The organism is Natrialba swarupiae (assembly GCF_008245225.1).
Classification (GTDB): domain Archaea; phylum Halobacteriota; class Halobacteria; order Halobacteriales; family Natrialbaceae; genus Natrarchaeobius; species Natrarchaeobius swarupiae.
In genome coordinates this window covers 1-51,227 of sequence record NZ_VTAW01000025.1, presented here as the reverse complement: position 1 = coordinate 51,227, position 51,227 = coordinate 1, and the positions used below count along the sequence as shown (strand labels likewise).

42 protein-coding genes and 5 pseudogenes are annotated in these 51,227 nt (G+C 53.2%); 7 read left to right on the top strand and 40 right to left on the bottom strand.

Annotated elements, in window-relative coordinates; all coding sequences use genetic code 11:
* Window positions 1-9: 9 nt before the first annotated feature.
* Window positions 10-1,197, bottom strand: a complete 1,188-nt coding sequence (locus FYC77_RS16080) for a phage NrS-1 polymerase family protein (RefSeq protein ID WP_202911855.1) — start codon at window positions 1,195-1,197, stop codon at window positions 10-12.
* Window positions 1,198-1,467: 270 nt separating this feature from the next.
* A complete protein-coding gene (locus tag FYC77_RS20780; RefSeq protein WP_238386996.1) occupies window positions 1,468-4,014 on the bottom strand; it encodes a primase-like DNA-binding domain-containing protein in 2,547 nt (848 codons plus the stop codon).
* A gap of 822 nt (window positions 4,015-4,836) precedes the next feature.
* Between FYC77_RS20780 and FYC77_RS20775 the strand changes: the two genes are divergently transcribed.
* Window positions 4,837-4,989 carry a hypothetical protein gene (locus FYC77_RS20775; RefSeq protein WP_238386994.1) on the top strand — a complete coding sequence of 51 codons (153 nt, stop codon included), beginning with the start codon at window positions 4,837-4,839 and terminating at the stop codon, window positions 4,987-4,989.
* Between the two features lie 841 nt (window positions 4,990-5,830).
* Here the strand turns inward: FYC77_RS20775 and FYC77_RS16070 are convergent.
* The 7 genes and pseudogenes from FYC77_RS16070 to FYC77_RS16040 form a co-directional block, all read right to left on the bottom strand.
* Complete coding sequence (locus FYC77_RS16070; RefSeq protein ID WP_149082508.1) at window positions 5,831-8,023, bottom strand: VirB4 family type IV secretion system protein; 2,193 nt, start codon at window positions 8,021-8,023, stop codon at window positions 5,831-5,833.
* On the bottom strand, window positions 8,010-9,128 hold the full coding sequence (locus FYC77_RS16065; RefSeq protein WP_149082507.1) for an adenosylcobinamide-GDP ribazoletransferase: 1,119 nt from the start codon (window positions 9,126-9,128) through the stop codon (window positions 8,010-8,012). Before FYC77_RS16065 ends, FYC77_RS16070 begins: the two co-directional genes overlap by 14 nt.
* A complete protein-coding gene (locus tag FYC77_RS16060; RefSeq protein WP_149082506.1) occupies window positions 9,128-10,276 on the bottom strand; it encodes a hypothetical protein in 1,149 nt (382 codons plus the stop codon). Before FYC77_RS16060 ends, FYC77_RS16065 begins: the two co-directional genes overlap by 1 nt.
* Window positions 10,273-11,112, bottom strand: coding sequence for a hypothetical protein (locus FYC77_RS16055; RefSeq protein ID WP_149082505.1), 840 nt, complete (start codon window positions 11,110-11,112; stop codon window positions 10,273-10,275). The genes FYC77_RS16060 and FYC77_RS16055 overlap by 4 nt, the downstream gene beginning before the upstream one ends.
* Window positions 11,109-12,845, bottom strand: coding sequence for a hypothetical protein (locus tag FYC77_RS16050; protein WP_238386993.1), 1,737 nt, complete (start codon window positions 12,843-12,845; stop codon window positions 11,109-11,111). Before FYC77_RS16050 ends, FYC77_RS16055 begins: the two co-directional genes overlap by 4 nt.
* A 27-nt stretch (window positions 12,846-12,872) precedes the next feature.
* Window positions 12,873-13,337: a hypothetical protein gene (locus FYC77_RS20770; protein ID WP_338016497.1), complete on the bottom strand. Its 465-nt coding sequence runs from the start codon at window positions 13,335-13,337 to the stop codon at window positions 12,873-12,875.
* 250 nt (window positions 13,338-13,587) lie between these two features.
* Window positions 13,588-14,607: pseudogene (locus FYC77_RS16040) on the bottom strand (ATP-binding protein); the annotation flags it as partial.
* Window positions 14,608-14,744: 137 nt separating this feature from the next.
* On the opposite strand from FYC77_RS16040, the gene FYC77_RS16035 reads away from it, so the two are divergent.
* Window positions 14,745-15,965 (top strand): RNA-guided endonuclease InsQ/TnpB family protein, encoded by a 1,221-nt coding sequence (locus tag FYC77_RS16035; RefSeq protein ID WP_149082504.1) that lies wholly within the window; start codon window positions 14,745-14,747, stop codon window positions 15,963-15,965.
* 230 nt (window positions 15,966-16,195) lie between these two features.
* Here FYC77_RS16035 and FYC77_RS16030 read toward each other — a convergent pair.
* From FYC77_RS16030 to FYC77_RS15965, 15 genes and pseudogenes are all read right to left on the bottom strand, one after another.
* Window positions 16,196-16,674 (bottom strand): annotated as a pseudogene (locus FYC77_RS16030) (hypothetical protein); the annotation flags it as partial.
* Window positions 16,675-16,712: 38 nt separating this feature from the next.
* Window positions 16,713-17,162: an HVO_A0114 family putative DNA-binding protein gene (locus tag FYC77_RS16025; protein ID WP_202911853.1), complete on the bottom strand. Its 450-nt coding sequence runs from the start codon at window positions 17,160-17,162 to the stop codon at window positions 16,713-16,715.
* Between the two features lie 20 nt (window positions 17,163-17,182).
* On the bottom strand, window positions 17,183-17,521 hold the full coding sequence (locus tag FYC77_RS16020) for a toxin-antitoxin system TumE family protein (protein ID WP_149082503.1): 339 nt from the start codon (window positions 17,519-17,521) through the stop codon (window positions 17,183-17,185).
* A gap of 336 nt (window positions 17,522-17,857) precedes the next feature.
* A pseudogene (locus FYC77_RS16015) lies at window positions 17,858-18,625 on the bottom strand (hypothetical protein).
* 85 nt (window positions 18,626-18,710) lie between these two features.
* Window positions 18,711-19,169, bottom strand: a complete 459-nt coding sequence (locus tag FYC77_RS16010) for a type II toxin-antitoxin system VapC family toxin (protein ID WP_149082502.1) — start codon at window positions 19,167-19,169, stop codon at window positions 18,711-18,713.
* Window positions 19,166-19,501 (bottom strand): helix-turn-helix domain-containing protein, encoded by a 336-nt coding sequence (locus FYC77_RS16005; protein WP_162354547.1) that lies wholly within the window; start codon window positions 19,499-19,501, stop codon window positions 19,166-19,168. The genes FYC77_RS16010 and FYC77_RS16005 overlap by 4 nt, the downstream gene beginning before the upstream one ends.
* A 95-nt stretch (window positions 19,502-19,596) precedes the next feature.
* A pseudogene (locus FYC77_RS16000) lies at window positions 19,597-19,893 on the bottom strand (zinc ribbon domain-containing protein); the annotation flags it as partial.
* A 12-nt stretch (window positions 19,894-19,905) separates the two neighbouring features.
* Window positions 19,906-20,136: a hypothetical protein gene (locus FYC77_RS15995; protein ID WP_149082500.1), complete on the bottom strand. Its 231-nt coding sequence runs from the start codon at window positions 20,134-20,136 to the stop codon at window positions 19,906-19,908.
* Window positions 20,084-20,572 (bottom strand): hypothetical protein, encoded by a 489-nt coding sequence (locus FYC77_RS21075; protein WP_149082499.1) that lies wholly within the window; start codon window positions 20,570-20,572, stop codon window positions 20,084-20,086. Before FYC77_RS21075 ends, FYC77_RS15995 begins: the two co-directional genes overlap by 53 nt.
* Window positions 20,572-21,111, bottom strand: coding sequence for a DUF7342 family protein (locus FYC77_RS20765; RefSeq protein ID WP_238386988.1), 540 nt, complete (start codon window positions 21,109-21,111; stop codon window positions 20,572-20,574). The genes FYC77_RS21075 and FYC77_RS20765 overlap by 1 nt, the downstream gene beginning before the upstream one ends.
* 279 nt (window positions 21,112-21,390) lie before the next feature.
* Window positions 21,391-21,991 (bottom strand): annotated as a pseudogene (locus FYC77_RS15980) (hypothetical protein); the annotation flags it as partial.
* Window positions 21,992-22,048: 57 nt separating this feature from the next.
* On the bottom strand, window positions 22,049-22,408 hold the full coding sequence (locus tag FYC77_RS21070; protein ID WP_394349027.1) for a DUF5615 family PIN-like protein: 360 nt from the start codon (window positions 22,406-22,408) through the stop codon (window positions 22,049-22,051).
* Window positions 22,405-22,683 (bottom strand): DUF433 domain-containing protein, encoded by a 279-nt coding sequence (locus FYC77_RS15975; protein ID WP_149082498.1) that lies wholly within the window; start codon window positions 22,681-22,683, stop codon window positions 22,405-22,407. Before FYC77_RS15975 ends, FYC77_RS21070 begins: the two co-directional genes overlap by 4 nt.
* Before the next feature lie 282 nt (window positions 22,684-22,965).
* Window positions 22,966-23,967 carry a hypothetical protein gene (locus FYC77_RS15970; protein ID WP_149082497.1) on the bottom strand — a complete coding sequence of 334 codons (1,002 nt, stop codon included), beginning with the start codon at window positions 23,965-23,967 and terminating at the stop codon, window positions 22,966-22,968.
* Window positions 23,960-24,379 (bottom strand): hypothetical protein, encoded by a 420-nt coding sequence (locus tag FYC77_RS15965; protein WP_202911852.1) that lies wholly within the window; start codon window positions 24,377-24,379, stop codon window positions 23,960-23,962. Before FYC77_RS15965 ends, FYC77_RS15970 begins: the two co-directional genes overlap by 8 nt.
* Window positions 24,380-24,612: 233 nt before the next feature.
* Between FYC77_RS15965 and FYC77_RS15960 the strand changes: the two genes are divergently transcribed.
* On the top strand, window positions 24,613-24,876 hold the full coding sequence (locus FYC77_RS15960) for a MarR family transcriptional regulator (protein WP_202911851.1): 264 nt from the start codon (window positions 24,613-24,615) through the stop codon (window positions 24,874-24,876).
* A gap of 525 nt (window positions 24,877-25,401) precedes the next feature.
* Here the strand turns inward: FYC77_RS15960 and FYC77_RS15955 are convergent.
* The gene (locus FYC77_RS15955; RefSeq protein WP_149082496.1) at window positions 25,402-26,376 is read right to left on the bottom strand and encodes a sugar phosphate nucleotidyltransferase; all 975 of its coding nucleotides are present in this window, start codon (window positions 26,374-26,376) and stop codon (window positions 25,402-25,404) included.
* Between the two features lie 206 nt (window positions 26,377-26,582).
* On the opposite strand from FYC77_RS15955, the gene FYC77_RS15950 reads away from it, so the two are divergent.
* A complete protein-coding gene (locus FYC77_RS15950; RefSeq protein WP_149082495.1) occupies window positions 26,583-28,046 on the top strand; it encodes a flippase in 1,464 nt (487 codons plus the stop codon).
* A gap of 311 nt (window positions 28,047-28,357) precedes the next feature.
* Window positions 28,358-30,013 (top strand): asparagine synthase-related protein, encoded by a 1,656-nt coding sequence (locus FYC77_RS15945; RefSeq protein WP_162354545.1) that lies wholly within the window; start codon window positions 28,358-28,360, stop codon window positions 30,011-30,013.
* A 42-nt stretch (window positions 30,014-30,055) separates the two neighbouring features.
* Here FYC77_RS15945 and FYC77_RS15940 read toward each other — a convergent pair whose 3' ends face one another.
* The 10 genes from FYC77_RS15940 to FYC77_RS15895 form a co-directional block, all read right to left on the bottom strand.
* The gene (locus FYC77_RS15940) at window positions 30,056-30,805 is read right to left on the bottom strand and encodes a ParB N-terminal domain-containing protein (protein WP_149082493.1); all 750 of its coding nucleotides are present in this window, start codon (window positions 30,803-30,805) and stop codon (window positions 30,056-30,058) included.
* Between the two features lie 5 nt (window positions 30,806-30,810).
* A complete protein-coding gene (locus FYC77_RS15935; RefSeq protein WP_149082492.1) occupies window positions 30,811-32,028 on the bottom strand; it encodes a glycosyltransferase in 1,218 nt (405 codons plus the stop codon).
* Window positions 32,029-32,045: 17 nt separating this feature from the next.
* Window positions 32,046-33,977, bottom strand: a complete 1,932-nt coding sequence (locus tag FYC77_RS15930) for a hypothetical protein (RefSeq protein ID WP_149082491.1) — start codon at window positions 33,975-33,977, stop codon at window positions 32,046-32,048.
* Window positions 33,974-35,017: a DUF354 domain-containing protein gene (locus tag FYC77_RS15925; RefSeq protein ID WP_149082490.1), complete on the bottom strand. Its 1,044-nt coding sequence runs from the start codon at window positions 35,015-35,017 to the stop codon at window positions 33,974-33,976. Before FYC77_RS15925 ends, FYC77_RS15930 begins: the two co-directional genes overlap by 4 nt.
* A 4-nt stretch (window positions 35,018-35,021) precedes the next feature.
* A complete protein-coding gene (locus tag FYC77_RS15920) occupies window positions 35,022-36,188 on the bottom strand; it encodes a carboxylate--amine ligase (protein WP_149082489.1) in 1,167 nt (388 codons plus the stop codon).
* Window positions 36,185-36,913, bottom strand: a complete 729-nt coding sequence (locus FYC77_RS15915) for a formyltransferase family protein (protein ID WP_162354544.1) — start codon at window positions 36,911-36,913, stop codon at window positions 36,185-36,187. Before FYC77_RS15915 ends, FYC77_RS15920 begins: the two co-directional genes overlap by 4 nt.
* A 5-nt stretch (window positions 36,914-36,918) precedes the next feature.
* Window positions 36,919-37,896 carry a polysaccharide deacetylase family protein gene (locus FYC77_RS15910; protein ID WP_238386987.1) on the bottom strand — a complete coding sequence of 326 codons (978 nt, stop codon included), beginning with the start codon at window positions 37,894-37,896 and terminating at the stop codon, window positions 36,919-36,921.
* A complete protein-coding gene (locus tag FYC77_RS15905) occupies window positions 37,889-39,058 on the bottom strand; it encodes a glycosyltransferase (protein WP_149082487.1) in 1,170 nt (389 codons plus the stop codon). Before FYC77_RS15905 ends, FYC77_RS15910 begins: the two co-directional genes overlap by 8 nt.
* Entirely contained in the window at window positions 39,058-40,392 is a 1,335-nt protein-coding gene (locus FYC77_RS15900; protein WP_149082486.1) for a nucleotide sugar dehydrogenase, read from the bottom strand. The genes FYC77_RS15905 and FYC77_RS15900 overlap by 1 nt, the downstream gene beginning before the upstream one ends.
* A 156-nt stretch (window positions 40,393-40,548) precedes the next feature.
* Window positions 40,549-40,809 carry a hypothetical protein gene (locus FYC77_RS15895; RefSeq protein WP_149082485.1) on the bottom strand — a complete coding sequence of 87 codons (261 nt, stop codon included), beginning with the start codon at window positions 40,807-40,809 and terminating at the stop codon, window positions 40,549-40,551.
* A gap of 147 nt (window positions 40,810-40,956) precedes the next feature.
* On the opposite strand from FYC77_RS15895, the gene FYC77_RS15890 reads away from it, so the two are divergent.
* A complete protein-coding gene (locus FYC77_RS15890) occupies window positions 40,957-41,889 on the top strand; it encodes an NAD-dependent epimerase/dehydratase family protein (RefSeq protein ID WP_149082484.1) in 933 nt (310 codons plus the stop codon).
* Between the two features lie 84 nt (window positions 41,890-41,973).
* Here FYC77_RS15890 and FYC77_RS15885 read toward each other — a convergent pair whose 3' ends face one another.
* Window positions 41,974-43,353 (bottom strand): ATP-binding protein, encoded by a 1,380-nt coding sequence (locus tag FYC77_RS15885; protein ID WP_149082483.1) that lies wholly within the window; start codon window positions 43,351-43,353, stop codon window positions 41,974-41,976.
* 220 nt (window positions 43,354-43,573) lie between these two features.
* Here FYC77_RS15885 and FYC77_RS15880 point away from each other — a divergent pair, with 220 nt between their 5' ends.
* Window positions 43,574-44,995 (top strand): SWIM zinc finger family protein, encoded by a 1,422-nt coding sequence (locus FYC77_RS15880; RefSeq protein ID WP_149082482.1) that lies wholly within the window; start codon window positions 43,574-43,576, stop codon window positions 44,993-44,995.
* 695 nt (window positions 44,996-45,690) lie between these two features.
* Here the strand turns inward: FYC77_RS15880 and FYC77_RS15875 are convergent.
* The 4 genes from FYC77_RS15875 to FYC77_RS15860 form a co-directional block, all read right to left on the bottom strand.
* Window positions 45,691-47,736, bottom strand: coding sequence for a CFI-box-CTERM domain-containing protein (locus tag FYC77_RS15875; protein WP_149082481.1), 2,046 nt, complete (start codon window positions 47,734-47,736; stop codon window positions 45,691-45,693).
* Between the two features lie 141 nt (window positions 47,737-47,877).
* On the bottom strand, window positions 47,878-48,234 hold the full coding sequence (locus FYC77_RS15870) for a calcium-binding protein (protein WP_149082480.1): 357 nt from the start codon (window positions 48,232-48,234) through the stop codon (window positions 47,878-47,880).
* On the bottom strand, window positions 48,231-49,223 hold the full coding sequence (locus tag FYC77_RS15865) for a PD-(D/E)XK nuclease family protein (protein ID WP_149082479.1): 993 nt from the start codon (window positions 49,221-49,223) through the stop codon (window positions 48,231-48,233). Before FYC77_RS15865 ends, FYC77_RS15870 begins: the two co-directional genes overlap by 4 nt.
* 1,531 nt (window positions 49,224-50,754) lie before the next feature.
* Window positions 50,755-50,958, bottom strand: a complete 204-nt coding sequence (locus FYC77_RS15860; protein ID WP_149082478.1) for a hypothetical protein — start codon at window positions 50,956-50,958, stop codon at window positions 50,755-50,757.
* Between the last annotated feature and the right edge of the window lie 269 nt (window positions 50,959-51,227).

The window sequence follows — 51,227 nt, the reverse complement described above, 5'->3', positions numbered from 1 at the left end:
AGTCACCAACTACGAAAGAGGACACAATCCCGGACGTACGAAGCTCAAAACCCTGTGATCGATTCTATGACACGCTCCGATACGGGTGTCTTTCTGCTCAAGCGTCGCCTCGAGGTCCGACACCCGCTCACCCAAAAGCTGATTCTTCTCGGCCAGATAGGCGGCCTGTGCGCTGTTAGTTTCCTCCGTAGTTCGATCAGTCGTCGATGTGGGATCCTCCCGACTATGACTCTGTGTAGTTGTCGTCTGCGCACCCACATCACATGTTCCGCTCTCATTCGACGGATCATATACATCGTTCGTATTCGAAATCGCCCGCTCGACCGTCTTCTCACCGTATGTTGAGCCATCGCTATAATGGACGTCGTCCCACTTGTCTCGCATCAACCCTGACTGCCGAAAGAGATGATCGACTCGAGCGGCGTTGCCACCAGTCCAGAACACCAGCAAACAGCACAATGCCATGTCTGCTTCTGACTGACTCTCGTACCCAGCAGTCGAACCACACCACAACCGGGCGAACTTTTCACCGTTGCTTGCCGACCGTGCGTTCTCGAGGAGTTCCTCGTCCTCGAGTTTCAGTGACTGATCACAAGCCTCAGTGTCCGATAGATTGCTGTCGACACCGTCAGCGCCATCACTTACCTGGGACGCGACGAACTCCTCGTGAACCGCCTCGAGTGCCTCCTGTCGCTCGTTGATCGACGTCGGCGTTCCGTCGACGTGGTCTGCAGTCACAGTAAAGAAACGAGCCCGGTCGTACATCTCGATCGAGCCATGTCGGTTCCGGCCATCAGGAAGATCCCCCTCGAGGATCACGTGATACCCAGTTCCCGATGGCGAAACCTCGGTGAACGAATCCAACCGCTCGATGATCGACGGCGCCGGCTCGAGTGGCTCGCCTGTCTCGGGATCGCGGCAGTCATCTAAATCCACACCGACCAACGGATCCGTCGCCGTGAAGACGAATCCGACTCCCGTGGCTGCACCAGTAGCCATGTACTCGAGTGCTTGCTCAAGAGTAGTCCACGTCCGATCATCCATCGTCGACGCAAAGCTCCCAGTCTCCGGATCGACTGGTACCTTCGTTGCCTTCCCATCGCGGTCCTCCGTTCGCCAGCAAATCCACTGTGGTCGTTCAGCGAGTGTATCCGGTACTGCTTCGACATCGATTCCGCCTGCTATCTGATCATTCATGGTCGACCTCCATCGGTGATGACTCTCCGACTCTCGAGGAGTCGAAAAAACTCGCGGGGTTGAACGCTTCGTCGCTCGAGACTGCCTGGACCGACGGGACAACCCCCCTCTGTACTAGTCGGTTTTCGCCCCACATTTGCCTGGACATCAGCCGCAGTCTTTCGATTTTCCCTGGACATTCCTGTCCAGGCATTTTTCCGATCTCCGGGAAGCCTGGACGGCAATGATTGCAGATAAAATCCACCCGATACATGATGGTTTCACCCATAGTTATTCGAGGAAGGTTCGACCAGAGGACGACAGTGTGATACCAGTATAGTGGCGTACACGCTCGCCGTCACGTGTTGGGCGATACTCGTCATACGAAACATGCTCGCTCAACTTCCGGCCGAACCAGGATTTCGCATACGCCTCGTGACCGTGTGTGTCTGCCCATGCTTCGTAGGCGTTGTAGAGTTCGTCTTTCGCGATTTCGGCGTCTTCCTGTTCACTGAGACACTCCTCAACGAAGGTTCCGAAATCCACGCTCTGTGAGCTATTTGATGAGTGGCTTTCAGACAGAGTCTCTGAAGGATCAGGAGTAGGTGAACCACATCCGGAGTTCAGGTGTGAAGTCGAGACGGAATCATCCTCGATGGAACTGAATGACCGTTCAGCGGTCAGTGAATCCGCCGCTTCGACAAGAACATCGAGAGATCGTAGTTGCCCATCACGATAGATCTGTATTGTGCCACTATCACTCTCGATCACAGCAATCACGTGTGGCTCGAGCGCATCATTCAGTTGTGAAGTGACAGTATCGGGGACAAACGGCTTTCGAATTGGGACCCACTCCTGTTTGAACGCCGATTTGGTCTCGTAGATATGGCGTTCGGTGGGTTCGTAGACAACGTACTCATCGGCAGCTCTGTCATAGCTATATACCGCCGGGACATCACTGCGTGAGAGCGAGTCAAACGACGAAACGGTCATACATTCAGTTTCCGTCCCATCACTCAACATATACTCTCCACCGTCTCGAGTCCACACAGAGCGTCTCGAGTCACCAGTCGCTGGCCGAACTGCGGTCACGCCGTCTCGAGTGTTCGCACCGCCATCGAACGTGATGTGCGAGTCAGACGTGTATAATCGGACATCCCCGGACTCGAGTTCGTTGACTGGTGAAGAGAGGATATCCTCAAGACGAGCAGCAGCCTGCAGTTCGTCATCACCGTCTTCAGAGGAGGCGACGACGAACAACGGGACGTGACCAGCATCTTGAGCCCGTTGGAAGTTTCGAAGGATCTTCACCGGTTTGTCGACCGTCGTCGACTCGACCTCGATATCAAAGATGTGTTCACAGTCGGGATGAACCGCTCGTCCATCCGGTTTCTCGCTTCCATCCTGCGTAAAGACCGTGACATCGAAGCCCTGTCGAGAGAGTTCCCGCTCGACGGCGAACAACAACTCATCGTGGAGATCACTTCCCGATGATCGGACATCACCCGTATCTGGTTCGGTCACCGCTTCGCCCTCGTCAGTCAATCGAACAACGATCTCGCCGTGTTCCTGATCGAGCGTTACCTCGAGCAATCGAGAACGATCCCGGATTTCACCAAGCTCTTCGATCGATGGTGGTGACGCCTCGGCGGCCTCGAATTGTGTTCGAAGTACCTGGTCAACCGGCTGAACAGGAACCCATCCGTTCTCTTCACGAGCATCCCGTCGGAGTTGGATGGTACGAACTGCGTTTGCGAGGGCAATATCGAGGTCTTCGGACGCTAATTCGAACGTCTCGCGAACAGTATCCGGAGTCCGACTCGTTGGAGGGGACTCAGACACAGTACCGTACTCGGTCTCCGCTCGCTCATGAATTAGTTCGAGCGCGTTCTGAAACGCTTGCTCCTCGTTGGCAGTCAGTGGATCATCACTCTCGGGATGTCCCGGTGGAATCGGTAGCGGAGCCAAACTGAACGGCTCTGGACCGGTCTCACCGAACGTCGGACTCGGGAGACGAACAATCCATTCACCACGTGGAAGTGACCGGATTCGATTGGCGAACTCGACAGGATCCATCTCCTCGTGGGCCATCACCTTCGCAATCTCGTTGTCAACAGCGATCTTGCCGATGATCGGGCTCCCAACGTCGTTGAGAACGTTCAGGTAGACTTCACGGCCACCCTTGACGTCAAGTTGCTCAGGGAACTGGAGCGAGAGACCAACAGAGAGCCGAAAGCTTCGTCCTTTCTCCAACAGCGTGTTCATTATGCCAGAGACAGCCAGACTCGAAGCCTCGTCGATAAGCAGATTGACCACGTAGTCGTCCGGCTTCCGCTGAAGATCGTCACCACGCTCTTTCAGCGTGTTGTATAGCTCTGTCAGGATCACACCAGTCATCGCCTTCGCCGAGTCATCGCGAAGCCCACTGAGGTCGAACAGGATTACCGTGCGATCGTCGAGGACATCACGGAAGTCGAACTGCGGCTCAGTGTTGTTGAACACTCGGCGGAGATGCTCGTCCTGGGAAATGTAGTCGAGGCGGTTGCTCACGCCGCCCATTACGGTCGCAAACGTGTTTGGATCGAGCTGGAGCTGGCGGTCGATCCGTCGTTGCACCTGTGGATGACTCGAGCGTGGGGCAGCCCCTTCCTCAGGCTCTGGTGGTCCAGCACGCCAGAGCTGGTCGACGACGTACTCGAGTTGGTCGTGTGCAAAGTACTCCTCACTCTCACGGTAGCGACCGTTTTCGCGGCCATACTCGTCGTCGTAGAGTGTCTTGATGAGATACTTGATGAGCGTTGGCGCAACGACTGCTCGTTCATAGCGATCTTCACCCATCACCATTTTCAGGATCTCCTCGTAGTGATCCGCCTTGTTCTGGACCGCGTCAACGCGTCGAACCCCATTCTCGAGTTGGCGCTCGATATTGAAGAACGCGAATCCAGGGAGTACCTCAGGAATCGGGAAATGTAGGACGTTTTCCTCGAGATCGTCGACGCCGAATCGACGAGCGTGGGCTCGCATGTAGTCCTCACAGAGGCCGTCACCCTTTGCGTCAATCAGAATGATCGGCCCGTCGGTCTGGTCGTAGAGCGAAAGCTTGTCGTTGGTCAGTGATTTCGACTTTCCGCCGCCGGTCGTTGCCGCACGGACGTAATGAGTCGGAAGTAACGACGGTGGAATACAAACCGGCTGGTTTTCTGGTGAACCGTTCTCATCGATCGCATACCCAATTGCCATGCCCTCTCGAAACTCGTCCATCAGATCCGGATGTGGCCGTGGGAGTGGATTCCGAGAGCGTTGCTCAGAACGTGTCCCACGGGTACCTTCGACCGTGAGGTCTTGGGACGAGGGGACGACAGTGAGGTTCGCGAGTTCATCGGCGTTTAACACGAGGTCTGGCCGGCATTTCCCTCGTCCCGTAGTCAGCTCGCTATCGAATACGTTTTTGAGGACTGTTCGAGCACGTTTGCGTTTCGTTCGATTCAAGATGCCTTTCGAGCGGAGTCGACGTCCCTCGAGTTCGTAGAACGGGCCATCTAAGGCGTTCAGCGATTGAGCGAGTTGGTCAAGTTGGGTTTCGACGCGATTGTTTGCCTCGGTACCATCGCAAGTTGGAAGCGCGACTGCTCGAGCATTGACGGTGAACGTCCGTTTTGGATGCTTGGCTTCGATTCGGTCGATTCGATTTCGGGCTTCGGTTCCGATGGGACGCTGGTGTTCCTCCGAGCCGACGTCACTGGGTTCGAACAGCAGGCCGATAGAGCGCTGGCTGAACGTGTCTCGTCCGTCTCGAACGTCTTCGATCCGTAACTCTGCGTCCGCAACCCAGCCAGCTTTGCGCTGCCAGACCACCTGGAATGCGATCGGATACTCGAATTCGGTGAGATGATCGATCAACGTCGCAAGTGGGGGCTGTTCGGTATCGTACTCGGTTGGATCCGGATCTTGGTTTGCGAACGATTTGATGGTCGTCATCCAGTCGCGTTTTCGCTCGGCCCGACCGTACCACTGCACACCGATCGGTTCGACCTCCTGGAGTGGTGGCCGAGCGAAGATGGTCTCGGACTCTGGAGTGGACAAGGTTCTTTCGTCGAACGCCGAATCACCGTCTTCAGTAGACTCGTCAGAGGTGTACTCGAGGATCGATTCATCACGATCGGCGTCGTCAGTTTCGGACTCGAGGTTAGCGAACTCGAGTTCCTCGTCGGTCGACCGACCACCGTCAGTTCTCTCGCCCCCATCTTGCTCGTGATCAGCCCGTTCGTCGACCACTCGAGACGCTACCAATCTTCCATCCTCGAGTCGCTCATGATACTCGTCCTGTGTGTATTCGACTGGGTGGATGAGTTTTTGCTCAAGGTTCAGCTCACATCGAGCGATGTCAAACGTTTGCGGGTAGATCGTCTTGAGCCGTTTCTCGAGCGTTTCGAGATGCGCTGTGTGGTCGACACCGTAGTAGAACTCGACTGGTTCATCTTCCCCCTCGCTGATAGCGAGAAATTCGAACGTTGGTGGAGCAGTATTAGCAAACGGATTCAGTTGGTTCGACAACCCTCGTGCATCTGGGTTCGTCAGTTTGTGCACGCTCTCGAGTGCGGCAGGTATCTCTGCGGTGTGGAGTCCCTCAGAGGTTGGTGTCACTCGGATGTATTCACTCATCGGAGTGGCCACCTCCGTCAGTCCACGTTAACACCTCATGGCCCGCGTCTTGCTGTGCTTCGGGACCCGTCTCGTCCGTTCCGATGTCTTCTGTGGGTTGTCCTCCATCTCCTTCAGAGACTCCGGGAAGCTCAACTCGCGATTGGTCTTTGGCATCGAAATCGATTACTGCCTTCTCTTTCTCGAGTGCATGGACCTCGATACCGCGCCAGTCGCCGTCGACGCCGACGAGTGCTTCCGAATACCCGATGTCTTCACTTCCAGGGACAGCATCCTGGACGAACCGCATCTGTGCCGAGTTCAGTCCAAACTCGTTGGCCCAGTGTTGGTCCATCCCGTCGAGATGGTGGAACTGCTTGATCGCACACTGATCGAGGATTGCCTCGGACTCAGTGTGCTGGAAGAACTCGTCGACGGTCTGGGTGATCATCCGGATCGAGAGGTCATGGTGGCGGTGGTGACGGAACACGATCTCGAGATACTCGAGGCTCGCCGCATCCTGCATCAGGTATCGGGCTTCGTCGATGACGAACACGACCTCCTTGTCCGTCTCCTTCGCTCGCTCGTAGACCAACGTGATCAACAACTGCATGATGAGACTCGTGCTGCCCCCGAGACTGCCTTCCTGTTGGGCTAGGTCGAGATAGATCACCTTCTCGTCCCGAAGGTCAAACTCGGTCGACCGCCCAAGATTTTCGTACCGACCATCCTCAGCAAATGATCGCAACTGGTCGATCAACCACGTTGCATCAGATTCGATCTTTCGAGACTCTTCATCCGTTCGAACGACGAACCCCTCTGGGTTGTCCACCATCTCCTTGAGGATATCGAGGACGTCTCGCAGCGTCGGGCTCTCGTTGTCGTGTGTCGCGATGTCGTCCGTAATGCCCTTCCGCGCATACGCCTCTTCGATGGCCGTCTCGAGTGTCGTTCGTTTATCGCCGAGTTGGATTCCACGGAGCGCAAAGTAGTTCGAGAGGAAGCTCATCACACTGTCGAGCTTTTCTCGGTATGGACTCGCGTCCTCCCCCATTGCTCGTTGAATCCGTTCGGGAGTCGGTTTGATCTCAAGCGGATTCAGCCCCATGTCGCCACCGACCGTAATTCGCGTTCCACCGAGTGCCTCGGCGACACCAGCCCAGTTATTCAGTGGCTCGAGGATGATTCCGATTCGATCCTCGCTTTGCTCGATCGACCGAATGAAGTTTTGTTTCGCACCAAACGACTTCCCGGACCCGGGGTCGCCGATGGTGAACATCGCATAGCCGTTTTCTCGAGCAAACGGATTGATTACGACCGGACTCCCGTTCTTCCAGTGCGTTCCAAACTCCACACCATCGTCCTCGAGAATGGTCGCATTGTGCGGCGAAGCAAGTAACGCGCCGACTGCGCCACCGAGTGAGATGGCCTCGCGCCCAAACGGATTCGATCCGATCGGAGCAGCGGCCTGGAGTGCGAGATCTTGCTTACAGATTGCCGTCTTCGGTGTAAGGCCAGCGGGTTGCTCGCGAAGCCGGCGTCGAATCGTCCGGACAGCTTCTCTGAGGTCGTCTTTCGTCTCCGATCGAACAGTGATGAACATGCCCTGATCGAACACACGGCTGCCGTTTTCGACCGCTTTGTACGTCGACACCGCTTCGGTGGCGCGTTCCTGCAGGTACGCCCCGCGAACGCTCTGCTCGAGATCCGCATCAACCTGAAGATCGTCTGCAACACGCTGGAGTTCGTCACGGGCTTTCTGCTGATTCTTCGGCGTGATATGGACGGTGAGATCGAACTCGATATCGGTCAGTTCGAACAGTTCGTTTAGATACCCATCTTTCGGATAGTCGGGATAATCGGCGATGTAGAGGGTCGACGTCCATTGTTCTCCTACTTGTGCGGCTCGAGTCTCCCACGTAATGGCCGATGGGGCAACGGTGCTCTTGTGACGCTCAGCTATATCTTCGAGGCGTTGTCCTTCGACGTGACCAGCCTCGAGCGTTTCCTCGTCGAGGACGTCCAAGAGGTCGACTTCTTCCTCGTCATTGTTCGCTTGACCCCGATAGGCCTTGACGCCAACACCCAGGAGGACAGCTCCCAGAATAAGTCCTGCAACAATGAGTGTTGGATCGAGAGAAACTAGATACTGCCCGAGTTCGACAACAAAGACGACACTCCCAGTGATCGGACTACTCATCGTCATCCCTCCGCTGGTGGTTGAGAACTGGTTGTTCGCGAACAGCAGTACTTGCGTCGTCGTACTCGTGTTCTTCGCCGTTCCAGAAGTCCATCGCGAGGACGAAGAGTTCGACTGTGCTCAAGCGACGAGCCGACCAGCCAGGTGCATTCTGGATCAGTTCGGTCTGGACAGCCCGACACCGTCGATCGAGTTTGTCGAACATCTTTACCCGGGCTTCCGCGTCGCTTAGATCCTCACGGCGAGTAACGAAGGGGTTGAACAGGAATCCAATGACTGGGAGCGTAGTTAGTTTCTCAGCCGGAGATTGTTCGTCACGGTATCGATTGTAGACCTCGAGCGGATTGACCTGAACGCCGATAAAGTACCGAAGCTGTTGAGCGCCATCGAGTTCCTGAGGGCGTTGCTCGCGATACTCCGTGAGCAGTTCCTCGAATATTGGATTATCCGAAACGTCCTCATCTTCGAGTCGCTCATCGATCTGTGTGATCAGGCCTTCGACGGGAAACGACCGCGTGGTCGCGTGGAATTTCAGATTATAATCGAGTTCTTTGTTCGCGAACTCGGCGCCAACGTTCTGAACGTGGGCCCAATCACCACTCATCGCAAAATCCATATTCCCTGGATCGACCTCGAGGAAGGCTTCCATCGAACCATCAGTGCGCTGAATGGCACCTGAACCGGGCCACGCTCGTTCAATATTGGTTAGATCCTGTGTTCGCTCATCGGGTGCGAATGGCGTGTAGTTGACCAGCCCACCGTTGTTCTTCGTCGAATGTGAATGACTGGAGTCGGACTCATCCGATTTTGGGACGTTGTACGTTACTCGTGGGCGTCTGCAGTAATGCCGGAAAACATCAGTGAGCCACGCTGTAGCCGATAACTGGGACGGGCTTGCGTACACGGATGCAACCCCGAGAACGACACCTGCAAGAACGAGTGGGAAAACCAACGCGTTGATACCACTAAACCCACCGATGAGCAGTCCAGTAATCGGAAATCCGAACAAGACATACACATCGCCCTCGTCAACGTTGACAATCGGGATACGGTTCTCTTCGCCCAGTTCATCCAGTATTCTGCGGGGTGCGGCTTCTCGATCTGCCATGATTAGTAGTACCCAGGATCGTTTTCGGTACGTCGATACTGTGGAACGCCTCGTTGACCGTAGGCGTCCGAGACGACGTTGTCATGTACTGTTCCACTGCTTCCTCCAGAACTCGAGTGTGACCTACCTGACTGGCTCGTGTCTGTCTTCGATTGACCGCGCATCCGTTGGCTAGCAACTTGCCACGCCGCCGCTTTTGGTCCCCATCGGGAGGCAGTCATCGCAGCAAGCGGACCAGCAACATATGCAGCACCAATCGTTGCGCCAACCGTTGCCGCTCCCTTCGTGGCCCCACCGATGACTTTCGTTGTTAGCGGGCTCGCATACGCGAAAAGCTTCCAGATCAATAGAAGCGAAAATACCGGGAGTGAGGCACCAACAAGATAACTCAAGAAATTGCTCTCCGGTGCAAGCGACGATTCTGCACCAGTTCCAAAGAGAAGATCATATCCACGGAACAGGATCGCAACCGGAAGTGGCATGATTACCAGTGGAACGAATTTAACGGCGATTCGCCTTGCAACGCGGGAGATAACTGGCAGGTACCCGTACGCGACTGCGATAATAATCGGCATTGAATACAGGTAGATATACAGAAGAATTTCTCGGATGAAGAACAGCGCCTGTAGACACCACATCGAAATTCCACCAACAGTGGCCATCAACAGTGCCAAAGCATGATTTGAGATAGTCACTTGGAGGAAGGCTATCAGCGCCTCTCTGAGAGCGTCAATATCAGGAACTAACGCGATTGTGAACCCATCAACGAGGTATACAATAAGAACTGCAATCCAGTACCACGTCACAATAAAAAAGGCCCCCGTCCATGCGGACCGCTGAGCCTGGCGAGCCTCATAGACACTTCCAAAGTTAAAAATGCGAAGAGTATGACGCCCTTGAACGAACATTACCAAAAGAAGCAACGAAAGTAGCATAATCTCGCCAGTGACAAGTGTATCGTGAAGGTCAACCCACGGATCATTTGATGGAGTTCCAAAGACGAAGTTTCCGGTTGTTTCTGGTACAGGGGTTCCAAACACCGTTTCTGTGATATCATGATACCCTTCAACAAGTCCATCTTGGAACCACTCCGTTGTCGTTTCAATAATATCTTCGAACCATTGACGTCCGAATTCTGTAAGGGAACTCATGGCTGGCCTTCGATTTTAATTTCACATTCGCTCAGGCTCTCACCAGTGAATGATACCGAATATTCTTCGAGAATGGGATTATCTTGAACAGCAGTCTCGAGAACTACTTCGAACGTACCTTCCACAGTATCAGGAGAGCAAGAGACATTCTGGCCTGATTCAGAAAAAGGCATAAGTTGGCTATAGACTGTCAAACCCTCTCCAGGAGGGAGTTCAACAGCCTCAGATTCTCGACGAATATCGCTGTCCGTATCATAGATACCACTCATTTCGTATTCATCAGGAGTGGGTCGTGGGACCTCGCCAGAAAAAGCGAGACGAGTTGCTTGGTCCGGGCCTGAACCAGCATTTTCGAGGCGAACTATCGTTTCAGTTCGAATATCGATATCACTCGCCCCTTCGAACATCTTTTCAGGATGATTCCGAGCAAGCCGGAAGTTGCTGATACGAATATCTGGCTCGATTACGATTGACTGAGTTGTCTGTTCCTCATCGTCCTCGAGCGCAACGACGTCATACTCACCTGGCTCGTACTCAAGTCCAATTTCAACCCGTGTACGATCAACTCCAGCTGCAATTGACTGTTCGGAAAACAACTCGCCACTCGGATCGATCACGTTCACGTGATCAATCGACGAGTCGTTACTGAATTCGAGGACAAGCTCCGTTCCATCGACGAAGATGTCCTCAAAGACATCGTTCGTACCGGGAATACTGTCACCGGTTTCAGATCCGGTGATTTCACTCCCACTGAGACAACCACACGTAACAGCAGCTGTCCCGGTTGCGATTCCAGTGAGGACGGTGCGTCGGTCTGTAATGGTATGTTGTGTCATGAGTTGTATCCATCGGGAATGTGAAGGAACGATCCGAGTTTCAGACCGGCATACAGAACCGCCACAAAAGGGAGTGAGAGCCAGAAAACCTGGACCAAAAGGGAGAACCATCCATTCGCGGTCGCTAAGGGATGCCACGAAACTCGCTCAACATCACCAACGTACGCAGGGTCGTGTGTCCGCCACGTTCCGGGGTGATACGCTACTGAATACGCACCGGGTTGTGTGAGTGTTACAGTCGCAATTCCGGAACTATTCGTCTCGACTCGTGTTTCGCCAACAGAGATGTACCCATCTCGGACCTGCGTACCGATCGGAGCAAACCGACGGTGGTCTTCAAACCGGTTTTGGAGCTCGATCGGCGTTCCAGTTTCAGCATCTCGGAGTTCGATTGCTATCGTTGCCGCTGACTCGTTTTGCTCGAGAATCTCCACAGAGAGATTACTCGCTCGGATCTGGCGTTCGGACCCATTCGCTGGCTCGACCAGTTCAGCAGTTTCGCCACGAACGATTCCCTGAACTTCGAGATGATCGCGATCAATGTCGTCGTGACGTACTGCAACGCCGTACGAGCGAACGTACGGCTCATCGACAACATCTACCTCGACATGTTCGTGAATCGTTTGGTTTGGTGAGGAACTGTCTGACCCCCAGACCTCCTCAATATCCGGTCCATCCCGGATGGGGTCTGCACGGGGACCTGTTTCGGACGGAAACGCACGAACGTATACCGGTACCGCTGTCGAGTTTTGTCGTTCTGACTCTGTTGTCGACGCCTGGATGAGGGTGTCCCAGTTCGTGTCCCGTGCGGTATAATACCTCCAGACACCTCGAACAACCGCATCACCGTCCTCCGTTAATTCGTATCCGTGCCACGGTTGGGACTGATAAATCGCGACGCCGTTATCACCATCAGGATACGCTGCGTGGTAGATTGACGCCGTGAGATTGTAGATCTCGAGCTCGTGCTGGTCCGAAACCGTGAGGTTCTCGGTCAGTGTGTCCGTTGTAGAGCCGTTTTGTCGAGTGACTGTGCGCTCGAGTTCGACTTCAATATCCGCTTCGAGTGTGAGCGTCGTCGACCCACTCCCATTGAGTTCATACTCGAGTTGTGGAGTGTGCTCATCTGATGTGTTGTGAATGAGGGTTTCGTCCTGTTTTACTCGAGTGTCACTAATCTCGTGCTCGACAAGAGACCAAGACACAGTCCGAGTGTCCGTCGATTCGCCCTCAGGGACGTCAACCCGGTAATCGATGAAGCCGTAGAGATCGCCTTGTGGAGCAACATAAAGCGGTGTTTCATCGGAATCCTGGTGTACGATCGTTGCTGGCTGGATTGCAAAGACCGTTGCATGAGCATCCGATATCCACCGCCCATCAGCGGTCGTCGCATGGTCTGGGTAGACTGCTGTGGATGCAGAGCCAGGAGATAGCGACTCGAAATCGGATTGCGTCCAGATGCTAGCAGTCTCCGGTGGTTCTGCAAAGCTGATATCCGTACAGTCGCTCAATCCCTCGAGAGCAGATCGATGCTCCCCAAATTGCTCGTAGTACTCTTCATCGCTGGGACACTCATTCGGTGATTTTGACCAGAGTGTCGCCGTCTCGTTGTCATCAGGTTCATCTGTCTCTGTCTCCGGGGGTGAAGGCTGATCAGCACTCACAACCCCTGCACTCAGAATGACTCCGCCAAGGCAGAGCAGTACACTGACGGTGAGGAGGAACTGTTGCATGATCTTGTGTGATCTACTGAAGGGTTGTCACCACGGGACGAGATTGATACAATCACCGAGCGGAAGTCCCATAATCGAGGCCGCAACGGTATACAGCGGCCCGAGTACCAACAATATCACTGCGGACTTCAATGCAGACCGCTTGTGCTGCTTCAGACTCCGCTTTTGATCTGGGGACGCTGTAAACATCTCCATAAGCGAATCTGCCTGCCAGACGACGACCAATCCGATAATACCGAGCGTAGTAGTGATCTGGAAGAAGCCTGAAACCAAATCAGGAAGTTGCTCAGCGTCACAGAGAACGTCATCTGCAAGCGCCGGTTGGACAGCAATAATACTGAGAACGATTCCAACAACTGCTGTTCGAAAAGTTATCCGACGAACACTGGATTTTAAATCTGCGTATTCTTCCGAATTGAACGCGTTAATTGATATTTTTGCCATATTGGGATCTACTATTTTGATTGTGGCGTCACTCTCTGGCGGTCTCATCACCAATCTCTGGCAACTTCCTATCGTCCACACATATTTTCACATTGGTGTACAGGAAAGCAAGCAATAAATCATTCCCATTTTGGTTATTTATATTGGAAATTGCTAATGGGTTTCATGCAGGTGATCTGCCAATCACTACACTATGGCGACTGTAGGTACCGAACCAGGTTGCTCGAACCCATGTGGTGATACTGATTGCAATCACCACTCCCTATGAGAGCTCTTCTGTACCACCGTCTTTACAACCTCAACTACGGTCGGACTCAGTAGTGACCAGGTCGGATAGGTCGAAGAGACGGACGTTCTCCCGTGTTTCAGCGATGTGTTCAAGATCTGCAGTGTATCCCGAACGACTGAACAGCACGTACAGCTCCCCCTCGTCAGCGGGCCGCTTTGACCACCGTACTTCGGCCACTGTCCGTTCAAGGTCGGACAGGATCCCTTCACTGACGGGGTTGGAGGTAAACTTACACTCCCCAGCGACAAGTCCCTCCGCTGTCAGGCCAAGAACGGCCAATTCGTGTTCCTTGAACCACCACTGCCCGACGTCTCGGAACTGCCGGTCGACGAGAGTTGGGAGTGCTCGCTGGCAGAGCCGTTCGAATAGCGGACTCACGTAATCTGCGAGTTCTGGTGCGACGAGATCTTCATACGCGCTTTCGCCGACCATCCGAAGCTGATCCTGATTACCGTAGACGAATCGGAACCAGAACCGGAACAGCGGTGCAGCGATACGATATCGGCCACGTTTCGACGAGGTCAGCGATTCAGTTACGGGAATGTGTCGCTCGACGAGGCGGAGCCGGCGAAGCTTCTGAAGGTACGTGCTTAGTGAACCTGACTTGACGCCGGCCATACCTGCGATTTCGTTTGGAGTTCGGCGGCCATGGGCGAGTGCGCGGAGAATGCTGAAGTACGTGTTCGGCTGTCGGAGTTCGGTTCGAAGCAGGAACTCTGGCTCGGAGTACAAGAGTCCCTGTTCCGAGAGGATCGACTGCTGGACGTTCTGCTCTAACTCTTGGTCAGGATCGATTGTCTGGAGATAGTACGGTGTCCCACCGTATATCGACCACGCGGAGATAGCGGTTTCAGGGTCGTATTCCGGAAAAAACTGGCGTGCGTTAGTGACGGAGAGTGGTTTGAGGTCGATCGTTGCCGTTCGTCGCCCATACAGCGGGGCACTCCCCGAGAGTACCTTCTCTTCCATGACGCTAATCGAGGACCCGACGATCACGAGAGTCATTCCAGTCTCTTGTAACTCCATCTTGATACAGCGAGGGAATCCCGGCGTGAACGCCGGGAGGGAATCGCGTACGCTCCACGAGACAATCCACCGGCAATACAATTGACAACTCCCAACGGTATACAACTATTTGAGTGATATTTATACTGGTCCAAAAACATATGGTGACTGTGGAGCTTCGACGTACTGCCGTCGTGAAACTCGACGTAGACGACGATGCTCACCACCTCCTTCAAGAGACGATAGACCGCTTCAAACAGGCCGCTCAGATGGTTGCAGACGACGGCTGGAACGGCACAGAAGACGGCTACATCGTCACGTCGAAAACTGAGCTACACGACCGGACATACGACGACATACGCGAAGCGACCGACGAACTTAACGCAGACCTCGTGTGTGCCGCGCGGAATCGAGCCGCTGATGCACTCGATTCCTGTGCCGAACAACGCAAAGATGGCGATAATCCCTCGAAACCTCAGTTCACGTCTGATTCGGTCGTCTACAACCTCAACGCAATCACTTACTACGACGAGTACGCTACGCTTGCGACCGTCAACGGACGTATCGAAGCCGAGTACGTCCTGCCTGACGAAGCCGTACCACCGGCAACCTACTTCTCTGAGGAATGGGAGAAACGCGAAGCGACGTTGCATCACCGTGACGGCGACTACTACCTCCACATCGCTGTTGTCAGAGAGACGGACACAGAGCCGGAAGATGCCGAGAACGGAACGGTTCTCGGCGTCGACTTGAACGTGGATGGACACCTTGCCGTCACTTCGAGTGGCGCGTTCATCGGCAACGCCGACTACCTCAACCACAAGCGGCGTGAGTACGAGAACCGACGTGGAAACCTGCAACAGGCCGGAACGCGGTCGGCTCACTTGACGATGAAATCACTTGGTGGACGATTCGCCAACTGGAGTGAAGACTACCTGCATCGTGTCTCGAAGGCACTGGTGCAGGAAACTCTCGCTCACGACTGTACCCACATTGCGTTCGAGAAACTAACACATATCCGCAAACGCATCTCGAACGCCAGCAAATTCCAGCAGTGGGCGTTCCAGCGAATCCAAGAGTACACCGAGTACAAAGCCGCCGAGTACGGCATTGCCGTCGAGACGATTGCCCCACAATACACCAGTCAACGATGTAGTCACGTTGACTGTAGCTTCACCCACGAAGACAACAGAGACGGCGACGAGTTTAGCTGTCTCAAATGTGACCGCGAGTACCACGCCGACTATAACGCCGCGAAGAATATCGCCCGGAAACTACTCCAGAACTGGCACAAGTCTGGTTCTGGAGGGGCAACCAGTCACCTTGCCCTGAAGTCGGGGACGGTGAACGTGAACGGCATCTTCACGCCTACCACTGCTTAGTGGTCAGAACGGGAGTCCACCGACAAGCTCCGCCCTTAAGGGCGGAGAAGGTGACGTCCATCAGTACGACCACCGACGACCACTCGAGGAACACACCTACCGGTAACCAACCCGCACACAGCCGCTATCCTGTTGTGCGTGAGGCGTCCCAAAGAGTCACCAGGCCTCTCCCGAGGCGGACTGGAACCCACTGTCCCCGGTCACCCGAGGACACCAACTGTCACCGGCTCTTATTCTTCACCCCTCGTCTCACCAGGAATATCTGCGCCAGCCGGAAGCACCAACCGCCGCTCTGTGTACTCGAGGCCGTTCTTCCTCTCTTGGCGCTTCCTCACTGCGAGGCGATGCTTCGAGAGATCCAGCATGGCATCGATCACCCGCGAGACCAGCTTTTTCGCGTAACTCTCGCTGATACCGGCTTCCTGTCGCCGAATCCAGTGTTTGAGATCACTTGCTTTGACGTACTCGCCGATCTCTCGACAGCCGTTCTCCCAGGGGTTATCGCCGACGCTGTCGTCAGTCCGGGCTTGCCACAGTTTCGCTGCAAGACGTGTGGGGACCGTATTCGCAGATGATCGGCACATCTCCTCGTCCATCCTGGCCAGTTGCTGGATCGGGAGGAGGTCGTCGTAGGCGAGTGACGTCTCCCCTCGATCGAGTGGGTCCGCACTCTCAGACAGGCGGACTAGGTCTCGCCGTCGTCTTTGGAAGACACTCAAGCCAATATCGTGACGGTCGACGATATGTTCACGGTGCTGCGGGTGCCGTATCACTTGCTTCTGGATCAAAGGGAAGATTGATCACGAGTTCATCAAACCAGACAACTGGACGTTTACGCTGCCCATCTTCCTCGAAGAAAATGATACCCAGTTGGGCAAGCCGATTGAGCTCTTCATGGACGTTCTTCACATCCCGGTCGACAATTCGTGCGGTCTCGTTAATGCTGGCTGGCTCTTTCTGGCGGGTCGCTTCGATCAGATCGAGGACGCGCGGTGTCAGCGTCTTCATCAGATCGTCGTAACACGTGAATGAAAGCTCCGGTGGGGAGTCGACTTTTTCTCCCTGTTCCAGCACCTCAATGTCGTTGGTTACGTCGTCGTGGAATTCGGCGGACGACTTCACGGTCACGACGAGCGTGGATTCAGTGCGAAGCTGTTCGCGCTCCATTGGATGGAGTGGCGGCGTGGTATCGGTCATGGGTATCACCTTCTGATGGCTCACTGAACCTCGAACTCGGATTTCGGAATTTCGCTCCAGAACCGTTCCCAGAGTTCAACCATTCCCGGGAATTCGATCATCTCTGGTTCGGGATCCGGTGCAACGTGGAGTTCGTGCCCTTTCGTGTCTTCGTGCGAGTTATCGTACCGACGAATCGTCCCATCGTCAAGGGTGCGGGGCGGGTCTGGCTCCGTCGCACCGTAGTGGAGCTTGTAGGCCCAGCCAGATGGGTATGCGTCGCGGGTTGTCCGCATGCAAAACACGCGGACAACGGTCCCATCTGGGTACTTCTCCCCGTCACTTATCCCGTCGAGGTCATCATCGCTCAGAGAGGCCATCCTCTACTATTGGTTCACCGGCCAATACAATAAGGATATTGGTCAACAGACCAATGGGGTGCAGATCAAGTCCTCGGGGCATAGTACTGGGGAAAGGACGGCGGCTACAAGTTAAGAACCTCCAGTGACAGCTGTTGTCGTCAGAATGACCTCCTACCCCTGTCCATTAGTATGACCACCGACGACCACTCGAGGGATACACCCGATGCTACCCAACCCTCGTACACCCGCTGTCCTGCTGTGAGTGAGGCGTCCCAGAGAGTTACAAATCCCCTCTCGAGGCGTGCTGTAACCCACTGTCCCTGGTCATCCGAGGACACCAGCTGTCACCGCCGCTTATTCACCTCCTCCTGTTTCACCGGGAATCTCGGCGTCGGCAGGGAGTACTAACCGCCGCTCTGTGTACTCGAGGCCGTTCTTTCGTTTCGCCTGTTTGCGGACGGCCACCCGATGCTTCGAGAGGTCGAGAACAGCATCGATCACTCTCGAGACCAGCTTCTTCGCGTAGGTGTCGCTGATGCCGGCTTCTTGCCGGCGGATCCAGTGTTTGAGATCGCTTGCTGTGACGTACTCACCGACCTCTCGGCAGCCCTCCTCTCAGGGATTGTCACCGACACTATCGTCAGTCCGTGCTTGCCACAGCTTCGCTGCGAGCCGTGTGGGAACTGTATTTGCAGCGGAGCGACGCATCTCCTCGTCCATCCGGGCCAGTTGCTGGATCGGGAGGAGGTCCCCGTAGGCGAGGGAGACCTCACTTCGATTGAGTAGGTCGGCCTGCTCCGGTAATCGAAAGTACTGCTGGCCGTCGTCTTTCGTGACCCGCTCGAGACGCCCATTGGGGACCTCGACGAGGTGTTCGTCGACGGTTGCTTCACGGAGGTGGGCGCCTTTTTCGAGTTCGCGTGACTGGAGTTCGGTTACTCGCTCCTTGTTCGCGCTTGCCTTGTTCAGCGCTGCGTCGGTCGCTTTCTCGAGGCGATCACACGCTTGCTCGGTTTCTGCGAGGTGTTCGTTCTGTTCCTCGAGTCGGGTCTCGAGGTCGGTAATGCGTTCGTCTTTCCGGTCGAGTTGTCGCTCGAGGGCTTCGATTCGTCTCTCGAGGATGGCAAGGCCGTCGTCGAACTAGTCGATTAACTGCTCGTTGGTGTTTGACGCCTTGACTCGAGCAGTAGCCGGATTCTGACGAGAATCATTTGCGACGAGAGCCGTCTGCCGTATCGACTGGAACGACAGTGAACCCCAGCGTATGGAAATCGTCCGGATCGAATGTGAAGACATGCTCAATCCCGTATTCACGAGCGAGTGCACCGCCAAGGTGATCGAAGAAGGCGATTTCCTGGTCATCGTAGTCTCCGAACTGCTCGTTTGCCGCATCGAATATGTCCTCAGTCACGGGAACCACATTGATCGTTTCTGAGGCCCGGAGCTCCTCGAGCGTCGAGACAGCGTGGTAGTGGCTTTTCCGGTAGAGGATCACGGTTGCGAGCTCGGCAAGAACGTACCGACTCGTAACGATCGGCCCGTATTCACCAGCCTGAATCGCATCGAACACAGCTGAAGCTCGATCATGGTTAGCGTCGTCCTCGACATACGCTGCGTAGAACCCGCCGGTGTCGATGAATAGTGGAGTCGGTGTCTCTTGGCTCATGACGGTCCAGCGTCACCGTAGAGGATGTCATCGATGCGTTCGGAGGTAGTGGTCGGCTCTCCTGCCGCGAAGGTCTCCCGATCAAACAGTGGATCGTCTGGGTTGACGTCACTGATTAGTACTTCGCTTGCCCGCTCACTCTCGGTAGAGAGCCACCATACGACAGCTCTCCCTCCAACCTTTGATCGCTCGAGAACGCCATCGTCGGAAAGACGTTGGAGCCGTCGATAGGCTTGCGAGCGGTCGATACCGAACTGATCACTGATTGACTGTGCTGTCTGGATTGGCCGATCCTCGCGAGCGATGAATGCAAGGATTTCCTCGTCCGTCACTGTCGATGAGTACTCACCTCGATCATTCCGACTCATATAACTCACTACGTAGTGTACCGATATAACTCTGTGCACTACGGCTCACAGAGTTCCGGTCAGCTACCAACGGCTGAAACCGTTGGCTTGTCGGTGGACTCCCGTTCTGCCGACACGTAGGCGTCGGACGCCACTTCAGTGGTATTCACGGTCATCGTCCCCGAGTTCAGGGCGTACTGACAGAACGCCCCTCCAGCAGGGGACTTCTGCCCTTGCTGGAGTTTGAGTGCGAGTTTCCGGGCAACGTTTTTCGCTGCGTTGTAGTCGGCGTTCGCCGAGTACGAACAGTCGAGACACGTGAAGTGCTGGCCGTCACGATTCTCTTCGAGCGTACAGCTACACTTCGAGCATTGTTGGCTGGTGTAGGATCAGTCGATCACATCGGGTTTGAGTGAAAGTGTCTGCTTGCCGTCGTCTTTCGTGATCCGCTCGAGACGCCCATCGGGAACGTCGACGACGTGTTCGTCGACCGTCTCTTCGCGGAGGTGCGCGCCTTTCTCGAGTTCGCGGGACTGCAGTTCTATCATCCGTTCCTGTTTGCACTTGTTACCGAAGTCCAACCGGTCGTCCGTCTTCCCACTCGACTGCAGTGACTGCATCGGGGAGTGATTCGAGTCTCCGCTCGATAACGTCGAGCGGGTGTGAGTCGATGAAGTTCGCTGGCTGATGGTCCACAGCTGTTGCGCTATCGTTCACTTGCAGGTGAACTGGTCCAAGATTGTCGTGTGTATCGTCCTGATGCCAGCCGACCAGCAGTTGTCGATCCGGTTCGATCCAGTTGAACCAGTAATACTCGTACGGTTCGCCCGTCTGCAGTTGGAATCCAACTTCGACTCGTGCGGTCGTCGTCAGATACTCTTCATCGTCTAGGAGCTTTCGTGGGTTCACCGTACCAACGACGCGATACGACCCCGCTTCTCGCGGTTCGGTACGGCGTCGGTGAACACCATCGAACTCGCCACTGAGACGGTTTCGGATACGATCGTGAAGCCGCTTCCGCTGTAAGTTGGCTCGATTCGCGAGGAAAACGACCATCAGGCGAGTGAGGAGTAGCGGTTGTTTTTCGGTGAGGAGAGTTCGACGACATCGCCATACAGGTGGAGTGCATGCTTCACAAGCGCGAGTTCCGTGTTGACCGCTTCCCATGTAGCGATTACATTCCGTCGTTCACGAAGTTCCGAAGCCGACAATTTCTCTTCGGAGAGTTGTTCCCGAAACTCCTCGAGTGAACTGGCATCGAACTCCGCCGCTAATGCTTCTTGTTCTTCTTTCAGCTCTGTGAGTTGCACCTCCAACTCATCCCGCGTATGCTCCTCGATGAGGGTGGTGACCTCGTCAAAGAGCATCCGAACCGGATTCGCGTCGTATGCTTTCGTCCCGTCAACTGTCGTTTCGATGACCCAGTCGTCCCGCTCTAGGCGCTGAAGTTCATCGTCAGCTGTTGCCCGTGAAACCTCCGCTTGGTCAGCGATCTCTTGGACAGGTGTTGGCTCGTTCAACATATCGACAACTTCGCGGACCCGTTCACGACCACTCATCGTTTCTGTCCACGTACCGTGATCTGAATCTCCCATTATCCTCCTCTAAGATCTGCTCCGTCAAATAATTTATTTCGAGTTAATTATCTGGGCTCCAAGCTGCTCGAAGTTAGTCGATACCGTGGAACCTCCAGTGACAGCTGTTGTCGTCAGGATCTCCTCCAACCTCTGTCCGTCAGTATGACCACCGACGACCACTCGAGCGAGATACCGACCGGTACCCAACCCTCGGACACCCGCGTTCGTGCTGTGAGTGCGTTTTCGTAGAGAGTCAGACAACCTCTCTCGAGGCGTTTTCTGAACCTCTGTCCCCGGTCACCCGAGGACACCAGCTGTCACCGGCCTACTCACCTCCCTCACCTGGGATCTCAGCATCCTCGGGAAGCACCAACCGACGCTCGGTGTACTCGAGGCCGTTCTTCCGCTCTTGGCGTTTCCGAACGGCGACACGATGCTTCGAGAGATCCAGTATGGCGTCGATCACCCGTGAGACCAACTTCTTCGCGTCGGTGTCGCTGACGCCGGCTTCCTGGCGTTCGCAAGAACGACGCTCTTGTACAGCCCATCAGAAATCGAAGATTTCTGAGGAGAGCGGATCCAGTGTTTGAGATCGCTGGCTTTCAGATAGTCGGCGACACCCTTGCAACCTCGCTTCCAGGGATCGTCGCCGACGCTCGAGTCGGTTCGCGCCCGCCACAGTTTCGCGGCGAGTCGCGTCGGCAGGGCGTTCGCGGACGACCGCAGCATGTCGTCGTCCATCCTGGCGAGTTGCTGGATCGGCAGCAGGTCGCCGTAGGCGAGCGACACCTCGCCGCGCTCGAGCGGGTTAGCCTGTTACGGTACGGTGATACCGCCTCCCGTCGGCGTTCGCGAGTCGCTTACGGCGATCGTTGGCAATGTCGACGGAGTGGTAATTTTGCTGGGTAATTCGAATCGACCGAGCGCTTATCTATCCGCGTAGACATTTGGACCATCAACAGGAGTGCCACTGATCCAACCAGATTTGCTCGCCAGCGAGTTCCTGCGGCGAATAATACCCAAGAACGCGTTCAAGCGTTCGTACGACTCCGTCGGGATCGTCCCGAAGCAGTACTGGATTTGTATAAATAATAATCCCTGAATGGTCTACGCCGTTGCTGACTGGCCCACTGAAGTCCTTCTTATCGTGGGTTAGGAATAGATACTCGTTTTCGGCGCAGTACTCCAAGAGTTGACGATCGTTCGTTCCTTCGCCGAAGATCGTATTCGCTTTGATCACGTCGTAGCCACTCGATTGGAGAGTAGTGATGAAGACACTCGGCACGTGTTCATCTGTACAAAATGAGACAGTCACTGTGCTGGTTCCGGGGGTTGTAACGCACTTTCTGCGAGTTCGGCTCGTACTTCGTCGCGTTCTCGGCGGAGCTGACGCATCTCTTCAGGATGCTCGTGATAGTATGCGAGTGCGGTATAGATTTCACCAAGCGATCGGTCAAGTTGATCCGCAACATCTGCAGGTGGGTTCCCACCATCGATTACGAGTTCATAGACGTCGAGAACACCCACGCGTGTCCCGTCAATACGGGGTTCTCCACCGAGTACGTCGTCCGTTTGCACGATGGTAGCCATGAGTCGTTCCTAGTTTAGTCGCACATCACATAAGCGTTCTCGGATTCGGAAACTCGATCACGAAAATCTGCCGGCGACAGCTGTTGTCTTTCGGCGGACGGCTCGAGTGGGTCTCTCAGTGTACCCACCGAGGACCACTCGAGCGAGATACCGACCGCTATCCAACCTTCGTACACCCGCGTTCGTGCTGTGATTCGTCTTCTTAAAGAGTCAGACAACCTCTCTCGAGGCGTTTTCTGAATCTCTGTCCCCGGTCACCCGAGGACACCAGCTGTCACCGGCCTACTCACCTCCCTCACCTGGGATCTCAGCATCCTCGGGAAGCACCAACCGACGCTCGGTGTACTCGAGGCCGTTCTTTCTCTCTTGGCGTTTCCTCACTGCAACCCGGTGTTTGGAGAGATCCAGTATGGCGTCGATCACCCGTGAGACCAACTTCTTCGCGTCGGTGTCGCTGATACCAGCTTCCTGCCGGCGGATCCAGTGTTTGAGATCGCTGGCTTTCAGATACTCGCCGACGCCCTTGCAGCCGCGTTCCCAGGGATCGTCGCCGACGCTCGAGTCGGTTCGCGCCCGCCAGAGTTTCGCGGCGAGTCTCGTCGGGAGGGCGTTCGCGGAGGACCGCAGCATGTCGTCGTCCATCCTGGCGAGTTGCTGGATCGGCAGCAGGTCGCCGTAGGCGAGCGACACCTCGCCGCGCTCGAGTGGATCAGCGTGTTCTGGCAGACGGTAGTACTGCTGGCCGTCGTCTTTCGTGAACCGCTCGAGGCGGCCGTCGGGGACGTCGACGGCGTGTTCGTCGACCAGTTCCTCCCGGAGGTGTGCCCCCTTCTCGAGTTCGCGCGACTGGAGTTCCGCGATCCGCGCCTTGTTCGCGTTCGCCTTGTTACAGACCGCCTCGAGTTTGCACTCGAGGTGCGTGCGATTGGGATTGCACTCGGGTTGTGCCGGATCGGCGTTCGATTCGAGCTCGGCGATTCGGTCGTCTTTCGTCTCGAGTTCCCGCTCGAGATCGTTCACCTGGTGCTCGAGGTCGTCCACTTGGTGCTCGAGATCGTCGACGTTGCGCTCGAGGTTCTCAACCTGGGACTCGAGGTCGTCGACGTCGCGCTCGAGATCGTCCACTTGATACTCGAGGTCGTCGATCCGGGCGGTACGCCGCTCGAGGGTCGCCTCGAGTGTCTCGATCCGGTCGAGGAGTTCCGTCGGGTCGAGGCGTTGTGTCGAGTCGAGACGTTCCGTCGAGTCGAGACGTTCCGCCGGGTCGGCCTCGCGGTTACTCATCGTCACCACCCCGGTCGTGGTCGCCCGTTCGCCGATCGTCGGTCGGCTCGTCGCTCGAGGGATCGGACTCGAGGAACCCGGGCATGGGGCCCTCGGACGAGGAGACGAGTCCACCCCGGCGCGGGCCGTCGCGATCCGCACCCGGCCGGTAGGGCATCGTCGCCTCCGGGCCGACCAGTCGGAGCCCCGCCTGACTCGCCTCCGCCCTGATCTGGAGAATGTGACGCCGGACCGCTCGTCGGTCGGTCTCGTCGATCGCGGGGGTTCGATCCGGTCGCTCGAGATCCTCGAGCAGCGATCTGGTGAGGATGTCCAGGTGCTCGAGGCGGGTTTCGATGGAGGATTGCGTGTCGGGAGTCGGTTCGTCCTGTCGGTCGGGAGTTTTAGTATCCCGTGAATCGTCGTCTGTCATGGCTTCCGTACTTGCTCTACGGAGGCTGGCGCGGATCCGGTGGCCCAAACACCGGGCCGCGATTCTGTGACTCAGTTCGCGAAGAGTCACATGTAGCGTCCGTATCAGGATAGATACACCCCACTGACATAAATCTTAACTACGTACGTAGTACACAGAATCAAAGCTACATAGCTTTCTATTGCGCGGATGGTACTGATTTTTCTGTTCCGCTAACGGGCTATCGGGAACAGATGGTTGAGCGGGTCTCCTGGATGGCTCCTGTCGACTACGAGATCCTGCTCTTTTTCGACGAGCACCCGATTATCGTCTCGCCACATGTCCTCGCAGTGAACATCGACTACGACCGGCAATACGTGAGCAAACGATGCGGTGCGTTGGTTGGTGCTGGCCTTCTCGGGTCCGTAGACACCGGCCTCTACGAGCTTTCTGATCAGGGTAATGCCTTTCTCGAAGGAAAAATCGATGGACAAGAGCTTGAAGCGCCTTCTGAATAGTATACCATTCAGAAAGCCCCGACACACTCGGAGGGCTGCGACTCGTTGCGCTCCCCACTCTGTTTTGGTGCTTACTCCGTGAGACGTTCCCTTCAGTCACGTCTCACTGATCCCTCGCTCACTTCGTTCACGAGGGCTACGTCTCGCACCTCGATCGCGTCGCCCCTTTCTCACCCGTGGTAGATAACTGACAAGCTATCATTCAGTCTCGAACAGTTCTTTCTCACAGTTCTTGGTCTACGACGAGGTGAACGATCACACCACCAGCTGCTGCGAGTGCAACGATCACTCCCATTTCCCCGCCAAGAAACCCGATCGGTTGGAGTATCTGACCGAGAGTTCCAACGCTGAAGTACGCAACGAGACCGGTAATGAACGCGAAGGGGAGAGAATGCGTGAATCTTTCGACCCTTCATGGGTTGACGGCGAAGCAAAGACTTGCGCCGACGCATATGCGCGAGGACAGAAATACGTCGTACCTCTCGATTCAGTAACTTAGTGAAGTGGCACTCGTGGGTAGTGAAGTTAGTTTGGTATTTCGTTACGTAGTTGTGAGTATGATCCGATCACACTTCCATCAAGATCTACACCCTCAATTACGCATGATTCGTCAAGGACGCAATTTCGAACAGAGGCATTCAAAACACTCGAATCGGGGAAAACAACAGCTCTGTCCAGTGTTGCATCAATAACCTTGGCGTTTTGCATTACATGGACATTTGAGCCCAGATCGCTGTTTTTCACTGTTGCAGTCGGGTCAATAGAAACATCTCCATTGAGTTGATGACCAATTGCATCGAGATACGACCCAGGTGTTCCAATATCGAACCAGGCCCCGTCAAATGAGAAGGCGTGAACAGTTTGTCTACTTTGTAACCATTGAATGAACCAGCCTGGTTCGTCTGGATTATTACCATGGATTAGATATGAATGGACACGTTTGAGGGTATCCGCCGGAAACGCATAGCAGGCAATTGAAATAAGCGAACTACGTGGATCAGCAGGTTTTTCCTGAAAATCCACTACCTGGCCACTTTCTACTTTCACTACCCCGTATTGCGATGCTTTCTCAGTTGAGCCAACATTGTATGCTGCAATCGTTGGAGTCCCACAATGTTGAAAATGGTCAATGAACTCACTTATATCGAAGCTAATATAGTTATCACCAGCGATAATGACTGTGTCTTCACTAAGCGACTCCCGTTCAATAAGCTGTTCAATTGCACCTATTACGCCAAGTTTTTCGCGTTCACTGCTTGTTTGTTCAATTGATAGTGTTGGCTTTTCGTAACATTGCTTCTCTAAATGAGACTGAAACTCGTCCGCAAAACGTGCGTTCGTAGAAACGTAAACATTCTCAACTCGATCATCCGCCTCGAGCTCCTCAAAGATTCGATCAACAACAGTGGTGTCATCAATAGGAAGGAACATTTTTGGCCGACGTTTGGTGATTGGCCACATCCTCGTTGCGTATCCGCCAGCCAAGACAACTGCATCCATATTGCTGGCCTTTTACCAACCCGACATAAATGTTCCTACCGAGCAGAACATCCATTATTAGAAGCATCAACCGAACTAATCAAGAATATAGGGTTAACTATCAGTCAAATCATGGATATATATTAAAAATATATAACGGGTTTTCGACGATATATTTTCCGTAGAACATCGATAGATAGTAGTATTCCAATGAATAGCAACCGATAGTGAGTCTCGCATCTGAACTTGGGGATCGATTTAAAGCCGAGTTCATGGGTCGAGCCGTTTCAGTTATTTCTGGAGCAATCCTGATCATAGTTCTTGCTCGACTCCTTGACCCCGACGGTTATGGACTGTTATTTCTCGCTATCTCAGTTCTTGGGACTATTCAACTAATCAGTAAACTAGGGATCGCAAAATCCGCAGCGCGCTATATTTCGAAATATAAAGAAAGCGATCCTGATCAGATACCACATATTATTAAGTTCTCATTCATTTTGAATATTGGTTCAATTTTAATTGTCTGCATTTTACTGCTTATTGGCCATAATTTTTTAGCGGACTTGATCGGTGAGCCAGATCTTGCACCATTATTAGTGCTGGGTGTTTTTTTCGTTGCTTTCGCCACATTAGCAACGTACGTGCGGTTAATTTTCCAAGGCTTCGAGGCCATCAAGCCTGCTGGGGCACTACAAGCGATTGATCGAGGTTTACGTGCCGTACTCGCTATTGGATTCGTTATTCTCGGCTATGGTGCAGTGGGCGCCCTTGTTGGTTATATTGTTGCTCATACAGCGGCAGCTGCTCTTGGGTTAGGTTTTTTATATTTCCGATTTTATCGTGGATTTTCACCGTCCGGGATAGAGGTCGGCCTTCGCCGTCGTATCGCAGAATACACCGTTCCACTAACTGCTACGAGTACTGCACGAATTATTGATAAACGAGTTGATACTATTTTAGTGGGCGTCTTTATTGGACCAATTGGTGTAGCGTATTATACACTCAGTAGACAAATCATTGAGTTTATTGTTACACCTATCGAAGCACTTGGGTTTACACTTTCGCCCACGTATGAATCAGAAAAGGTCAAAGGAAATACCGATATTGCGGCTAGAATCTATGAAGAGGCCCTTACCCATGGTCTCATGTTGTACATTCCAGCAGCTGCCGGTCTTATTTTAGTGTCTGAACCGCTAATCTATATTGTCTTCGGTGAAGAGTATGCTGGGGCAGTTCCCGTTCTGCAAATATTGGGTATTTACGCTGTGCTACAATCTGTTAAAGTTCTAACTGACAATGGACTCGATTTTCTTGGACGCGCTCGAGAACGAGCAATCGCAAAAAGCGTGGCCGCGGTATTAAATCTAATTTTCAATATTATCCTCATACCGCGGATCGGCGTTATCGGTGCTGCAGTCGCAACGGTGATCACTGATGCGATGTACACAATCGTGAATGTTTATATTATGCATACAGAGATTAAAATTCAGATTATTCATCTAGTGCGCCAAGTTAGTGTGATTCTCACAATAACTCTGATAATGTCAATAGTTGTTTATTCAACAAATGGCTTTCTGGATGGTTTTATATCGTTATTTGTCATGGTTGGTGTTGGCGTAGTCACTTGGTTCATTCTTGTAACAAGCACGGGCCTTTTAAACACCAAAAAGGTTTATTCAAAGCTTACATGAAGTGGCTAAAATTGACATTACTCCAATTGGAATGTGAGAACAAAGATTAATATTTTGAAGTGATTGGTCACCGTCGCATTCGGCCATTGGACCTGAACTGGATCGATAGAAAGACACTCGATATAAATACTTAAGAGAACTCCATTACACCACATTATATGGCTCCTGGATTGACATTTTGTTCCCCCACTGATAAAACAGACAATCTGCTAAAAACTATTGAGTCTCTATCTCGAGAGAGGGTGACGTCTAAAAGTTTGTATGAGGATGATGATTTTTTCCTATTGTCATCGACATATCCAAATTATCCAGTGCAACTCTACGACAACGATGAAATACCAATCGTAATAGAAGGAAAAATCTACTCAGAAGATGCAAAACAACTCACGGCCGACCTGAGATCAATAATCAGAAACAAAAGCGATAGGGAATTAGCAAATTATATTGGTGATCGGTTGCACGGAATAGATGGAGATTTTCTTATTTGTATCTTTGACAAACCTCTCGAAAGAGTACTGATAGTAAACGATCTCCTCGGTCGACTCCCCTTCTATTATTCAACAGACAACCATTACACAATTGCAGCAAGGAATGAGTTCCTCTTCCCTAATCTACTCAACAGTTTAGAAATTGACGAATTGGCTGTCGCACAGTACTTATTATTTGGATATCCTCTCGGTACACGAACATTTTATTCGAATATCGAACGAATGTCTCCAGGAGAACTAATCGTCGTGAGTAATGGAGACGTCAAATCTTATAGCACACACACATTTGATGTGAGTAATCAGAGAAGAAAGGGTAAAACTGTTAAAGAAAACGCAACAGATCTTGCAAATATATTTTCATCAGTGTGTGAAAACCGAACGAAACATGCTGGAATAGACGTAGTTTCACTCAGTGGTGGCCTAGATTCAAGATCTGTCTTAGCTGGTATCGCGGACACCAACAATGTTTCGTCAGCGACGTTTGACCACAATCGAGTTGATGAGCCAGATATTATGGGCGCTCTAAAACTAGCTCGTGCATTCGATATTGATTGGCATCGGTTCTATATTGAAGAGCCCTCTGGAGACGCTTTGCAGGACCTACTCTTTCTGAAAGGTGGAATGAACCATCTCACGTCTGCATATTTGTTATATTACAATGCAGAACTATTAGACATATTTGGTGACTCGATGGTGTTGTATACTGGAAATGGAGGGGACAAAGTCATGCCCGATTTATCACCTAACAGAAGAATTGTCTCGGAGAAAAACCTCATCGATTATATAATTGATAATAATTCATATTATACTGTTGAAAAAGTAGCGAAGATGGTAGAAATTTCACCAAGCAAAATTTATCAATCCATTCATGACCGACTCCAATCTTATCCTGAATCATCATACAGTGATAAATATGTCCGATTTGTGATTAGGGAACGGGGAATGAATAGGTTTTTTCAAGGTGAAGATCGGGATCGATGCTTCTTCTGGACGGCCAGCCCGTTTTACTCATTTACTGTGTTTGAAGAGGCGATGTTGGTTCCCAACACGCAAAAAGAAGCTAATGGATTCTATGATACGTTCATCAAGCAACTTGATCCAAAGCTATTATCGGTGAATAACGCGATGTTCGGAGCACCCCCTGGATCGTTTCGACACAACGCTATTCGTAAATCGTACTCATGGCTGTCAGAATACAACTCGTTAAGAAAAGTCATAAATCCCGTTGGAAAATCCATCCTGGGGCTAGATAAAGGCAGAGCTAGCAGTGATTCAGCGTATATTCGTGTATTAAATGACTGTATTGATGATGGAAATTCTGCAGATACCCTTTCTAAAGATCAAATTAAGCTAATAATTTCAAACAGTAGTGAGTATTCGCGCGAAGAATTGGGGAACTTACTCACCGTTCTACAAGTCATTGAGCATAGTACCAACGAAAAAATAACTTTGAACGATTACTCAAATACACAATTTTAGTCATTGAATCAATGCCACTTCATAGAAAGTTGGCGACAAAAGTTACTTTTCCACGAGGTCTTCCAGATCAGGATGAGACCGATTATCAACGATCGTCTCAGACAGCTCAGTACATGTGGAAGCGCTTGTTATTTGGTTTCGGACTCTTTGCCACTTCCTATGTCTTACTAAGACGCGTACGGGGATTTCATCGATTCCTAAGATCTTAGCAATGGAGAGTCGATGATGACCGCTCCCGTTAAACACGATTTCGCCGTCGCGAGCAATATTCACTGTTACGTGATCTAATTTTCCAACCTCTTTGAATCCTTCAGTGCGAATACTTTCGTATAATTGATCGATTTGTTCATAGCGACGGATAATATCTTCTTTATTTTCACAGCCATCATATTTTCCTCTCTCCTCTATTTTCGATAGGAGGTGTTGATATACATCGGTTTCACACCAATCACGGCCTTCTTTGTATCGCTGCTTTATCGAACGGTATTTTGGTAATTCAGAGATCTTGGTTCTATCTTTGTCCCAGTCCCCCCCTCTCACTTCCGATCCAGCATAATACGCTAAGCTGAACCGACCATCATATCTAAATGGGTTATTATTGAACTCACCACATTGAAACACAATATCACTGGGATCAACGTAAATAATTTTCCGGGGTGGTGCAACACTAGGGAAAATTACACTTTTTAGCTTTCGAAATGGATAAAGAAGTGGTCTCGAGAGAATGGCCAATATAGCGACAACATAGGATAGTATTGTGATCTTCGCCCGTTCTGGATTGAATGACCACATGTCAATTAATTAGACTCATCGAGGAGAGTTTGGAATAGAGTCGCAATTTCTTCACACACTTTGGGGATTGTAAACTGTTCTGCATAATCTACCAATTCTTCTTCTACCCATTGCTTTTCGAGAGCTTCATTAATTGTTGCAAGTAAAGCGCTATGATCATCAGGGTCGTCAAACAACAAACCGTATTTTTCAGATGAAATTACCTCTTCACTCCCCCCATTTTTAGCAGCAACAACAGGAGTTCCACATGCCAATGCTTCTAATTGGACTAACCCAAAACTCTCACTATAACTTGGATGGACGAACAGATCAGAAGCACTCATCCAGTACTTCAATTCTGAGTTTGGTAGATAACCAGTGAATTGGATATAATCATCCATATTGACTAATTCCACTTGCTTCTTCAGCTGTGATTCAAATGGTCCCTGACCACCAATAACATATTTCACATTATTATTTTCTATCAGATTAGGAAGAACCTCTATTACGTTTTGAAATCCTTTTCTTTCAGTTAGTATTCCAAGGGAGAATAATAATACAGAGTCTTTTTCTAATCCAAGATGATCCCTTGCTTCCTGTTTTCGTAGGCGTTCAAAACGTCGAACATCAAAGCCATTAGGAATATACGACACATTCTGGTTAAACTGCTCGAGTAATTCACAATCCGAACGGTTCACACGAATCAAGTGATCAGCATTTCTCCAGGCACTGTGCACTTTCTCATTATTGGATTCAACCTCTTCAAAAAACCAGTCTTTATTTTCATGGACAGTTATCACATGCGGACTATCATACTTTTTACTTATGTGGTGGCCTGCATATCCTGCGGTCCACGTAAGATGACTATGGACGATATCAAAATCGATATCGTGATTTTGGATCATTGAATCACATTTCTTCGCATGTCGGTCACCTAGTTTAATCCGTCCGAAAGAGAGTGGTAAATATGTTAGGGGTACACCGATCACCTCTACATTACTAGGTTTCCCATCCAAGTTGATCTTCATGGAAGATGAATATGGTTTAATCCGATCAACCCCAAATCGTGCGATGAAATCTGCAACTTGATTATACCTTGCAAGAACGGTAATCGAGTTAAAATATTTCGATAATTCATCGACTTGGCTTTTGACAAATTGGTTGTATTGGTGTGATACAACTAGTAGATTTTTATTTTCTAATTCACAGCTACTATCGCTTGTTTTGGATCTAGAATTATCCATAGGTATCAGTAGATGTACTATCTAATGCCGACTACCTCATTGTGCCCATCCGAATAGACCAACGACTTTCTGTTTTCATTAACCTCACCAATGGGGATAACCCCGTGTACACGATTTGTACCTTTGTCCGTTCTCAATTGATAAATGGCTTGTTTTGACTGCGTATATTCCCTGTTTAAGAACAGATCGTGTTGATTTCGGTCAGAAATGCTATTTGGGTTTGAATGAGTCATCCGGACGGTCTCTGCGTCAACACCATAGTAATGATGTAACACTCGGCTAGCTCGAGCATCTGCTAAAATAGGATGCTGTGTTTCACCAAACTCACCGATATGTGAGAATATGTATTCTTCTCTGTCACTAATTCCATAACTCTCCGCAGCTGGTGCTGAGTCAAACACTGGGTCATCATATGCTCCTGCAAAATTTCCACCCATAAGCATTATGTACGGACCTATCAGTCCTATGAGAAGGCATACCTTCACCATAGTTCCCAATTTTCCATATTCAATAGTCGATTTAATTAGGTAGAAAAATGCTGGGGCTGCCAAGATTGCAAGTGGTACGTAGATAAATGGAAACCAGCGCCACGGTATTAATATTCTTAGACCGACTAGGGGACCGGACATCGCTAATGCCAACATTATTGCCGTTGCTCCACCAACTGCGAATGTTTCTCGATTGTCATCGATAGTCGTAAGTATAAGCAACGCTCCAAAGATTGCACCTGCAAGTAGAATTCCAGATCCGATCACATGAATGTTATTTAAGCTAGAGGATCCTAATATAAATGCATCTGCATCAGCAGGAACAGTAAACCCATCACTTGAAGTAGCTCTTGAGAAATGACTTATCCATCGTAAAAATAAAATGTCAAAGAAGCTCATTCCACTCTCAACAGAACTAATTAGTAAATGGAGGATTGATGTCACGAATAAGATACTGCATACCATCTTCAATCCTTTAGTAGACCTATATTCATGGAAATAGGTAGAGACCCAGTACGAAATTACAAATACAAATAATATAAATGCAGACAATTGATGAGAAAGCAACGTAGCAAAATATGAAAATATCAATAGTAATAGGTATCTATTATCCTTCTCACTTATATATATTATGAGGAAAAGTATTGTGGTAGTGAAGAATATTGCACCCATCGTTGTACTCGCAGGTTGAATCGAACGCTCAATCGCAAAGTCAGCACTCAAAAATAGAAGTGATGCTATTTGCGCAATCTGATGATTGATAATTAACAGAGTTACTAAATAAACTACTAATGCAGATACAACAATATATGGTACTACATTAAGTAAGAAAGAACTGTGCCTAATTGAGGTCCCTAAGACTTGGTCACCAGCCGCAACAGAAATATGGTACAGAGGCGATGTGAAATATCGGTTAGTGATATGTGGTTGAAGGTGTCCACTAGATGAAATTAACTTGGCAGTCTGATTATGGAGGAAGACATCATTTCCGATATATAGTGAGCTAGAATAATAAATTGTTGCTCGATGCACTAATCCAGAGATGATCACAAATATTATGGACAATTTCGATTTAGTAGCCAATATTACCATGATCGTGAATACATAAAGCAGAAGTGTTGCAGCATGAACACTAAGTGATCTTCCGGGAGAGTTAACATAATAGGTGGCAAGTAAAACAGAGACGATGAAGAAATATAGAATAATTACAATTCTATAATCCAAATTAATATTTGCGCGTTTATGCCAAACGTTACTATCGCCTGCAGTTATGAAATATGTTAGAAATACTAATCCCCCACAAATAAGTGCGATTGGGTATATAAGTGTATATGGATTTGGTATGATGGCATAAGTAATGAGTCCAATCACCCCTATGAGAACTACAGCAATAGACAATAATAGTGGATTATTTATGAGATTTCTGAATGACTGCACACCATTCCTTGAATTGTCGCTCATGTCTTAGAAGAATGGCCTGCCATATCCGATATTTGCTCTATTATGAATTGAGTGGTGTCAATTTTATCTTCAAATAACTTTTCACGTCTGTGTTGCCAAATTTGGTGGTCATTGTCGCTTAGGATAGATATTGCCTTCTCAATAGCCTTCTTTTGCTTATTTTCCCCAGAGCAGTTGTACACGAGGTCATACTTTTCTTCTAATTCATTTGTGTATCCCAGTTCAATTGATGAAACATAGATAGCAGGGGTACCTAAAACAGCAGATTCAGCGGCCATTGTTGATCCTTCACCGATAAATAGATCTGCAAAACTCATTAGATCATGCATCTTATGCGGAGGTACTGATGCACGATTTGTTTCAAGTTCACGTGGAAGCGGTGCTTCAGACGTGATCAAAACTTTGGCACCTGTGCTTTCTAATTGTTGAACAACATCTCGAATATCGTCAAACCCATCCTCTCCAACGTCATGAGCAGCCTCCCACGAGACGATACGTAAGATGACTATTGAGTCTGATTCACTTACACCAACTGTTTCAAGCACAGACGGATCCGCTTCAAAACGATCTGGGTGAAGATATGCTAATTCATGATACCCAGGATAACGAACTTGTTTAGGTCCAATATTATCTTGATAACAATCCGGAGTACAAATTCGTTCTGCAAACGGATATGTGATGCTATTTTGCAACGTAGCGTGTTCGGTGTCGTAGAACACCAACGATTTTCCATCTACTAACTTTGACACATGTGAAACCGAGGTGCCGCCAATGGCGGTCAAAACGTCAGGGTTAAAGGATTTTGCAGCCCGGTAAGTGCCCCGCGTAAGTCGCATTTGTGTGCGGATCTGGTTAATATCCCGTTTTGCAGGCTGACAGACGATATCGTAGCTAATTCCATATGAATCCAGTAAATCAAGAGACATCTCCTTTCTGATTGCAATCACGCGAACATTGTGACCGAGATCAGCCGCCTCTTCAATGTAGGGGCGAAAGAAGTGTACATGTGCGGGATGAGTGATTTGGACTAGTACTTTCATCAAATCACCATTCTCGATCAAGTACTGACTGTCGCTTTTCTTTATCCAATAGGAAATTGATACTCTGGGCACCAGTACCAATCATGGCCATTGGATCATCAAATGAGAGAGTTCCATAGCACGTGTTTTTGAACGGTGATTGGAACAACTCTATCATGTCCGATATTTCGATGCCGGATTTAAGGAAATGAAGTATCTCATTTGGGAGTACCCACCTGTACGTAACGTTGGTCTTGTACTCGATTGGGCGAGTGACCGATTCACCTTCCGCTAGTTTTGTGACTAACATCGGGAAGTCTACACCTGCCTCGATTGGTAACTGGACAGGCATCCAGAAACGTGGATTCACTTCTAAAAGTCTGGGTGTACCTTGTTGATCAACGATAAACTCAACCTCGGCAACTCCTTTCCAGTTCCCTGCAGTGAGAAGACGTTTCGCGTACTCTTTTGCTTCGGAATCATCAGTACTCTTCCCGACGACCGTCGGTCCCCCGCTAAGTGGATACTCCTTGATCCGTTCGTACGAAAAGGATGCAACCTCATTCTGTTCTCCGTCCAAAAGAACACAGGCAGTTGTATACCCCGTTTTTTCGACGTACTCCTGAATCATCGGGATCCCGTACTCCTCTTTCACCTCGAGAAACGCAGATTTCAGCTCTCGGTCGGATTCGACTCGAGTAATGCCTCTCGAGCCCGCACTTCGTCTGGGGCGAACGAGTGCAGGATAGGAGATCTCGTCTGCAATCTGTTCTATGCTCTTCCGTTCGGGAAAGTACGTCTTGGGGGTAGGAACCTGAGCATCGTTGGCGAGTTTGATCGTCTCACCTTTGTCCATGAACACGTCCATGACGTCGCTGCTGGCGAGATACGTGTTCGTATATTCGTTGATCCGGTCTTGATTGGCGGAGAGGAGGCTCGTCGTCACGTCCCGAGTTGGAAGGACTACGTCGTAATTCTCGTGTTTGATGTGATCAATAATCGCCTCAGTGAAATGATGAGGGGAATCTTCTGGATCGGGATACACGAGACGTTTATCGACGTGTTTCGAGAAGGACGTGAGATTCCATTTGAACGAATCTCCACCGTGAATCCGATACCCGTTCGAACCGAGCGAGCGGACGACTGCAAGGCTCGAAAGCGATCGTCCGTCGAGAACGAGCGCTCGTTTCATTCACACTCCCCCCTGACACTGCCGAACTTTGCTTCCTTGGTTGGTTCGATTTCCCATCTGTACGAGAACCCGAACGCGCGACACACGTGATTTACAATGCCGTGAGTGAGCGTGGTGGTCCATGGAACTTTCGAGAAGTATCGACCGCCCGAGTGAGCCGTTCCTTCGTACCCTTGTTCGATCAGCGCGATCGCTTCGCGGAGCAGCGGGGCCGTGAGATCGCTGTACTTGTGAGCGATATCCAACGGTGTATCCCATAGTGTAATCGTGAACCGCCCTTGCGTGATAATTGGTCCTTCGTCAATCTCTTCGTTCATGACGTGAATCGTCGCTCCACCATATCGTTCGGCGTGGGCCCACTGTGGGCGATATACTGACAGTCCTTTGTAATCAGGGAGGTATGAACTGTGGCAGTTAAGCGCGGCCTGTTCCGGAATTGACAGCACGTCATCGGGAAGGAGATACCCCCACCCACAGGCGACGAGATAATCGATACCGCTCTCCGGTGAAACACGTTCAAGCGCTGTTTTGGGATTGGATCGGTTGTTCGTCACATCCCACGGAACGTTCCACCGATCGAGTGTATCGGTCGCCTCACCGGTATCGTCCAGTACTACCCTGAGGTCGAACTTTTCGGAAAACCGACTATCCGTGGCGAGATGGCGAATTACCTTACGGCCCTTTAGACCGGTTGCTTCAATCAGCAATACGACAGTTTTAGACATATTAGTTACTTCTCGATCGATGGGTTCTTTCCGCCACGCTCCCCATGGTTGAGACGTTGATCGGTCCATTCGATTTCGAGTAAATCGGTCGCCGTCGCCGGTCGATAACCGCGGTCTCGAAAGAGGTTGATGACCCGGACGAACAGCGACTCGGTCCGGTCGATATTCCGTTCGTAGATGTGCCGCTTCACCGTCGGGAGGCGATTGTACGATGCTGTTCGATACAGATCCTGTAAGTGAACGTTATAAACGAGAACGTCTGGGAGAGGCGCGTGTTTCAGGTAATACAGGTATGGTCGTCCAAACAGTTTGAGATAGCTGTGTACGATCGGGATGCGCGTTCCCGGAGTCGATGCGACGGGTATTTCGAGCAGTTCCGTCGCCGTCTCGGGAACGTATGGGCATAACGGCGCGCGAAGATTGTTGTAAACGCCGGGTCGATACGATGGGAAGACGCTGGAGTCGAAGACAAACCCTTCTTCCTCTAGTATCGGCAATTCTGCCGGCTCGATGTTTCCCTGGGGTGCTCTGTATCCCTTCGGTGGTTCTCCGAAGTGATCGCGAAACACTTCGACCCCTCGTTGGATTTCCGTCCGGAAGTCGTAGCTCTTCGAGGTATCGTGTTGATACGAGTGGAGATGGAACTCGCAGTTCAAGTGTTCGTCAAGTCGGTCGACAGCCTCTGGGTATCGCTCGAGGGTTTGACCGACCACGAACACAGTTAGCGGAACGTCCAAACCGGCGATCAGTTCTATGAAATCGTCGAGATACTTGAGCGTAAGATGATCATACTGAGGATCGTCGAACTCCCAGTCGTTTTCGAGGTCCAAAGTTATACAGACGATCTTATCGCCGAACGAAAACTCGGGTTCCGTCTCCCGGGTCGGTGAGATCGAATCGAATTGTTCGACCTCATCGTATTCGAGAGTGACGGACTCGTCGGTGGACCCGTCCTGTGATCTTCTCGAGAGGTCGTTACTCACGCACCTGCACCTCCTTGTTCTCGTTCGCTTGCATATCGAACAGCATCGCGAACATGACGAACATGCTGCCGACCGAGAACAACAGCAGGCTCGCGGACGCCCGTACGAACAGCGAATCCCCGATCACGAACTTCGCGTACAGCGACCACGCCCCGCCAGCCATCCCCAGCGCCGCCGTCGCTGCCCCGAACAGGTAAAACAGCGCGAGCGGGTGGAAGTCCAGCACGAGGTACTTCACCTTGAGCCGCCAGAAGAAGTTCTTCAGCAGCATCCACGACACCTTCCGGATGTACGTCGTGTAGTCGATCGAGGACTCCTCGTCGCCGTAGACGGCGGGCATCGCCACGTCGGCCACCCGCATCCCCTTGGCGTTTAGCTTCACCAGGAGATCGTTACAGTAGCCGTAGTACTCGTACATGTTCTCGAGGCCGACGTTCGCCAGCGCGTAGTGGGAGATCGCCGTGTACCCGTTCTGGGGATCCATCGTCTTCCAGTAGCCCGACGCGATCTTCGTCAGGAACGTCAGGATCGAGTTCCCGAAGAAGCGAAACGGCGGCATGTCCGCGCGGTACTCCCTGTACAGCAGCCGATTGCCCTTCGCGTAGTCGGCCTCGTCCTCCACGATCGGATCCAGTAACTTCGGCAGCTGCGACAGATCCATCTGGCCGTCGCCGTCCACGGTGGGCACGATGTCCACCGCGTCCTCGAGCGCCGCGAGATACCCGGTCTTGATCGCGCCGCCGGCCCCCAGGTTCTCGCGGTGCTGGATCGGCACGACGCGCCCGATCGACGGTTCGACGATCGCCCGCTGGGCGAGGAGGCTCTCACCGCCGTCGGGAACGGGGTCGGGCGGTACCCGACTGTCACCGGCCTCGCCGTCTCGAGGCGCTGATCCGCCGTCGACGGCGACTTCCCGCTCGCCCGCGTCGTCGCCCTCGGCTTCGCCGTCCGCGCCGTCGAGCCCGCCGGTGTACTCGAGTTCCACGGCCGAAGCGTCCTCGCGGGCGGCCTCGTGGATCTCCTCCCAGGTGCCGTCGGTCGAGCAGTCGTCGATCAGGTACATCCGGTCGACGTAGTCGGGCATCTCGCGGATGACGTCGCCGACGAACCCTTCCTCGTTGTACGCCGGGATGACGACGCCGATCGAGTGGTCCCGGTACATCAGAGTTTGCGGTACCGAAAGCCGTGTTCGTGTGCCTGTTCCTCGAACGTCCCGTCGACGTCGACCAGTACCGGTTCCTCGGCCATCTCGTAGGCCAGGTCGCCGAACGGCAGCCCGTAGAACTCGCTGTGTGGGGTTCCAGCGATGAGGCCGTCGAATCCCTCGACGTCGAGTTCCTTCTGGACGTCGATGCCGAACTCGTCAGTAATCGCCTCGTTTTCCGCGTGCGGATCGAAGCCGACGACCTCGACGTCGTACTCGCGGAGTTCGTCGATCGTGCCGTCGATCGCCGACGTCCGGATGTCGCCGACGTTGGGTTTGTACGCCAGCCCGAGCACCAGCACGCGGCTGTCCCGCAACACCTTCCCGGCGTCGTTCAACGCCTTGATCGTCATCTTCGCGACGTGCTCGGGGACGTACTCGTTGACCTCGCGGGCCTTCCGGATCAGCTCGGGCGCGAACCCGTTCTGTTCGGACTCGTAGATCAGGTAAAAGGGATCGACGGGGATGCAGTGGCCGCCGACGAGGCCGGGCCGGTAGTCGTGGAAGTTCCACTTCGTGCCCGCCGCCTCGAGGACGGCCTGGGTATCCAGCCCGAGGTGGTCACAGGCCACCGCGAGCTCGTTGACCAGCGCGATGTTGAGATCCCGCTGGGTGTTTTCGACGCATTTCGCGGCTTCGGCGGTCTCGATCGTCGGCGCGCGGTGGACGCCCGCGTCGACCACCGACCCGTAGAGGGTGGCGACCTCATCGAGTGTCTCGTCGGTCATCCCGCTGACGATCTTGACGACGTTTCGCAGGCCGTGGTCGTCGTCGCCGGGAACCATCCGTTCGGGGGAGTAGCCGACGCCGAACTCCTCGCCAGCGGTCATCCCGGAGGCTTCCTCGATGGCGGGGACGAACTCCTCGCGAGTCGCACCGGGATAGACGGTCGACTCCAGAATCGCGGTGGCACCCTCCTGTAGGTGCTCGCCAACTGTTCGCCCGGCACTCTCGACGAGCTCGAGGTTGGGCTTCTCGAGATCGTCGACTGGCGTGGGAACCGCGACGATCACGTACTCGGCGTCGCCGATCGCAGTCGGGTCGGTCGTAAACTCGATGGTCCCGTCACGGATCGCTTCGTCGCCGACGTCGCCAGTCGGGTCGACGCCGTTTTCGAGCGCCGTGACCGTTTCTGGGTCGATGTCGTAGCCGCTGACGTCGTGGCCGGCCTGGTCGAACCCAGAAGCGAGTGGAAGACCCACGTAGCCGAGGCCGACGACGCAGATACTGGCGGTGTCGCTCCTGGAAATCGCCTGGATTCTGTCGCCCGTCGAGCGTTTCCTTTCACTCATCGGCTCTCACCCCAACCGAACTCGAGGCCACACCCACTGACGAACGTCGACTCGAGCTCGCGCCCCTCCGGTCGGTTCGCGAGTATCCTGCTGGGATACCCGGTTCGGCACGATCGTTCACTCTTTTTCCGCGTTCCGGGTTCGCGATAGATCTCATTAGATACTGTTCTCCCCCTGGAGATATTCAGCTCGTTCCGTATGTTGTGTGGGTGTACCGATAGCTATTGATTCTTCTGGCACTTCGTGGTCACGACGGCCCCTTGCAACGATGAACGACGTGCGGCCCACAGCACCCTCGGACAGGAGGGCCGCATCTCTCCCGATCACTGGTGGACTCGAGTCGTCGGCGTACTCGTAGCCAACGGTCGCCCCGTCGGCCCCCCATTTCGGTTTGTTATCTCCCGTTGAATCGACCATTGTGCAGCGCCCTCACGCGGTGGACTGAAACTGGTATTCAGTCTCGAGTGAACGTACTAATAGTCTCTGGTTCAGACGTTCGACACGTTGACGGAGTGTCCGTCGATGGACCGGAACAGAAATACATCGGTCGTGATACTCTCTACTATGCCCGCATGCACTCCCACCGATCAGTCGATCCTCGTCACTGGGGGCGCTGGCTTCATCGGCAGCCATCTCGCTCGAGCCGTAACCGGCGACAGTACCGTCCACATTCTCGACAATCTCACGACCGGTCGCCGGAAGAACGTCCCGTCTGGGGCGACGCTTCACGAGGCCGATATCCGTGACGATGCCGCTTGGCCCCAGTCGCTGGATCTGATCTTCCACGAGGCGGCCCTCGTCAGCGTCGCCGAATCCACCGAGAACCCGACCACAAGCCACGAGATCAACGTCGACGCGACGCTCTCCTTGCTTGAGCAGGCACGGACCCAGGAGACTCGCGTCGTGCTCGCCTCAAGTGCGGCGATCTATGGTCACCCCAACGAAACTCCCATCTCCGAGAGCCACTCGAAAGAGCCGACCTCACCGTACGGCCTCGACAAACTCACCATCGATCACTACGCACGCCTGTACAACGAGCTCTACGACCTCGAGACGATTGCGCTCCGCTATTTCAACGTCTACGGGCCGGGACAGGTAGCCGGCGACTACAGCGGCGTGATCAGCGTCTTCGTCGACCAGGCCCTCTCGGGTGAGGATATCACGGTCTACGGCGATGGTCAACAGACCCGGGATTTCGTCTTCATCGACGATGTTGTCCAGGCCAACCGCAACGCCGCAACCACTGACGCAGTCGGCGAAGCGTACAATATCGGCACTGGCGAGTCGATCACCATCCGTAAATTAGCCGAACTCATTCAGGACATTACTGATACGAACTCGGACATCGTCCACACGGAGGCTCGAGCTGGCGACATCGACCACTCCGAAGCCGATATCTCGAAAGCCACCGAGCACCTCGACTACGAACCAACTGTATCGATTCGTGAGGGCCTCGAGCAGACTATCGAGTGGTATCGCAATCAGCACGCGAACTAGGAAGACGAAACACGTTGCTTCACAAGTAGGGGAGGGGTGACATCCTCGCCCGGCGTGAACGGCGGGATTCTCTCGCTAATGTCATCAACTGGATACAAAGATAGTGGCGAGTTCCTCGGGAGTATACAAATAGAGGTCCGAACGTTCGGACACAAGCGTTTCTAACTCGTCAGTAAACCCAGAACGTGAAAACAGTGCATACTCAACGGTACGATCATCTCCCTGCCATCGAACGTTTTCCTCAAGTTCCTCGAGATCAGTTAGCAAACTGGTTCCGACAGGAGTATTGGTCCACTTGCACTCGCCGAGTAGCAGTGTGTTCGTTTGTGGATTGAGTCCGACGACGTCGATTTCTGCTTCCTTGTACCACCACCGACCGACACGTGAGCAATCGACCGGAACGGCCGCTGACTGAACTGCTTGCTGACATACGTGTTCAAATGTCTGGCTGGTATGATCTGAGAGCGAATCTGCAAGCGAGTCTCGAACTGCCGCTGTTCGGCCCTGCTCGAGTGTTCCCTTATTCGGGGCGACGAACCGAAACCAGAACCGGAGAAAATCATCTGCGATCCGGTATACACCACGTCCGTCTGGATCAGTCACCGGTGTCTCCCGTTCGACAAGCGCTAACTTCGAGAGGTTTTTGAGATATCGAGAAATACCGCTGGCATCTTTTCCGATCGTGTTCGCGATATCTGTCACACGGGTCGAACCCGCAGCAATTGCCTCGAGGATAGCCATGTACGTTGCTGGTTCCCGAAGCTCCTGCCGAAGGAGAAATTCTGGCTCTTCATACAGGAACGCTCCTTTTGAGAGGATGTGTGTCTCGATATTCGATAGCAGTGATTGCTCAGGATCGAACTGCTCTAGGTATGCCGGAATTCCACCGAGCACACTGTACGTCTGGATTTGTGTGTTGATATCTTTGTCTGGAAAAAACCCTCGCATGTCCGCGAATGAGAGCGGGGCTAACTCCCATTGTCCGGTTCGTCGACCGTACAATGGGCTTTCGTAACTCAATACGCCTTCTTCCATCATCGAGATCGAAGATCCGAGAAGAACAAGGGAAATTTCTGTGTCTGCGAGCACCTCATCGACGATCGTTTGAAACACAGAGGGGATCGTCTCATCAGCCTCAACCAGATACGAGAATTCATCCAGAGCAACAATATATGGTCCATCAACTCGGTTTTTGAGATACTGAAATGCATCAACAAATCCATCGACATCGGGTGGGATGTCATCGAACGCCTCTGCACATTGGGTAGCGAACTGTCTAGCATTATGTGCTGGGCCACGCTGATCGCATAGATAGTATATACACTCTGTCTGAAGAGTTTCTAAGACCTCTGTCACCAGCGTAGTTTTTCCAACGCGACGCCGTCCATACACAACGAGCAGTTGGCGCTCGTCTCGAGTGAGATGTGACCTAAGCCACTCTACCTCTTTGGCGCGGTCGATCATTATACACGCGATAATATTATCTCATGCATAATAAACCGATGGGTGGCCGGACTGAGATCACTGGTCGGCTTCCTCCTCGAATCTCTATGCCACCGTCGTCGGGTGAATACTGTTGGTCGGCTCCATCCCACCCAGAAGGACGAGGCTTTCGCCTCGAATTTTCCCTAACACGCTGTCGACGACCGAAACGCTGTTCCAACTCCCCCGCGTCCGTTCGCCCGTGCCGACCTTCGCACGCACCGGCTCGGGAAAGTGGCACGTCGTCGGTCCCGACGGCTGCCGGTATGGCAAGCGGTTCGCCGACGACACCGCGCCCGACGAAACCGTCACGGCAACCGACATCGTCGCCTACGAGCCGCCGGAGACGCCGGACGACGGCCGGTCCGGGTCGGTGTCGGTCTCGCTGTCGATGGGTGGGAGTTCGTTCCCTCGCGGGCGCACCGACGACCAGCGCCTCGTCCTCCCCGCCCTCATCGAGGACGGCGACGCCGGCCTCTGTGGGTCGTGTCGGTCCGTCCTGGATCGCCACCAGCGCCGCCGGTCCCGGATCATCGCGGGGCTCAAGCTCGTGACGACCCGCCGCGACGTCGACTGGGACCGGGCGGACCACGACTCCCGCCGCAGCTGTGACTGGTGTCGGTCCCACGAGTCAACGACCTATCGCGGGCTCGGGGCGAGGGTGTGTCCGGCCTGTCGACGGCTGTTCGAGACGCCACTCGGCGAACCGGCCGACGACCGCGCTCCCGAGACCGATCGTCTCCCCGAGACGCCCGACCAGCCGATCACGCCGATCGTCTTCGGAACGACGCTCCCGGAGTACGATCCGACCGATCTGGTCGGGAGCAACCGGCCGCTGATCAAGTACCGCGAGAAGCACAAGTATGCGGACTTAGTGTTCGAACTCGAGCGCACGGGCCACGGCTTCGCCGCGGCGGGCATCGAGGCGTTCGGCGATATTCGTGCCGACTACGCCGAGCGGGTCGCCGACGATGGGACACACCAGACCGACGTCGCGATCGACGTCGGGAGAACGCCACGGACGGTGACGCTCGAGGGGATCCGCCCGGACGACCGGGTCGACGTGATCGAACGGTGCTGGGAGGTCGCGAGCGATCCGGCCTACTGGGTTCCGCTCGGGTGGCCACAGCAGGGGTACATCCATCGCCGGGGGACCGATCCCGAGATTCCGGGCGACGATCCGGTCGTCGCGGAGTTCCCCCGGCTCGACACGCGGGAGCCGTCGTCGTCGGTCGATACGGACGCCCTTCGATCGATAACCGAACCCGGACGGTACGACCGGGGACGGAGCTACTACGAGCGCGGGGCCGTGACCGACCTCGAGCACGTCGACGACGTGGTCCAGGCGACGGTCCAGGGCAGCCGGCCCTACGACGTCCGGGTCACCCTTTCGGACGGACGGTACGTCGAAGGGCGGTGTAGCTGTCCCGACGACGCGGTTCCCTGCAAGCACATCGTCGCAACCGTGCTGGCAAGCGGCGACATCGAGACCGCCGGCGGCGACCAGTCGCTGGAGGACGTACTCGCGTCGGCGTCCGCGAGGGAGTTGCGCGCGCTGTTGCAGACGCTCGCCGACGAGGACGTCGCGGTTCGTAAGCGAATCTACGACGAGTTAGCCTGCTGATTGACCTCCTCCTCCGCGTTCACGCGGAGGAATCCGACCATCGGATTTCCGCCGAGTGCAGCGTTCACGGTTCCAACCCGCACTCAGAGGGAACCGGCAGCATCTCGGAAGACACAGTCTTCCGACGGTCCGCGAGAGCTTGGCTCTCGCTTGATACCGGCGAAACTCTCGTTTTCTCCCTCGCTGTAGGGCTGTGGCCCGGTCAATGAGGCCCCATCGGAATCCGTGTCATTGCTGTGTAAACCACCGCAGGTCCACCGTCCCTTGTGGTTCGGGGCCAGCATCTCACCGATCCCGTAGCAATTTGTCATATCCGGCCCACAAGTAAAATAATTGTGGTGGGAAATCCAGCACTGCAATAGAAGTTACACTATGCTGTCCGCTCGACCCCCGCCTGTTCGCTCCTCAGTTCCGACAGAGCGTCCGAACACACCTCACTCACGGGAAGGCGGGGGTATACGCTCGTAACTCTATCACCGCCATTAGAGTTCCAAAAACACAGCACGGGGATTAGTCACAAGAAGGTGATCAGCAGATGCAACGACTCCAACCGTCTCCCGAAGATTGGAATCCCCAACCCATCGATAGCAGTCAGCACCGTAGCGACCCGAGTTCGGATCGCGTTCGATACGGTCCTCGAAAGCTGTTCGTTGGAGTGCGTCCCGTATTTTCTGCTTACTGATTGTGTCTTTCTCTCAGTTCGAACCCCGATTGTCGTTCGGTGAGAGGCCAGTCTGTCCGAATCGTTCTACAGCTGCTACGAGTGGCCCGACGACAATCTCCCGAACGAGATATCGTCGTCGTGGGCTCTGCCGGAGCCAGTCAGCAATCGGTGGACTACACCTGTAGTACAGATCGATGAAGAGACGACCCACACTGTGTCGATCAAGGACGCTATCGCGGAACTCGCGGAGCACGTCAATTTCCTCGGCGTGAGGCGTATTGTACGCTGCCGTCGCGATGAAACATGGATCAGTAGCGGTTACAGATATCGAATCGGCATCGCTTTCACTTTCAGCAGCGACCGTTACAGTGCCCGCAAGCACATTTTCTGGGACGTGAAACTCGAGGCGGTCGCGTTCACCAGGCGCTAACTCGACGGTCGCAGTATCCGTAACCGGCTGGCTGAGCTCGATTTCCTGGGTTGTTTCCTCGGTTCCAACATTTATCACATCAACGAGAACCTGGAGCGGGTCGCTCTCGTCGACTTCGGCATCTGCAACTGGGTGCTGAATCGTGACGAGAACAGTATCTGCCGCTGCTGGCTCCTGTCCGTCACGGAGGTCTGGATATCCATCACTGGACGTTTGCCACGTCCCATCGAAGTCGAATTCGTCCATGGCAGTCTCTGCAGTCGTACCGACCATCGGCGCTGCAGGTGGCGCTTCCTCGATTGACCCAAGACCTTCCCCACCGTTGCTCTCCGTCTGTTCGGTGCTGGGAATGTCCCAATACGATCGTTCGACATCACTGTCCATATTGAGCGCGACAACTCCACCGGGGGATTCATCGCCAGTTACCGTCCCAGCTGCAAACGACTCGGAGAGCTCCCCGTTGGCGTGAAGACCAACAAGCCCACCGACGTAATCACGGCCAATCACATCACCGGTTGCATACACGTATTCGAGTGTCCCTTCGAAGTTGTCTCCCACGAGCCCACCGACGAAATCACCGCCGGCAGAGGCGGTCCCAGTGGCATAGGACTGCTGAATTGTACCTCCACTATTGAAGCCAACGAGACCGCCGATTACGCCACCTGTCCCACTAACGTCGGCAGTGGCTGTAGACTCGACGATTGAACCTCTGTTCTTTCCCAGAAGTCCTCCCAGAAAACTATCCCCTGCAATGGACCCCGTTGCGGCAGATGTCTTTACGACACTGTCTCCGAGATTCAATCCGACAACCCCACCAACGTCGTTTCGTCCAGTGATGATACCAGTGACGGATGAATCAGTGATCGTCCCCTGATTGATACCAACCAGACCGCCTGTTTGTGAGCTTCCGGTGACAGTTGCCTGTGAGACGGAGATGCCTGTCAGTTCTCCACCATCTAACGTACCAACTAGTCCGACGCCAGTTTGGTGGGGTCGATAAATCTCCAGCCCATGGATGAAATGGCCGGCTGCGTCGATCTCTCCCGCAAAACCACTCCCGAGCCCGATTGGGGTGAACCCAAGTGTTACAGCTTCCGATAGTTCGTATGCTGCTGATAGCGTTTCTCCATGATCTCCAGGTGGAGATTCGAACGTAAGTTCTCCAGTCTCATAGTCGATGGAGTATGCGGATTCACTTACAGCGTCTCCATCAACAAACACGTTTTCTGAATCAGCTACTATCGGAGAGAGTGAGAGTTCGTATGACTCATCAGTTGCCGGGCCTAGATCGTCCGTCGCGATCTCGCTCGTTTCGTTCCAGCTCGCAGTTTCGGATGCATCAATATCATCCCCCAACGCATAGGAGGCAGTGAGATCACCGTTTGCCGCTTGTAACTCCACAATATTGGTCACAATGTATGGATTGTCGACCGTTCCCTCACCTCCCATGTCCTCGAGGAGCTCGTCGTACTGGGCTGAATCGGGTACTGACTGTTCTTGGGCGGCCGTCGGCGTTCCAAAACTAGTAAAGCCTACTGCACCAGCACCCGCTATCTTCAGGGCATCACGTCTGTCGATTTCAGGAAGGATGCGTTCAGTCATCGAGAATAACTTTCTTACGGTGTTATTAATATCTTCGGTAATCATAATATCTTTCACTATATTTTTTGTTGTTAATAATAATCTCCTACGAGGGCCGAGCGTCCCCGAACAGGTTGTCACGTTCCTGTACTAATATCGAGACAAAACATTCGCGAGATCGGAACTCGCAGCGGTAATTCTTTCTGGTCAGCGTTCGAGCCAGTAGTGCCAGTCCTCAATGGCTTGCTCGGTATCACTGCTGGCCTCTACGGGTTCCAGTTGGCTCAGCGGTACGCCGAACTCCCGATCCATCCACTCGATGGTGACGAACTGTTGACGGAGAGATGGTTCAGACGAGGGCTTACCGACTACACGAACTGTTTCGCTTTCCTCCAGCGGAGAAACTTCTTGTTCGTCGATACAACGCGCTTTGAAGGGAAAATCCATCGTTTCCTCCAGATAGATGTGCCATCCCATCGCTTGCTCTTCGGGCGTGTACGCATCGACGATGATCTCCATATTGATTCGTTCGTCTCGTTCTTCATCTCGATCTCTCGTTGTCATGGCTCACCCCCAGTACGGGCATGAAATGCTTGCCCTGATTTGAACTCGGTTAACTCCCCGATTCGACCTTCGAGTTCTTCTATCTCCTGACGAAGCTCTTCGGCTTCCTCGCTTTCGGTGGCAGCGAGTTGTTCCTTGAGACCTTGCAGGCGCGTCTGCTTGCGTTCCTCGTCTACCTCGGCCTTGCGAACGTACTCGCGTTCGTCGATTTCGTATACGTCACTCTCAGCCAGTTCCGTCACCTCGAGCGCGTCATCGACCTTTGTGCGGTCGACACCCATGACACGCTTGCGCTCGATGCCAGCGTCCTCGAGCGCCGCCAGCACCTCCTCGTCATCCTTGAGCGTACGGTTGCGTCGAGTCGTCCGTTGGACAGAGCCAAACGGGCCATTGACCGGCCGATCGTGGTGGAGACGATTGAGGAGGACGTCGGCGACGTCCTGGCGCAATTCGTTGGCGTTGCGCTGGACGTCCGAGAGCAGCGTGTACAGATTGACCAGCGCATCCGTGTCCATCTCCTCTAGCGTGGTGACGTTGTGGCGTTCGAGTGCATCTACGAGCAAGAGCGCGTCGGCGTACACGGCAAGATCGGGCTCCGTCCGGTCACCTGTCTCCGGCGCAGTCTCGCCCTCGAGCAGCTGTGTCGACGTTGACGTCGGCCCATCCTGCTCGACGATCACACCAGCATCCCCGTTGATCTCAAAGCGCGGATGCAGGCTCCATACCGCCGGATACGGGTCGGCATCAGGCGGGAGCCGATCGAGTTGGAACCCAGTCGGCGCATCAGTGATCCGCCGGTACAGCGTCTCGAACTGATCGCGCTGGAGTGGTCGCTTTTGCTCGTTATCTTCGAAGCTAATGATAACACGTTGCTCCTGGACATCGGTGATTCGGAACCGATTGTGCGATAAGGGTGTAACGAGCGTCGCTCCGTCGGGGAGCTCCTCGAGTTCGTCGAGGAGCGTCTGCCAACTCACACTGAACGGCATATCTAGAGTGAGGTGGTCAGGTGCCAAAACCGTGTGGGATATCTCGGACTGGACAACGTCGTGTCCCACGAAACGGTGGTACTCTCACGACCGGTCTTCGTTGGGTTGGTTCACTGCCGACGGTGACGATACACCGCTTCCCTATCCAGATCACCAATCTAATCAGGGAGTATCCATTTGAACTATTATATAAACTCAGCACTTGGAGACAAAGAGTGGTGAGTTCCTCGATCGTATGGAGATGACAACGATCAACCATAGTATTTTCAGTTCTACAGACCGTATCCCCGAACTGGCGGGAGTGGACGCATCTGCCATACACTGGTGCCCCACGTGACAGACAATCCCGCCGTTCATTGACTCCCTCCTCTACAGAGAGACAGCGAGAGTGCCTCGGGGCTTGACCCCGAGGGTGAATCGCGTAAGCTTTACTACTCATCCAACCGTACTGAAGGATACAGTTGCGACGGGGATTGAAGACCTCAATCCGAAGCAACTGCTGGCAGTTGCGAGGAATGCGACACCTCTCAAAACCCGCTATGGCGGTGAGACGGGTGTTGTCGGGCGGGGTGGAGCCGTCGACCCTCACGGACGCGCCGGGCGTTCGGGTGTTAATTCCAACCGACCCATCGCGGGGAGGACGAGGGGAATTAAATTCGCCTGCGACAGCACGGCCCGTTTTGGGACGTGCGGTCAAAACGGTGAAGCCGCGGGGCTTGCCCCCGCGGTACTTCACGTTCACGCGGGGGAGGAGTCAAGTCGTCGCGGTCGTACTCCGATCCGGTGTTGAAACCGCTCTCGGCGGTCTGTGTGACGACTGACGACCCCTCGAGATACGTCCCGACAACCTCCGGATACTGGCCACGCTGACTGTGTTACCGTTGAAAATAACTTATGAGTATTTTCCACAGACCTTCGCAAATCCTGGGAGAAACGAGAAACCATGCCCGAGGTGTGCAGAAGATTAGTTGTGGGTTGTTAGTAATCAGATTTTTACAATAAGTATATTGTGCAGTACTGCCAATGAACAGACAGGTGGGGATGGGGGACTCGTCAATAGCCCGTTGACACGTCATCCCTGCCTACCACCCCTTCCGAACACCCATCCAGGGGTTATCGTCGTTGCCCATCAGGTTCATCACCCCCCTGATAGGCAACGCTCCGTTCGAACACGTATTGGGGTGGGTCACCCACCGACCCTGGAGTTTTGCGTCGGTAGCTGTTTCTGCTCAGTCATGCCCGAGCGGGCTGTTCGAGAGCTGTCTCGGCTGCCTGGTCCTCGAGACATCGATCGTACGAGGTCCGTATCCGAGAACTCCGTCTTCGGTAGCGCGTATCATCGAAGAGATCTCATACTGTGAGGATTCTTCACTGATGAAATGGATGGCGGTGCCCGGTTCGAATTTCATGGTCTCGAGTTCGATGGCAGCTAGACTGCTACGGAATGCTACCTTGACAGATCAGATGCGACGTGATCAGTCCGGCGGTTTCGCCGGAAATGACAGACAGCAGACCGCCTGAGATGATCTAGTTAGCGCCACGCTCGAAGATCGACGAACGATTCGGACCCGCTGGCCGCGATCCATTCGGTACAGCGGGTGAGGTCGTCAGTGAAAAGGACGACTTCGTCCGGTTCGTCTCCATTCTCGACACGGAGTGTTTCGACGGGAAGAGAGTAACAGCCCGTTCGCTCCGAGTCGCCGATCTGTACTCTAGCAGCTTCTCCGTCGCTCATACGGCATCTGATGATACCAGAGTTGATCAGTGTTCTGGCCACCCTCAGAGGCGTCGAAAGTTAGTATGACAGCAGATACCACGGTATTCGATTCTACGTAGTGACGAAAGCCCGGGGACCTTTGAACCACTTTGCTTCGAGGGGGCTCACCCGTCCACTATGTACCGTCTGCGAGTACACTGGCAATGGTTTGGTCGTGTCCCAAGCTCGTCTAGAGTCGTAACTGACTCCTGTGGAAACAGGGTCACCTCTGGTACCTACCCCGAAGT

Excerpts from the sequence above, each read along its gene's own strand:
- FYC77_RS16055 (WP_149082505.1), bottom strand. The coding sequence starts at position 11,112 with ATGACACAACATACCATTACAGACCGACGCACCGTCCTCACTGGAATC.
- FYC77_RS15995 (WP_149082500.1), bottom strand. The coding sequence starts at position 20,136 with ATGCAGTCACTGCAGTCGAGTGGGAAGACGGACGACCGGTTGGACTTC.
- FYC77_RS15935 (WP_149082492.1), bottom strand. The coding sequence starts at position 32,028 with ATGGATAATTCTAGATCCAAAACAAGCGATAGTAGCTGTGAATTAGAA.
- FYC77_RS20780 (WP_238386996.1), bottom strand. The coding sequence starts at position 4,014 with ATGGGTGAAGATCGCTATGAACGAGCAGTCGTTGCGCCAACGCTCATC.
- FYC77_RS20770 (WP_338016497.1), bottom strand. The coding sequence starts at position 13,337 with ATGAGACCGCCAGAGAGTGACGCCACAATCAAAATAGTAGATCCCAAT.
- FYC77_RS20775 (WP_238386994.1), top strand. The coding sequence starts at position 4,837 with ATGCTTGGCTTCGATTCGGTCGATTCGATTTCGGGCTTCGGTTCCGAT.
- FYC77_RS15865 (WP_149082479.1), bottom strand. The coding sequence starts at position 49,223 with ATGCCGTTCAGTGTGAGTTGGCAGACGCTCCTCGACGAACTCGAGGAG.
- FYC77_RS16035 (WP_149082504.1), top strand. The coding sequence starts at position 14,745 with ATGGTGACTGTGGAGCTTCGACGTACTGCCGTCGTGAAACTCGACGTA.
- FYC77_RS16010 (WP_149082502.1), bottom strand. The coding sequence starts at position 19,169 with ATGAGCCAAGAGACACCGACTCCACTATTCATCGACACCGGCGGGTTC.
- FYC77_RS15890 (WP_149082484.1), top strand. The coding sequence starts at position 40,957 with ATGCCCGCATGCACTCCCACCGATCAGTCGATCCTCGTCACTGGGGGC.
- FYC77_RS15860 (WP_149082478.1), bottom strand. The coding sequence starts at position 50,958 with ATGAGCGACGGAGAAGCTGCTAGAGTACAGATCGGCGACTCGGAGCGA.
- FYC77_RS15940 (WP_149082493.1), bottom strand. The coding sequence starts at position 30,805 with ATGTGGTCATTCAATCCAGAACGGGCGAAGATCACAATACTATCCTAT.
- FYC77_RS15920 (WP_149082489.1), bottom strand. The coding sequence starts at position 36,188 with ATGAAACGAGCGCTCGTTCTCGACGGACGATCGCTTTCGAGCCTTGCA.
- FYC77_RS15895 (WP_149082485.1), bottom strand. The coding sequence starts at position 40,809 with ATGGTCGATTCAACGGGAGATAACAAACCGAAATGGGGGGCCGACGGG.
- FYC77_RS21075 (WP_149082499.1), bottom strand. The coding sequence starts at position 20,572 with ATGGTCGTTTTCCTCGCGAATCGAGCCAACTTACAGCGGAAGCGGCTT.
- FYC77_RS15915 (WP_162354544.1), bottom strand. The coding sequence starts at position 36,913 with ATGTCTAAAACTGTCGTATTGCTGATTGAAGCAACCGGTCTAAAGGGC.
- FYC77_RS15965 (WP_202911852.1), bottom strand. The coding sequence starts at position 24,379 with ATGACAGACGACGATTCACGGGATACTAAAACTCCCGACCGACAGGAC.
- FYC77_RS16020 (WP_149082503.1), bottom strand. The coding sequence starts at position 17,521 with ATGGCCTCTCTGAGCGATGATGACCTCGACGGGATAAGTGACGGGGAG.
- FYC77_RS15970 (WP_149082497.1), bottom strand. The coding sequence starts at position 23,967 with ATGAGTAACCGCGAGGCCGACCCGGCGGAACGTCTCGACTCGACGGAA.
- FYC77_RS16060 (WP_149082506.1), bottom strand. The coding sequence starts at position 10,276 with ATGAGTTCCCTTACAGAATTCGGACGTCAATGGTTCGAAGATATTATT.
- FYC77_RS15955 (WP_149082496.1), bottom strand. The coding sequence starts at position 26,376 with ATGGATGCAGTTGTCTTGGCTGGCGGATACGCAACGAGGATGTGGCCA.
- FYC77_RS15900 (WP_149082486.1), bottom strand. The coding sequence starts at position 40,392 with ATGAGTGAAAGGAAACGCTCGACGGGCGACAGAATCCAGGCGATTTCC.
- FYC77_RS15930 (WP_149082491.1), bottom strand. The coding sequence starts at position 33,977 with ATGAGCGACAATTCAAGGAATGGTGTGCAGTCATTCAGAAATCTCATA.
- FYC77_RS15960 (WP_202911851.1), top strand. The coding sequence starts at position 24,613 with ATGGTTGAGCGGGTCTCCTGGATGGCTCCTGTCGACTACGAGATCCTG.
- FYC77_RS16050 (WP_238386993.1), bottom strand. The coding sequence starts at position 12,845 with ATGCAACAGTTCCTCCTCACCGTCAGTGTACTGCTCTGCCTTGGCGGA.
- FYC77_RS15925 (WP_149082490.1), bottom strand. The coding sequence starts at position 35,017 with ATGAAAGTACTAGTCCAAATCACTCATCCCGCACATGTACACTTCTTT.
- FYC77_RS15870 (WP_149082480.1), bottom strand. The coding sequence starts at position 48,234 with ATGACAACGAGAGATCGAGATGAAGAACGAGACGAACGAATCAATATG.
- FYC77_RS20765 (WP_238386988.1), bottom strand. The coding sequence starts at position 21,111 with ATGGGAGATTCAGATCACGGTACGTGGACAGAAACGATGAGTGGTCGT.
- FYC77_RS15975 (WP_149082498.1), bottom strand. The coding sequence starts at position 22,683 with ATGGCTACCATCGTGCAAACGGACGACGTACTCGGTGGAGAACCCCGT.
- FYC77_RS15905 (WP_149082487.1), bottom strand. The coding sequence starts at position 39,058 with ATGTACCGGGACCACTCGATCGGCGTCGTCATCCCGGCGTACAACGAG.
- FYC77_RS16070 (WP_149082508.1), bottom strand. The coding sequence starts at position 8,023 with ATGACGATGAGTAGTCCGATCACTGGGAGTGTCGTCTTTGTTGTCGAA.
- FYC77_RS16025 (WP_202911853.1), bottom strand. The coding sequence starts at position 17,162 with ATGACCGATACCACGCCGCCACTCCATCCAATGGAGCGCGAACAGCTT.
- FYC77_RS15875 (WP_149082481.1), bottom strand. The coding sequence starts at position 47,736 with ATGATTACCGAAGATATTAATAACACCGTAAGAAAGTTATTCTCGATG.
- FYC77_RS16080 (WP_202911855.1), bottom strand. The coding sequence starts at position 1,197 with ATGAATGATCAGATAGCAGGCGGAATCGATGTCGAAGCAGTACCGGAT.
- FYC77_RS15885 (WP_149082483.1), bottom strand. The coding sequence starts at position 43,353 with ATGATCGACCGCGCCAAAGAGGTAGAGTGGCTTAGGTCACATCTCACT.